31 protein-coding genes and 1 pseudogene (1 of these 32 running past the window's edge) are annotated in these 46,110 nt (G+C 55.4%); 17 read left to right on the forward strand and 15 right to left on the reverse strand.

Annotated features, from left to right (window positions below; genetic code table 11):
- On the forward strand, window positions 1-774 hold the 3' portion of the coding sequence (locus tag Poly51_RS26515; protein WP_146461844.1) for a dihydroorotate dehydrogenase-like protein. Its footprint begins 234 nt before the window's first position; only the last 774 of its 1,008 coding nucleotides appear in the window; the start codon falls outside the window, past its left edge; it ends in the stop codon at window positions 772-774.
- A gap of 327 nt (window positions 775-1,101) precedes the next feature.
- Complete coding sequence (locus Poly51_RS26520) at window positions 1,102-1,554, forward strand: hypothetical protein (RefSeq protein ID WP_246114797.1); 453 nt, start codon at window positions 1,102-1,104, stop codon at window positions 1,552-1,554.
- A gap of 344 nt (window positions 1,555-1,898) precedes the next feature.
- Here the strand turns inward: Poly51_RS26520 and Poly51_RS26525 are convergent, their stop codons facing one another.
- Together Poly51_RS26525 and Poly51_RS26530 are read right to left on the reverse strand one after the other, a co-directional pair.
- Window positions 1,899-2,483: a TerB family tellurite resistance protein gene (locus Poly51_RS26525; protein ID WP_146461846.1), complete on the reverse strand. Its 585-nt coding sequence runs from the start codon at window positions 2,481-2,483 to the stop codon at window positions 1,899-1,901.
- A gap of 286 nt (window positions 2,484-2,769) precedes the next feature.
- Window positions 2,770-3,036, reverse strand: a pseudogene (locus tag Poly51_RS26530) (transposase family protein); the annotation flags it as partial.
- 368 nt (window positions 3,037-3,404) lie between these two features.
- Here Poly51_RS26530 and Poly51_RS26535 point away from each other — a divergent pair.
- Both Poly51_RS26535 and Poly51_RS31925 read left to right on the forward strand, forming a co-directional pair.
- Window positions 3,405-5,831 carry a phosphoketolase family protein gene (locus Poly51_RS26535; protein ID WP_390621812.1) on the forward strand — a complete coding sequence of 809 codons (2,427 nt, stop codon included), beginning with the start codon at window positions 3,405-3,407 and terminating at the stop codon, window positions 5,829-5,831.
- A 90-nt stretch (window positions 5,832-5,921) separates the two neighbouring features.
- Window positions 5,922-6,299: a hypothetical protein gene (locus Poly51_RS31925; protein WP_390621813.1), complete on the forward strand. Its 378-nt coding sequence runs from the start codon at window positions 5,922-5,924 to the stop codon at window positions 6,297-6,299.
- On the opposite strand, the gene Poly51_RS26545 is transcribed toward Poly51_RS31925, so the two are convergent.
- Window positions 6,181-6,627, reverse strand: coding sequence for a methyltransferase family protein (locus tag Poly51_RS26545; protein WP_146461850.1), 447 nt, complete (start codon window positions 6,625-6,627; stop codon window positions 6,181-6,183). The two genes, Poly51_RS31925 and Poly51_RS26545, sit on opposite strands and share 119 nt — an antisense overlap.
- A gap of 353 nt (window positions 6,628-6,980) precedes the next feature.
- Between Poly51_RS26545 and Poly51_RS26550 the strand changes: the two genes are divergently transcribed.
- Window positions 6,981-7,532, forward strand: coding sequence for a hypothetical protein (locus Poly51_RS26550; protein WP_146461852.1), 552 nt, complete (start codon window positions 6,981-6,983; stop codon window positions 7,530-7,532).
- Window positions 7,525-7,788 (forward strand): hypothetical protein, encoded by a 264-nt coding sequence (locus tag Poly51_RS26555; RefSeq protein WP_146461853.1) that lies wholly within the window; start codon window positions 7,525-7,527, stop codon window positions 7,786-7,788. Before Poly51_RS26550 ends, Poly51_RS26555 begins: the two co-directional genes overlap by 8 nt.
- Before the next feature lie 87 nt (window positions 7,789-7,875).
- Here the strand turns inward: Poly51_RS26555 and Poly51_RS26560 are convergent, their stop codons facing one another.
- Window positions 7,876-8,844, reverse strand: coding sequence for a universal stress protein (locus Poly51_RS26560; RefSeq protein ID WP_146461854.1), 969 nt, complete (start codon window positions 8,842-8,844; stop codon window positions 7,876-7,878).
- Window positions 8,845-10,131: 1,287 nt separating this feature from the next.
- Here Poly51_RS26560 and Poly51_RS26565 point away from each other — a divergent pair.
- The 6 genes from Poly51_RS26565 to Poly51_RS26590 all read left to right on the forward strand — a co-directional run bounded on the left by Poly51_RS26565 (window position 10,132) and on the right by Poly51_RS26590 (window position 19,133).
- On the forward strand, window positions 10,132-10,782 hold the full coding sequence (locus tag Poly51_RS26565) for a hypothetical protein (protein ID WP_146461855.1): 651 nt from the start codon (window positions 10,132-10,134) through the stop codon (window positions 10,780-10,782).
- Window positions 10,783-10,817: 35 nt separating this feature from the next.
- Entirely contained in the window at window positions 10,818-11,408 is a 591-nt protein-coding gene (locus Poly51_RS26570; RefSeq protein ID WP_186775833.1) for a sigma-70 family RNA polymerase sigma factor, read from the forward strand.
- On the forward strand, window positions 11,405-12,223 hold the full coding sequence (locus Poly51_RS26575; protein ID WP_186775834.1) for an anti-sigma factor: 819 nt from the start codon (window positions 11,405-11,407) through the stop codon (window positions 12,221-12,223). The genes Poly51_RS26570 and Poly51_RS26575 overlap by 4 nt, the downstream gene beginning before the upstream one ends.
- A gap of 165 nt (window positions 12,224-12,388) precedes the next feature.
- Window positions 12,389-14,908 (forward strand): beta strand repeat-containing protein, encoded by a 2,520-nt coding sequence (locus Poly51_RS26580; RefSeq protein WP_146461858.1) that lies wholly within the window; start codon window positions 12,389-12,391, stop codon window positions 14,906-14,908.
- Between the two features lie 66 nt (window positions 14,909-14,974).
- Window positions 14,975-18,313: a beta strand repeat-containing protein gene (locus Poly51_RS26585; RefSeq protein WP_146461859.1), complete on the forward strand. Its 3,339-nt coding sequence runs from the start codon at window positions 14,975-14,977 to the stop codon at window positions 18,311-18,313.
- A 61-nt stretch (window positions 18,314-18,374) separates the two neighbouring features.
- A complete protein-coding gene (locus tag Poly51_RS26590) occupies window positions 18,375-19,133 on the forward strand; it encodes a PEP-CTERM sorting domain-containing protein (protein WP_186775835.1) in 759 nt (252 codons plus the stop codon).
- A 518-nt stretch (window positions 19,134-19,651) separates the two neighbouring features.
- On the opposite strand, the gene Poly51_RS26595 is transcribed toward Poly51_RS26590, so the two are convergent.
- From Poly51_RS26595 to Poly51_RS26605, 3 genes are all read right to left on the reverse strand, one after another.
- Window positions 19,652-20,188: an FKBP-type peptidyl-prolyl cis-trans isomerase gene (locus Poly51_RS26595; RefSeq protein WP_146461861.1), complete on the reverse strand. Its 537-nt coding sequence runs from the start codon at window positions 20,186-20,188 to the stop codon at window positions 19,652-19,654.
- Window positions 20,189-20,412: 224 nt separating this feature from the next.
- Window positions 20,413-22,242: an SMP-30/gluconolactonase/LRE family protein gene (locus tag Poly51_RS26600; protein ID WP_146461862.1), complete on the reverse strand. Its 1,830-nt coding sequence runs from the start codon at window positions 22,240-22,242 to the stop codon at window positions 20,413-20,415.
- 478 nt (window positions 22,243-22,720) lie between these two features.
- Window positions 22,721-23,350: a hypothetical protein gene (locus tag Poly51_RS26605; protein ID WP_246114798.1), complete on the reverse strand. Its 630-nt coding sequence runs from the start codon at window positions 23,348-23,350 to the stop codon at window positions 22,721-22,723.
- A 25-nt stretch (window positions 23,351-23,375) separates the two neighbouring features.
- Between Poly51_RS26605 and Poly51_RS26610 the strand changes: the two genes are divergently transcribed.
- Together Poly51_RS26610 and Poly51_RS26615 are read left to right on the forward strand one after the other, a co-directional pair.
- Window positions 23,376-23,630 carry a diguanylate cyclase gene (locus tag Poly51_RS26610; RefSeq protein WP_246114799.1) on the forward strand — a complete coding sequence of 85 codons (255 nt, stop codon included), beginning with the start codon at window positions 23,376-23,378 and terminating at the stop codon, window positions 23,628-23,630.
- 701 nt (window positions 23,631-24,331) lie between these two features.
- The gene (locus tag Poly51_RS26615; protein ID WP_146461864.1) at window positions 24,332-29,437 is read left to right on the forward strand and encodes a proprotein convertase P-domain-containing protein; all 5,106 of its coding nucleotides are present in this window, start codon (window positions 24,332-24,334) and stop codon (window positions 29,435-29,437) included.
- 538 nt (window positions 29,438-29,975) lie between these two features.
- Here Poly51_RS26615 and Poly51_RS26620 read toward each other — a convergent pair.
- The 3 genes from Poly51_RS26620 to Poly51_RS26630 form a co-directional block, all read right to left on the reverse strand.
- Window positions 29,976-31,247, reverse strand: coding sequence for an ATP-binding protein (locus tag Poly51_RS26620; protein ID WP_146461865.1), 1,272 nt, complete (start codon window positions 31,245-31,247; stop codon window positions 29,976-29,978).
- On the reverse strand, window positions 31,244-31,936 hold the full coding sequence (locus Poly51_RS26625; protein ID WP_146461867.1) for a response regulator transcription factor: 693 nt from the start codon (window positions 31,934-31,936) through the stop codon (window positions 31,244-31,246). The genes Poly51_RS26620 and Poly51_RS26625 overlap by 4 nt, the downstream gene beginning before the upstream one ends.
- A gap of 224 nt (window positions 31,937-32,160) precedes the next feature.
- The gene (locus tag Poly51_RS26630) at window positions 32,161-32,553 is read right to left on the reverse strand and encodes a hypothetical protein (protein WP_186775836.1); all 393 of its coding nucleotides are present in this window, start codon (window positions 32,551-32,553) and stop codon (window positions 32,161-32,163) included.
- 30 nt (window positions 32,554-32,583) lie between these two features.
- Between Poly51_RS26630 and Poly51_RS26635 the strand changes: the two genes are divergently transcribed.
- On the forward strand, window positions 32,584-32,901 hold the full coding sequence (locus tag Poly51_RS26635; RefSeq protein ID WP_186775837.1) for a hypothetical protein: 318 nt from the start codon (window positions 32,584-32,586) through the stop codon (window positions 32,899-32,901).
- A gap of 50 nt (window positions 32,902-32,951) precedes the next feature.
- Entirely contained in the window at window positions 32,952-33,188 is a 237-nt protein-coding gene (locus Poly51_RS26640) for a hypothetical protein (protein WP_146461872.1), read from the forward strand.
- Between the two features lie 47 nt (window positions 33,189-33,235).
- Here the strand turns inward: Poly51_RS26640 and Poly51_RS26645 are convergent, their stop codons facing one another.
- From Poly51_RS26645 to Poly51_RS26660, 4 genes are all read right to left on the reverse strand, one after another.
- Complete coding sequence (locus Poly51_RS26645; RefSeq protein ID WP_146461874.1) at window positions 33,236-33,733, reverse strand: hypothetical protein; 498 nt, start codon at window positions 33,731-33,733, stop codon at window positions 33,236-33,238.
- Between the two features lie 276 nt (window positions 33,734-34,009).
- Window positions 34,010-35,206 (reverse strand): DUF6786 family protein, encoded by a 1,197-nt coding sequence (locus Poly51_RS26650; protein ID WP_146461876.1) that lies wholly within the window; start codon window positions 35,204-35,206, stop codon window positions 34,010-34,012.
- 327 nt (window positions 35,207-35,533) lie between these two features.
- Window positions 35,534-36,472, reverse strand: coding sequence for a family 43 glycosylhydrolase (locus tag Poly51_RS26655; RefSeq protein WP_146462206.1), 939 nt, complete (start codon window positions 36,470-36,472; stop codon window positions 35,534-35,536).
- Between the two features lie 227 nt (window positions 36,473-36,699).
- Entirely contained in the window at window positions 36,700-41,595 is a 4,896-nt protein-coding gene (locus tag Poly51_RS26660; protein WP_186775838.1) for a LamG-like jellyroll fold domain-containing protein, read from the reverse strand.
- A gap of 508 nt (window positions 41,596-42,103) precedes the next feature.
- Here Poly51_RS26660 and Poly51_RS26665 point away from each other — a divergent pair.
- Window positions 42,104-44,506 (forward strand): glycoside hydrolase family 95 protein, encoded by a 2,403-nt coding sequence (locus Poly51_RS26665; RefSeq protein WP_246114800.1) that lies wholly within the window; start codon window positions 42,104-42,106, stop codon window positions 44,504-44,506.
- 26 nt (window positions 44,507-44,532) lie between these two features.
- On the opposite strand, the gene Poly51_RS31975 is transcribed toward Poly51_RS26665, so the two are convergent.
- Window positions 44,533-45,555, reverse strand: a complete 1,023-nt coding sequence (locus Poly51_RS31975) for a dockerin type I domain-containing protein (protein WP_449314222.1) — start codon at window positions 45,553-45,555, stop codon at window positions 44,533-44,535.
- Between the last annotated feature and the right edge of the window lie 555 nt (window positions 45,556-46,110).

Below are 46,110 nucleotides of genomic sequence, written 5' to 3' on the forward strand. Positions count from 1 at the left end.
CAACACAACTGGGCCTGTCCCGATGCGGAAACCTATTTGGCGTGCGTCAATCGCGCCAGTTCGCTGCAAGAGATCCCGATCATCGCTAGTCTGAACGGATTCACCGCAGGAGGTTGGACAGACTTTGCCGGCGAATTACAAGAGGCCGGCGCAGCGGCGATTGAGCTAAACGTGCATCCTCTGCGGTCAAGCGAATATGAAAGCTCAGCGAACATCGAAACGACTATCTTGGATGCCGTCCGAGACATCAACGCTGCGATAAGCATTCCGTTGTTCGTGAAGCTAGGTCGAAACTTTACCAGCATTCCCCATCTTGCTCGCCAATTGCTGTCCGGTGCTCAAGGAATGGTTCTTTACGGCCGAACCCCGACGGTGGATATCTGTTTGGACAACATAAAAGCCGCCACTCGATGGAAGTTGACGTCGGCGTCGAGTGAACCGGAATCGCTTGACATATTGATGCAGGTTCATGGCTACTGTCCCGCGATGCCGTTGGCCGCCAGTGGCGGGATCAGCCATGCCGACCACTTGATCAAGGCGTTGTTGGCTGGCGCTGACGTGGCAATGGTCACATCGGCAATATACCGAGAAGGACCCGATATCATTCGAAGCATGATCGATGGGCTAAATCGTTTCATGGAAACTCATCGGATTCAAACCCTCGCCGAGCTGCAAACACAACGTCCAATCGAATTCAACAGCCACGAAGACCGTGCGTGTTACATCTCTGCACTCGCGGCGAGACTGAAGCCCGGTGACAGAATCGTTCCTTAGCATGCTTTCCACGCAGATCGATGTGGGGGATCGTCGATCGGACTCGGGAAAACTTTTGCCCCGTTTGATCTCATTCAGGATTCGTTTGATCATGGATCGGTTTATACCCAGTCCCTCTGCCTTACCGAGGAGCAGTCGCCGTTCCAACCACACGCCATCCAGCGAAACGGTCCATTCGGATTCATTCCCGCGTGCAATTATGCACGTCGCGACACCCTGCACACACCAAAGTGGCGATCCAATGCAAAAAACAGCATGGCATAAGCTTTGCCTTGTTCACTGCGTCATGTTGCCTGATCTAGTTCAACCTCCTTCGGAGCTGGTGTGATGCGATTGAATGCCCTAATTCTACTATTCTGCGTCACCTGTTCGACGCTGCTTGCACAGGAACCCAAGCCAATCCCACCTGAATCTGAGTTGGCGATGGCATCCGACGATAGGCCACTCAGTTTTTGGATGGAGAAGAAGTTTGAATACTCGACCGCCATCTTGAAGGGGCTGTCGCAAGCCGACTTCCAGTCAATTGAAGAGAACGCCCGGCGGATGCGGTTGCTGAGCAAAGTCGAGGGATTCGTCCGAAGTCGCACATTGGGATATCGCGCGAACCTTCACACCTTCGAAAGGGTTGCGGATGATGTCATCATTCAGGCCAAAAAGAAAAACATCGACGGTGTGACACTGGCATATCACCAATTGACCGTAAGTTGCGTGCGTTGCCACCAGACGCTGAGAGAGGCGAATAGTACGCCCACGCCTCCGTCGTCGCCAAAAACCAAGTAGGAATCAACGGTAACCGGAAAGAAGCCGGCGTTGCCGCGTCGCGAGTTGCTGTTCTGGATCACAGGCCTGTTTCTCGCGATCGCCATACAATGATGCAAGCGGTCGCGATGGACGTGGCGTTTGTCCTCGCGAGGAGCGAAGCGAGGTTAGATTTTGAGTCGCCTCATCGCGGTTGAGGGCTTGGGGGGAATTGCCCGTTGGTTCCCCGGACAAGACCGTCGCGCGGGACGCCGCAGCAGGCACTTCGGGTCCGTCGTCTTGCATCCAATCCAAAGTGCAGGCTATCACCAGCTTGGTGCTAGCACCGTTCTTTGTTATGCGTAAACGAAAATCGAGCCAACAACCTATCGCTCGCTGACGGAGCACTGCCTCAGTTGCTTTTCGATGCGTTCCAGCATGACTTTTTCCTTCGCTGATGTCTTTCCCCTTCCGAAATGTCCACCCGAAGCCTCGGCGACGACATTGCACGACCTGACGATTTGGTCTCGCAGCGTTTCACGACGTTCGAGCGGCAAGACATGGAAGACAGCCAACGAATATTCAGCCCAGTGACTCCACAGCTCATCACCCGGTGGATTCTTGAGCCAGGTCTTAAGCAACGCGCGGGCATCCGGCTGCCGAACTTGCAGATGCAAAGCGTCGCTCAGGATAGCTTGTTGCTCAGCCGAATCGACTTTACCGTCGGCCCAAGCGACAAACACCATCGGGACCAACGCCAAGGCGGTGATGGACGATGGTTTGAAACCAGCGTCCACAAGGTGCTCCAAGATCGTAGACTCTTCAAAACCCGTTGCCGCCTTCAGTCGTTCGATCGCGTCTTCCCGCTCCATTCTTGACCGCAATTCCATACCAAGCCGCTGATCGACTTGATAGAAGAATTCATCTTCTAGTGCTTTCCCTCGACGGTGAATTTCATCTTGTTCGAACACTAGTCTCTCCCGAAAGGTGGCACATTCAGAAAGACGAAACAACCGTTTCGTCAATAGATCCAGTTGCAAGACACGTGCCATCGTCGCGTTCGCCTTGGCATGCCAAGGGAACATGCATATTCGGCTGTTATTCGGCGATACATCTCGTGAGAAATTCACTTGTGCGTGCGAGTTTGCACACAGCAACGGGCTCAATATGCGCGATGAATTGTTGAGATCGTGACGCCACGGTGCCATTTCATCTGGCTTTCGTTCTGGAACAGAGTCTGCAAACGAGTGAAACGGATGGCTTGATCAGAGAGAGCACACGAGTAATCGTGTCGTGCGACGGAATGCCAGCACTGAAATCAGCGAGATTCATCAGCCAGTCGAGCTTCTCATGTCCGAAGCATTCGATCTTCTCTGGACCATCTGCATCAGCAATCGCGGCGGCGACGATCAGCAGCAAAGTCGAATTGAGTAGATGCACCACCCGGCTTTGCGCGTAAGGATCTTCGACTGGATCAAAGCAATCGTGACGCATGTCAATCTGCGAACTCATTGCCATCTCCATCACAGGGCAAACGAAAAGTATCCGCAGACATCATTCGCAAGAGAGGGTTCACTCGGGCACCCCAACCAGGAAGACGTTCTCTAGTGTTTGGTGCGAGCGTCGTGACTTCGAAGTTCCGCGAAAAGTGTGCGTATTGGATCAGCCTGATGGCCTGCAAGACGCAGTTGTGCGAATGAGCGCTGAATTTGTAGTCGCCACGTCTTCATTTTCGCGATTCGAATGAAATTGGATGTCTGGCACATCGGATGCATTCGATGTCCGATGTACCAATTGTCCATACGCTTCATTGGTTTGCCTGGATTGCACGGGGTAGCGATGCAATGAGGCGTAGCACCGCTTACATTTTTCCTGGAGTCACTACCGTGTCGATTTCCGCAGATTCGAGTTTAAGAACCGATGATGTAGAGAGGTTGGACAGCCCGAATGCTGAAGAACTACGCCTCATCGACGCCTATTGGAGAGCAGCAAACTATTTGTCCGTCGGTCAAATCTACCTATTCGACAATCCGTTGCTCACAAAGCCGCTGTCCGCCGAGCACATCAAGCCGCGATTGCTTGGTCACTGGGGGACCACGCCGGGATTGAATTTTCTTTACGCTCATCTCAATCGCATCATCAAGCGGCGCGACCGGAGCGTGCTGTTTGTCACCGGTCCCGGACACGGTGGGCCGGCTTTGGTGGCGAACACATACTTGGAAGGGACATACACAGAACTTTATCCGAATGTGACCCAAGATACGGAAGGGATGAAGCGGCTTTTCAAACAGTTCAGTTTTCCTGGAGGTATCCCAAGCCACGTCGCGCCGGAAACGCCCGGCAGCATTCACGAAGGGGGGGAACTGGGCTACGCATTGTCGCATGCGTTCGGCGCAGCATTTGACAATCCAGACTTGATCGTCGCGTGTGTTGTCGGCGATGGAGAGGCAGAGACGGGACCGCTGGCGACGAGCTGGCACTCCAACAAATTCTTGAATCCCATCCGTGACGGAGCCGTACTGCCGATACTGCACTTGAACGGATACAAGATCGCCAATCCCACGGTTTTGGCGAGAATCAGTCATGATGAACTGGACCACCTGCTACGCGGATATGGCTATGAGCCTTTCTATGTGGAGGGAAACGATCCGGCGAAGCTGCATGCGATGATGGCTGAAACCTTGGATCGTGTGATGGACGAAATTCAACGCATTCAACAAGTCGCACGACAGAACATTGATCCAACGCGTCCCCGTTGGCCAATGATCGTGTTGCGTACGCCCAAGGGTTGGACATGTCCCCACGAAGTCGATGGTGTTCAAGTGGAGGATAGCTGGCGAAGCCATCAAGTGCCGCTTAGTTCTCTACACGGAAACGCCGACCACATCCGACTGTTGCAGAAGTGGATGAAGAGCTACCGGCCGGAGGAGCTCTTTGATGCGGACGGTCGCCTGAACGTTGAAATCGCCGATCTCGCACCTGTTGGTGATAGACGCATGGGAGCCAATCCCCACGGCAACGGCGGTTTGTTGTTAAAGAGCCTGCGAATGCCTGACTTCCGCAAATATGCGGTTGACGTGCCAAGTCCAGGTGCGGTGAATGCGGAGGCGACTCGCGTTCAGGGCAAGTTCATTCGTGACGTGATGAGGAAGAACGAGTTCCATCAAAATTTTCGCGTCTTTAGTCCTGACGAAAACGCTTCCAACAGGTGGGGAGATGTTTTCGATGCGACGGATCGCGGTTTCGTTGGCGAAATCCTTCCAAGCGACGATCACATTTCGCCCAACGGACGCGTGATGGAAATGCTGTCGGAGCACCAATGCCAAGGTTGGTTGGAGGGCTATCTGCTTACCGGTCGCCACGGATTCTTCAATTGCTACGAAGCTTTCATTCACATCATCGACTCGATGCTGAATCAGCACGCCAAGTGGTTGAAGGTGTGCGAGGACATTCCTTGGCGGCGTCCGATTGCATCGCTGAACTACCTGTTGTCATCGCACGTCTGGCGACAAGACCACAACGGATTCAGTCACCAAGATCCTGGCTTCATCGACCATGTGGTGAACAAGAAGTCCGAGATCATTCGTGTTTATCTTCCACCCGACGCGAACTGTTTGCTGTCGGTAACAGACCACTGCCTGCGCAGCCGCAACGATGTCAACGTCATTGTCGCCGGGAAACAGTCCTCTCCGCAGTGGCTGACGATGGACGAAGCAATCAAGCACTGCACGGCCGGAATTAGCATTTGGCCATGGGCCAGCAATGACCAGGGTGCCGAACCCGACGTTGTGATGGCCTGTTGCGGTGACGTGCCGACGCTCGAAACGCTCGCGGCCGTCGAACTGTTGCGACGATACCTTCCCAACCTAAAGGTACGAGTGATCAACGTGGTCAACCTGATGAAATTGCAGACTCCCAGCGAGCATCCGCTCGGGCTGTCCGATCGTGACTTCGACATTCTATTCACCACGAACAAACCAATCATCTTTGCTTTTCACGGCTATCCATGGTTGATTCATCGACTGACCTACCGTCGCACCAATCACCACAACCTGCATGTACGCGGATACAAGGAAGAAGGAACCACGACGACACCGTTCGACATGGTGGTTCTGAACGATCTTGATCGCTTTCACTTGGTTGAAGACGTCATCAATCGGGTTCCCGCTTTGGGTGCCAAAGACGCCTACGTCAAACAAGCCGTGCGCGACAAACTGATCGATCACAAGCAGTACATCGCGGAACACGGCGAGGACATGCCCGAGGTGCGCGAGTGGGTATGGTCCGGCAAGCGCTCAAACGACTCGACGGGGAACTAGGTCGATCAACCTACTGGTTTTCTAAACGAGGCATCGCCGGACGTTGCTCATGCGAATCCACTCTACGGCGGATTGATTCGATCTGGCGAGATGGTGCGGCGTAGCGAATCAAACGTTTCAGCAGTCCGGGGCATGTGTCCGGCCCCAACATCCACGGGATTCACTCCGATGGATGCCGTGATGATGGGCAACCGCTACGGCTCAATCGACTTTCGAATTCTATCCTACTTAACATCTCAGCCTGGCGTTTCTGCGGCCGATTCGGTCCGCTCGAGAAACGTTCTTGCCGGACAACGGGTGACCTTGGGAGGAATGACCTTTGAATCGCAAGGGCGAAGCAAAAAAGAGTCTACTTGCCCCGACTTGCAAATGGCAAACGGGGAACCAATCGACCGACCTTGGATTGATAGTCGCGGTACTCTTCAAAACGCTTCACCATCGCCAATTCTTCCACGCTTGCCTTACTAGCCAGAACGATTGACAAGCCGATCCAAGCGGCCAATCGCCACCACGCAAATCCACTCAATAGCAACGCCGCAGTAAACCACATCAGCCCTGCGTACATCGGATGGCGGACGACAGCATATGGCCCACTTCGGATTAGCCGAGTGTCTTCATTCGTTGTTGGATGCACGCGAAGCTTGAACAAACCCATCGTCAACCACGCAGACATCGCTAGAACAATGCCCGGCAAAGCGATCAGCATGATCGCCCAAGGAAAGGGAAGCCAGGTTGCCGATAGAACTAAGATCGCGGCAAGAGCAAATTGCGCGACAATTAAGAAGACGTGATACATAAAACGATCAGATCAAGACTGTCTATCAGCCTGTTGAAAAAGGGGGCTGACCCGAATGGCACTTAATCGGCGGCAAGCTATTGCTGGTTCAGGAGTTAGCAGCGATTGACAGCAAGGGGCTTCACTTGCGATGAGTTTGGGTATCTCACCACCTAAACACGCCAAGCATGGAAGCCCCCCGTGTGCTGTCAATCGTTTGATTCGTTTCGTTGTCGAGTCCATCGCGCTCGCCAAAACGGTGACCTCTACTTCGCGTCTTTGATTTCCAGAGAGACTATCGAGTCGGTCTTCGGCGAGGCAACCTCCATTCTCGGCGCGGCCAGAGTCTACAACAACGAATCGGACATCCCCCGGTGACATTGTGGGTGTTCTTGTCGCAGGTCATGAGCATCCACCACGGCTGTGTCTGGCCAGTCGCCAAACTGATCACCTATCGAGTCGCCAATGGGCTGTCAGCGTGCTCGGCTCAAACCGGTGCCTACTGTATCGCCCGCGACAAACTTGACGAGCGGGCCATGCATCGCTTGGTCACCGCGAGCGGTCAAGCCATCGAAGCCACCGCTCCCGATCATTGGCGGTGGTTGGGACACCGAGTCATCACCGCCGATGGTGCGACCGTGACGATGGCCGACACGATCGAAAACCAAGATGCGTATCCGCACCTAACGAGCCAAGCTCCAGGCTGCGGATTCCCGATTGTGCGTGTTGTGGTTCTGTTCGCGTTATCCACCGCAGTCGTGCCCGACATGGCGCTGGGACGGTACAAGGGCAAACTCACTCACGAGGTAAGTCTGTTCAGACAGATTGATGAAATCATCGAAGAAACCGATGTGTTTCTCGCTGATCGTGCGTACGCGGGTTGGTTTGAAATAGCTCGCATGATGCAGCGTGGTGCGCATGAGTGATTTTCGGACCGGTATTCGGTACGGAAAAGACGATCACTCGATCCAGATCGACAAGCCGTCATGCCCGACGTGGATGAGCAAAGAAGAGTACGAAGGCTACCCCGACTTCATCATGATTCGGGAGATCAAGATCCATGTCACCAATCAAGATTTCCGGACTCGCGAGATCATCGTCCACACGTCGTTGGAAACTGACCGGACCGCTACGAACCCAGAGTGCTCAAGCGGCGACCGAAGAAGTGCAAACTCATGCTGAAGTTCAGACGCGAATACAAACCCGGTGAAGCATGAGACTTACGCCGATTAAGTGCCATTCGGGTCAGACCCCTTTTTTAACAGGCTGCTATCCCTCTACCTCAACCTGTTGCCTTAGACGTTGCGCGGCATCAAGCTTTGCATTCTGACGATCGACCTTATCGCGCACGATCAAAACACTGCACATCGCGTGACGCAGAACGTAACGTGATGTGCTGCCCATGAACAACCGCGTCAGCAAACCACTGTCGCTGTCTCCGGTCAGAATAAGATCGCAACCGTGCGTCTCGGCGTATTCGATCAATGCGTCGCCGACGTGACCGCTTTCGACTAAATGAGTTTCGGTATTTAGTCCCATGGCTTGCAACTGTGTCTCAAAATCGAGAATTTGTTGCTGTGCTTCTCTACGAAAGGCCTGCCAATACTTGGACGCCGTTTGTCGAATGTCTTGGCGATAGAGCGTTTCCAGACGAAGCACGCGGACCAGGTGAACTTCGACGTTCGGACGCAACTCAAGTTGCTTCAGCCAATCGATCATTCGGTGATCCTCCGCCGCACCCGATAGCGCAATGATGACCTTGGTTAGCGATGGCGGACGCTCCGAGTCCCGTTTTGGACGAACGATCAAGATGGAGGCGTCGGCATGAGTGGCAACGTAATCGGAGACGCTTCCCAGCAGAACGCGATCGAGTGCAGAGTGCCCAACCGCGCCCAACACGATCAGTTCGGTGTCGGTGCTTTCGGCTACTTTTAGTAACTCCGTCGCTGGTGGACCGACCGGGATGCGCGTGCGAACGCCATGTAGAAAATTCCTGCGAGCAGACTTGCGGATTTCATCTGCCTCGTGTTCGATCCGCTCTTTCACGCAGTTGCGTTCTTCGTCAAGGAACGCACCCAAGTCAGCCGGCATATCGGAAATTCCACTGGACATGAACATGAGCGGCATCACGGCAGACACGATCTCGACATCAATGGGCTTACGAAAAGGGATCGCCATCAGGTACGCAGCAGCCGCTTGGGAATGTGGCGAAGCGTCGTTGGCTAGCAGAACACGCATGATGGGCTCCTTGGTTGGCATTGAACTTGATTCGTGGTCTGCAGTTCAACCACTTCTAACGATGTCATCAAATTCGCAAAGCGGATGCCAACCGAGAAATACCGAATTTAAGTTCCTTGGATCATCCATGCTGTGCAAACCCGCACATCTAGTCGTGCATCAACGCATCATCAAAAGCGGCAATGTAGTTGCTCCTAGCTTTAGTAACTCGGCATGTAGGGATTGGGCTGATACGCCTTGACCTTGAAGTGCGACTGCAGGAGTACCGCTGACTTCTACTGTGAGCAAGCACTCACGAAAATGACTTGCCATCTTGCTCACCAGCGCAAGAACCGAGCGTTGTTTCGCCAGCATGTTCGAGCGCAAGAGCTCGCTAAACCATTCAAGGGCAAGGGATCGAGAGTGAACCAACTGGGCGCATCGCCTGCGAAGCCTTTCGGATCGCATCCGGTTTCCCGGTTGAGTCATCATTGGCTGCATTCGTTCGCTACGGGAATTGATTGCAGATCGAACGTCGAACCACCGACGATCTCAAAAAGACTCAAGTCGCTTCGTTACCCGTTTTCGATCACTTGCTCTATTTAGATTCTGTTTTCCTCGGGCGTGCGAACCCGAGCAGGGACTTCGATCCACTCGGCTTGCTTCGACGCGGTAAACCGACATTAGCCCATGATGAAGCGAAAGCCATCCATCTTCGTGACGGACCGCAATCTGCTTGGCGTTAAGAACGCCACGCAGTTTGATGGACGCTGTTGATTCGACAATGTGCTGGATGTCGAATTGCGTACGTGGCCTAACCCGTCGAATCTGTTGCATCGAAGCCTGCTCGACGAGAATTTAGTGATTGCCATCTGGCCACGCGGTCGTCGCATTTTTGGGTGTTCGATGCCTTTGTAGATCAAGGGCTGAAACTGGAGGGACTAGTTCACGTTGACGTCCATCCGTATTACTGCCCAGATTCGGATGACGTTCCGACAAATGGCTTGAGATCCGAGCTGATCAACTTTGTTGAAGTTGTGCTTTGTGAGAATGTCAGATGTGGGGAGTTGGTCAGCACCGGCTAAACGATGCCGAGCGATCGACGGGCCCACTTGCCCGACGCACGCATTGACCAAAACTACAGGTTCATCCCTGGCTTGCACGTCGTTCCCCGTATAGTTCGACGTGAATCCGAACCGATATTGAATCGTTGGTTGACGAAATCGTCCACAGCCCCTCGAATCTCGTTACCCGAGAATAGGGTTGGATCAGGCTACAGTTTGCCCAACGATTAACAGGTTGAGTCCGATGAAGAATCATTCCGGAACGGATCGTCGCCGATTCAATGGCATCGGTTTACTGATTGGGTCACTGATCGGCGCGTTGTTGGCCATTGTTTGGTTCGCTGTTTCGCTTCAGTCCGAAACTGGTCCCGGACGTTCGGACGTAACGGGTTTCAGCGACGTCGAATCGATCGCACCCTGGGCCGTCGATGGATTCGATCCGACGCTTGCACGTCCCGACTACAGCCCAGTCGACGTGGTTCGGTTGCAGTTGGCGTCGATCCGTGATTCGGAAAAGAATCCGGAGCGATTGGTTGTGTGCTACAGCCTGGCATCACCCGATAACCGGCGAGTCACAGGGCCTTTAAACCGATTTGCCAAACTCTTTGACGACGAACGTTATCGTCCTTTGCTGGGGCACCGATCCGCGATGATCGGACGAGCCCAAATCCGTGATGGCGTTGCTGCGGTGATGACCACTGTCATCGCTGGCGACGGAAACGCCTATGCCTTCCATTTTTTACTGTCGCGTCATTCACCATTCGAGATAGGCATTGGCGCAGAAAGTGCGGTACCGGGGACGACCGATGAAAGGTCGCCGGACGAAGAATCCGAACAATGCTGGATGACCAACGCGGTGATACCGGCACTTCAAGTGGACATCGAGTCGGCTTGAACGTTCTACGCGATACCGAATGCAGACGAATAGGAATGGACCCAGAAAACCCCGACGACGAACGATTGATCGAACTGATCGGGGCCGGCGATAAAGCCAGTCTGCAGCGATTTCACGATCGTTATCGTGACCTTGTGTTCACCGTTGCCTATCGGGTTTGCGGCCAAGAATGCGACGCAGAGACAGTTTTGGTGACCGTTTTTTGGCAAATCTGGAAAAACCCGTCGGCATGGAATCCACAACGTGGTTCTGTGCGTACTTATCTATTATTGCTCACACGCAGTCGCGCTAGAGACTTGATGCGTTCGGAAAACGGACGAGCCAGCAGCGAGCGACGCGCTACCGAAGAACGGTCGCTCCAACATGCTCGTGACCAAACGCAGCTTGACCCGTCGGAACAGGTTGCCGATAAGATGATGGGAAACCGGCTACGAGCGGCGACGGCAACCTTGCCCGACGAAGTACGACAAGCGTTGGACCTGGCTTTCTTTGACGGTCTAACTCATACCGAGATTGCCGATCGTCTCGACATTCCTCTTGGGACAGTGAAGACGAGAATTCGTCGGGGGTTGGCTGAGTTGAGAGAACGATTAGCCGCTACAAAGAACGATTGGTCGAATCCGTGAACTGTGACGAATGCCAAAAACGGCTGGATCTGTACGTGCTGGGGGATCTCGATCCGTCAGCCACCGACTCAGTCACGGAACATCTTCAAACCGGTTGCGTGGCTTGTTGTGAACAGTTGGCGTTAATTGTCGATTCGATCGATTGCCTGATCGAGTCGGCGGAACTGATGTCGCCCCCCACTGACACATGGAATCGGATAGCCGACTCGCTCGATTCCGACGAGTCCCCGCTCGCGAATCTGCATAACGCCGACGGACACGCACAATTGCGACAGCCGTCTCAAATCGATTTGAAGCAAGTCGCGTTCGGCTTGCTGGCGATCGCATGTGGTTTCGCGTTGATGATGTTGACACTTCGTACTTTGATTGACCGCCCGGCATCCAACGCGATCGACCAGCCGTTGGCAAATCGCGATGGCCGCACGCACTTGCCATCGAATCAATTCGGCGATCCGTCGCCGACGAATGTTCAGAATAGCTTACGGCAAGTTTCGTTTCGCGAGCCCAGTCAATCGCGCCACGTTGCCGGCAGCATGTTCATCGATTTCGAAGCCCGGCAGATTCACGTCCACGTCCATATGCAGAAACCACACCACTATGTAGTTTGGTTCATTACCGTCGATGACGAGTGGATCCCGGGCGGGCAACTCGATTCCCTCGACGATGATAACTATGGCAAAGTGTTGAATATTCCCACCACGGACCGCCCTATCGTCTATGCCGCGATCACGATCGAGTCGGCCAACGTTAAATCCGAACGTGACATCGCTTTGGTAAGCGACAAAGTGAACGATCTGATGGGTAAGTCGCTGTAGCGAATTTACCGAGTCGCGTCTTGCCGTTCATCACCAGGCTTGCGAAACCTAGGCAAGGCGATTGCTTTCCAGGCGTATCTGAAGCGAGAATCGACCAAGGGTGGTCGCAAATCAACCAAGGAGTCCCGTCGAGCGCGTCGTGGCCGATCTTTGACCTGCGAGCCATTGGAAGCGCGTCGCCTGCTGACGAGTTACTTGGTTGATACGGTTGCCGATTCGATTGCCGATGATGGATTCGTGAGTCTGCGCGAGGCCATCCAGGCGGCAAACACGAACTCGCTTGTCGGTGACGCCGCCGCTGGTGAACCGGGACTGACGGCAACGGACACGATCCGGTTCGCAGCCTCTCTCGGCGACGCAACGATTCTGTTAGACGGTATTGAACTATCGGTCACCGATTCGCTTACCATTTCGCGCGGAGAAGCTTCTTCGGTCACCGTCGATGGCGGCAATCTTAGTCGTGTCCTCCATATCGGTGCGGGTGCAACGGATGTGACGCTGCGTGATGTGACACTGACAGGCGGACTGGCCGATATCGGTGGCGGACTGCTCTTGGAAAGTTCCGGACGAGTCACCTTGGATGCAGTCAGTGTTTTGGGCAACGAAGCAATCGGTCCCGCCGCCAACCAAGGTGGTGGCGGCATCTTTAACGATAACACGACGCTGACGATTCTTGGTGGGTCGATCGCCGGTAACGTCGCCAGCGGAGCAAGCGGGTCGGGCGGCGGGCTGTTCAGTGCGTCAGGTGACGTGGTGATTCGCAACACCAAAATCGAATGCAACATCGCCAATCGGGCAGGCGGTGGTATCGAACTCGTAGTCGGATCGCTGTTATTGAGCGACGTGACTTTGGGCGGTCTATCCGCCAGCCAAGGGAACGTCGCCGGCCCGGTTGGCACTGCCTCGCCGGGCAACGGCGGTGGCTTTCACGTGACCGGTAATGGCGGAGCAACCGAAACGTTGGTCACATTGACGGGTGGCAGCGTGCTGAACAACGTGGCCGCCACCGAAGGCGGTGGCCTTTGGAATCAAAGTAACGTGACCATGACTGTCACCGGCAAGACGCTTGTCGCGGGTAACCGAGCCCAAGGAGCACTGAATACCCAAGGCGGCGGTGGAATCTTTAACAACGGTGGGCTGCTTGTCTTGAGCGACATTCGTGTCCTCAACAACGCGGCAACCGGCACAGCGGGCGGTGGCGGTGGCTTGGCCACCCGCGGCGGCACCATTTCGATCGATCAATCATTGATCGCTGGCAATTTTTCGGCCGGCGTATCCGGATCGGGTGGCGGAATTCTGGCACTCGGTACCGCTCAAGTGAATGTTGTGGACACGGAAATCAGTGGCAACGTTGCAAGTCGCGCCGGCGGAGGCATCGAAGTGGCAACGGACCCCTCGTCGCGAAACGCATTGACTTTGACCGGCGTCGAACTGAGCGACAACAACGCCGGCGTGTTGGATGACGACGCCACGGCCGCAGCACCTGGAAATGGCGGTGGGTTACACATCACGGGATCCGGCAACGCACTGGTTTCGGAAAGTCTGGTCAGCGAAAACATCGCAGCGAATGAGGGAGGCGGATTGTGGAACGGATCGGGAACATTGATTGTCGAGAACACTCAAATCGTAAACAACATCGCGTCGGGCGCGGCGTCCGATGCTGGCGGTGGTGGCATCTATAATGAAGGGGGAATTGTCTTTGTCAACGATTCGATGCTGGTCGGCAATATCGCCGACGGAACTGCGGGCAGTGGAGGCGGGGTGCTGAGTGCCGCTGGTCGCGTGTCGCTATTCGACACACTGGTTTCGGCAAACGTCGCCAATCGAGCCGGCGGCGGGATTGAATCCACAAGCGGAGCAAGTATCAACTTGGATGGCGCTCGCTTGATCGACAACGTCGCAGGCCCCGCCGGAACGGCGGCACCTGGTAATGGCGGTGCATTGCACGTCACCGGCAACTTAGCGGCGCGCGAAGGCGGCGGATTGTGGAACGACAAGGGAACATTGACGGTCGATGGAACGACGATCACGGGGAACATCGCCCGAGGACCGGCGGCCGACGATGGCGGAGGCGGGGTGTTCAACAACGGCGGCAACTTGGTGATCTCCAACGCGTCGATCGCATCCAAAGTTGCGGATGGGTTGAGCGGAAGTGGTGGCGGAGTATTCAACTTCGGCGGTACAGCGACGATCGCCGACTCATCGATCACGGGTAACGTTGCCAATCGCGCGGGCGGAGGAATTGAAACGACCGCCGGTTCGGAAACCACACTGAACAACGTCAACCTTGACTCGAACAGCGCGGGCGTGACCGGCGATGGCTCCGTCGCCAACCAACCGTTGTTGGAGTACTTGTTTGACGAGATCGGAACTGCGGCGTTTGCGTCGGGGTCGGCTTCGATGGGAGACGGCAGCCCATTCCTATCGCTGACCGACAACAGCGGCAATCCAGCCGACTTGCACGGCGCGGCCGGCAGTGGCGTATCGGGGAAGCCCGGCGACTTTGCATTCGACAACACCAACAGCAGCGGAATCACATCAGCCAGCCATGGACAAAATGCTTCTGATTTCGACGCCATCGACGGACTGAGCGCATTCACATTGTCGGGATGGTTCATGTTGCCATCCACCGCGACCGAGAGCATTGCCCGGCAAGACGCACTCATCGAGAACGGCACGATATAGACACTGGACGAGCCCGGCGGATTTCGATTACGTGGCGGTGCGACCGCAAACTCGGGCACGCTGGAATTGCGAGTCAACCGTGATCAATCGATCGAATCATCGGCCGCATATCCCGAAATCGGTCAATACGTTTACTTCGCCGTGTCGTATGACCGCACTCAGACGACGGACAACGTTAAGTTCTATAAAGGTACGACAATCGGTGGCGTGAACTTGGTCGACACGTTGACGCTAAACGCAGGTGTCGTGAATCAGGAAGAAATTCCCTTGTCGATCGGAGTGACGCGCACCAGTGGGCTGACACTCAATCCGTTCAATGGTCTGCTCGATGATATTCGCATCGACGGCTCGGTGGTCTCGATCGGTAAGTTGGAATCACGACGGTTTGCCGCGACTGGACTCGATGCGGTGATTGCGGCTAATCCCGGCAACGGAGGTGGCTTGCATATTTCCGGCAACGGGGTGGTGCGAATCAATGACGGCACGGTCAGCGGCAACTTCGCTGCGGGCGACGGCGGTGGCTTGTGGAACAGCTCAACCGGAAACCTGATCGTCGACAAAACCGTGATCAACGGAAATTCCGCTTTCGATGGCGGCGGCGTTTACAGCGACGGCGGCAACACCGTGCTGACCGGCGTCACGGTTGCCGACAATCGTGCTTCCGAAAGTGGTGGCGGCGTCTATATCGAAGCCGGCCCGTCGCTGGCACAGAACCTGACTATCACCGACAGCGTTATCGATTCAAACTGGGCCGGTGCGACATCGGCGGGAACAGGCGGCGGAGGAATCTTCGCGGCTGGTTTCTCGGTGTTGACCAACACCGACATCATTGACAACACTGCGATCGAGGGCGCGGCGGACGGCGGCGGCGTGTTGGCCCCTGCGTTATCGGACTTTTCCACCGATGGCGGTGTGATCGCCGGCAACCGATCGGCTCGAGCGGGTGGTGGTGTTGAGAACGGCGGTTTCTTCAACAGCAACGAGGCGATGTTTGGCGGAGCCCTTTTCGGTGACGGTGCGTCTCCGAACACTACCGTTGACCGAACGGTCTTTCGCAACAACATCGCGGCCATCAACGGCGGAGCGATTGCGACGGAAGGCGGATCGTTGTTTGTGGCGGACAGCTCGTTCATGAACAACACGGCTGCTGGTAACGAACCGGGGCTCGGCGGTGGAGCTATCTTTACTGGATCGTCTAACGAGATCATCAATACCGACGTCATCGGCAACTCGGCGTCGAGCCCACTTGGCAACGGCGGCGGGATCCTGGTCGCAGGCGGCGGATCGGGCACATACTTCGGCGGACTGATCCAAGGAAACACCGCCGGTCGCGCCGGTGGCGGTTTCGAAGTGATTGGTCAGATCACAATCGATCAAGGATTCAGCGCAGGAGATGATGTTGCCCTTTCGATCGATAGCAACTTCGCGGGCATCAATGGCGGTGGAGTGCATATCACCGGCACCGGCGATGTTACGATTCGCCGCGCCGCGGTATCGGACAACATGGCCGCCGGAGAAGGCGGCGGACTTTGGAATAGTGCCAGCGGAACACTGACCGTCGACACGGTCACGATTACTGGAAACGTTGCGTCCGGGGAAGCTGCCGATCAAGGAGGCGGCGGGATCTACAACGACGGTGGTACGGTTGTTGTCAACGATACGACCCTAATGGGCAATGTCGCCAACGGAACCGCGGGCAGCGGCGGTGCACTTCTAAGCGTCAGTGGAACGGTCACGTTTGACAACACCAACATCGACGCCAACGGTGCCAACCGTGCGGGTGGAGTGATCGAGATCGTCGACGGCGATCTGACCCTGACCAATTCCGATCTGGTGAACAACGACGTCAACGGATTGATCACCGGCGGCACACCCTCGCCCGGAAACGGTGGTGGATTACACGTCACGGGCACGGCAAACGTCACGATCGACAATGGCATCGTGTCTGGTAATGTTGCGGCCAGGGAAGGCGGAGGACTTTGGAATCAAGCTGGCAGCACACTGATCGTTCGCAACGGGACGCTGATTCAGCTGAACACGGCACTCGGCGCTGCCGCAAACCAGGGTGGCGGTGGTATCTTTAATAACGGGGGCGTCGTCGAGGTAAGTGATGCAATCATCTTATCGAACTTTGCCGACGGAGCGGCCGGAAGCGGCGGCGGAATCCTGAACGTTAATGGCGGTGTGATCACGATTGCGGATAGCGAGATTACGTTGAACATTGCCAGCCGAGCTGGTGGCGGAATCGAAGACATCTCCGTCGCAACAGGCTCGCCGTCGACAGGCAATAGCATCACCTTGGACCGTGTCACATTGGACCGCAACAATGCCGGCGTCGTCACGGGCGGACGCGATGGTGCCTTGTTCTCGTCGCCCGGGAACGGTGGCGGACTGCACGTCACGGGAGCCGGCAATATCGCGATCAGCCAGTCAAACTTTTCGGGCAATATCGCTGCGAACGAAGGCGGCGGGCTTTGGAATTCCGTTGGCGTGATGACAATCGATGCATCCACGATCGCGGAGAACGTTTCCGGCGATGGTGGCGGAATCTTCAACGATTCAACCAGCGGCGATATCGTGCTGACCAATTCGACGATCAGCGGCAACAGCGCGAGCGGTGGCGGATCAACGACGGGATCCGGCGGCGGACTTCGGACTGAAGGCGGCAACGTGACGCTTACCAGTGTCACCATCGCGATGAACACGGCAACAATTGGGGGCGGCTTAAGCATCGCTGCCGGAACAGCCACCATCGAATCATCCATTGTCGCTAACAACTCGGCCACGACGGACGCAGATGTGAACGGCGTCTACATCGATGCGGGCAACAATGTTGTCGGCGGAGATGCGGGGCTGGCGGCGCTCGCCGATAACGGTGGCCCTACCACGACGCACGCATTGTTGGCCAATAGCCTTGCAATCAACAACGGGAATAACGCTGGTCTCGAAGTCGATCAACGCGGTATCGCTCGCCCGCAAGGCGTGAGCGCTGACAGCGGTGCTTACGAGTCGGACTTGCCTGGGCGAACTGCGTCCACACTTCGTCAAGGCGACGTCGACGGTAACGGATCCGTGACGGCGTTGGACGCGCTTCAAGTGATCAATTATCTCGGTCGTAACAGCCGCGTTGCTACTGGCGAAGCAGCCGGCGCCGAATCGGGAAGCACTCGTGAACTCGACGTCAACGGCGATGGTCGCGTCACGGCACTGGATGCACTGATGATCATCAACACCCTGGGACGAACGGACGGATCGTCGGAAACCGATGGCCAACCGGCAACAACGTTGGGGACTAGCGAAGCAATCGCCATCGATTCGGTACTCGATCAACGGCGTCGCGTGATCGACGACTTGTTGTTGGAGCAGCTCGCCGTCGACGCTTTCACCGCGCGAACGGCAAGATGAAATGAGCCAAGCAGCACCAAAACCAAATCATCCTTCTAAAACCCAAAGTGCGAGTCATCCAATGCGTCAAATATTTTGTACCCTAGTCTTGCTGGCAGTCGCGATCTTCACCACACCATCTCAAGCCGGCGTGATCAGCGAATTTCAGCCGGATCAACCCGGAATTGACGGGCTGCAACAACGGATCGAGTTGAGCGGAGTTGCGGGAATGAGCTTCACAGGATTCGTACTTGGTATCGGCGGCGAAGCGATGCGATTCGGTACGGTCGACACAGTATCCTCGGTGTCAGGAACATTCGATACGAACGGTTTGTTGGTTGCGACAATCGCCGATCTGATAGACCCATCGCACACCATCGTTCTTGTCACCGACTATGACGAATCGGCCGGTCCGACCGACATCGACACCAACGACGACGGGATTGCCGACAACCTGAGTCGCCTGATCGGGATTCAAGATGCGATCGGCATTTCCGACTCCACAACCGACCTGTTCCGACTGTACGGTTCGCAGCTCGGCGGCCAAGACTTCAACTTCACCGGTGACCAACCGCAATTGGTTTTTCGTGACGCCTCGGTCGGCGACTGGTATGCGATCAACAATCCGGCCAACGGCCAAGTTTTTGACATCAACGCGAATGATGTAGCGGCGAGCATGAACTTCAACGGTGACCCATTCAATCCGTCATTCGGTGCAATCAATCCGTCGCTGGTGAACGCCGTACCAGAACCGTCCACGGGCCTGACGTTCCTTGGACTAGCCGTCGTTGGCTTCCTTTCCCGAGTTCGGCGTCAAAGCGGGCGTTCGACGAAGCGTTGAAGCTTCGGCAATCCAGGGATTTATCCGCGAGCGAAGAGGATTGCGAGCGAGCAAGTCGAGATCAGGATAACGGCGAAATTGAAAATGCGCTCGACATGTTGTTCGCGATTCATCACTGGCTCTCTGAATTGGCGTTACTTGCGTTTGCCACTGAAATAGCGACATGGAACTAACGATCCAAGCGGATATTTTCGCGAACCGTTACAAACAATGCGCGATAATCGCTGCATTTGGTTGGCATTTTTGAGTCCGACTTATCGAACTTTTCTCGTAACACATGAATTGAACTTTCGCTTAGCAAGTCAGACTCCCCAGCATCCCTGACTAAAAAGCGAAAGCCATCCGCATGTTGCTCGCAAAAAGACTGTTCCGAACGTACCAGTTCGCAATCCATTGCATGATGTCGCGCCTGATTCCGTAGTTAGCCACAAATCTTCACAGCCAGCCACGAAACTGCAATATCAAACGCCCGGCAAACCACTGCCGACGACTAGGCGCGGACCAAAAGGCGATTTGGTCTATTCGACACTCACGAGTTCGACGACGAAGTGGAGGTCCGAGTGGGCAGGGATGGAGCCTGGTGAACCGGCTTCGCCGTAGCCGAGCTTGGAAGGCACCCAAAGTTCGATCATTCCGCCCTGGCCAATCAATTGCATTCCCTCGGTCCAACCGGCGACGACATTTCGCAAGGGAAAGGTCGTCGGTTCACCTCGTTCGTAAGAACTGTCGAACACCTTTCCACGATCGAGCCAACCGCGATACTTGACGGTTACCGTGTCATCGGCTGTCGGCTTCCTACCGTCGGAATTTCGCAGAATCCGATACTTCAGTCCCGATTCGGTTTTCGAGAACTCCGACGCGATTTCCGCATCCATCGGTCCCGCTCCCGTTTGAAGTTCAGGAATATCGACAAACGTGGTCGGTTTCCATTGTGCTGTTGGAGCATATGCGGACGCCGACGCAGGAGTTTGGTCCGGGCTGAATTTCGCTGTGGAGCGACATCCCGGAAACATCATCAAGAGACTCAATAGACACCACGGCAAACAACGCTTCATTGCTGTTCCAACGCTCCAGTTTCGTGTTCCGAATCAATCCAATGCGCCCATTGGCAGCAAACCTTCCCACCAACCATGCTGGGAGGGTAGCTAAATCGCCGATTTACTGAAAGTCCTTCATTGGCCAAGCGGGGTTTGGCACTCTACCACCGAATCTTGTCGGCTTCGACGAACACCATGGAACGCGCTGCGCTTGGCAGAATGTGATCGACGTGTTCAACGATCTAGAGGTTTGGTTTCGCTGGCTTAACAGCGGGCTGCCAGGGGGCAATCCCATCCAGCTTGGTCTTTCTTGAAAACACCTTGCTGCCGCAGGTGACATAGAGCGTCGACATGTTCTCGCCGGCGAGAACACAGTTGGACAGCTTGCCGGACAAACTGGGACGCGAAACGATCAGGTGAACGCGTCCGGGCGGATCGATGATTTGAATGCCCAGTTTGGTTGCCACCAATAGCGAGCCGTCTTTTGTCATTGTGACTCCGTCGGCGCCGCCGATCATGTCGTCCTGCGGCGTGTGCACGTAACTGTAGGGCTGGCCGTGCAACAGTTCGCCCGTTTGCGGGTCAATTTTGTATGACCAAACGTACCGGCCTTCCGCATCGACGACCATCAGGAAACGTCGATCGGGCGCGACGATCAACCCGTTGGGTTTCGTTGGTCCCGTGCCGGCTTTGATCGGCTTGCCGTCGCCGCGAGGATTGCCGTCGGCGTCGATCGGCAGGTACCAAACCGCTTGCTCGGTTGGTCCTGTGAAATAGATGCCGTGGTTAAGAACCACCAAGTCGTTACAAGAAACACCTGAGCACAAGTCGGTGCGACCGCCATCGGGGTCGATCCGCGTGACGATCAATGCCGTGTTTCTCGCACAATAGAGACGGCCGTCCCCATCGAACATCAATGCGCTGACTCCCGGCAAGTCATCGACAAACTTCGTCGCGTGATCTGTGCCATCGGCAATCTTCCAGATTTCGCCTCGTGGCCCATCGATAAAATACACATCTCCGTTGGGCGCGACCGCGGGGCCCTCGGTGTACTTGTGACCGTCACTGATCAGCTTCCACGGTTCGCCTTCGATCAAACGGTCTTTGAGTTCCGGGTGATTCGACACGTCCGATTCGATCGGTCGATCAGAGTCTTGCCACAGCCAACGCATCGCATCCGGAAAGATCGCCGCGCCATGCTTGCCGTTGTGCCCACCGTCGCCCCATTCGTTTTTGACTTGGTAGCCGGCCCACTGCAGTGATGCGAGCATCGACTGATTCGCGTGCCACCAACTGCCGCCATAGATATTCAAGTCGTTGCTGCCGTCCTGCAAAAATATCCTCAGCGGCTTGGGTTCGTGTTTGCGAACCAGGGTCGGGTATTCGTTTCCGCCTCTTAGACCGACGTAAGTTCCGACCGTGCTGAACACCCGACGGAATTGATCGCTGCGGTGCCAAGCAACTCCAAACGCTGCGATCGCGCCGCTGCTGCTGCCGCCGATGGCTCGCAGATTCGGATCATCCGTGATCGCGTAGGACTTACGCACTTCGGGAATCAGTTCATCGATCACGAACGAAGCGTACCGATCGCTTACCGTGTCGTATTCAAAGCTGCGATTGAACCGATCCTGGGCTCCATCGCCGCCGGGCACAATGCCCGGGTTCACACAGACGGCAATCGTGACCGGCATTTCACCGCTATGAATCAGGTTGTCAAACACATGGTGGATTCGATACTCGCCCTTTTCTTGAACGTACTTCGCGCCGTCCTGGAAAACCATCAGCGCAGCCGGTTTCGTCTTGTCGTACTGTGCGGGCACGTAAACGAAGTAGTCGCGTTCGGTGCCGGGATAGACCGTGCTGTCCACGAACCGATGGGCTGTCACTACGCCCCGCGGGACTCCATCTTTTGCCACTGTGTCGGGGTGGACGGGGTAACTCTCTTGAGCAAACGTCAAGACGGCGGAACACAGGAACATGACGACCGAAACGCGGGCGCCGATCCGAATGAGGCTCGCGGTCCAAGACCCAGATCGCCGAAGACCAGGGCCACGGTAAATTGCTGTGTTCATATCAAATCGTCCAAATAAAAAGTGAGGGGTGATTCCGTCGACTAAGCGGTTTGGTAGCTCCAAGATAGCGAAAAGCCTTGCGTCCGAGTCGAGCATGATGGAACGGATCGTTCCTGTTTTTCGTAACAGTCGACAGGATTTACGTGATGAACAGCATGCCGATTCGTAGGTTGAGGAATCGGCTCCTTGATCAAATTCATCATGTCCATCGCTTCAGGACGCACTATTTTTTTGGACCAGACGCTTTTTTCGATCACGAGAAGAAAGCGTCGGGAACCAATTCGTCATGAGTTGGCTACCGGTTTGGTTACGCTCGATCGAGGGCTAGTTGAGCGTTGCGAGTCGTTGAAATAGTGACTCGGCCGTAACCGCCATGTGTTACTCGGTTGGGGGTCCATCGAGCAACGTTTTGCTGACTCAACTATTTCGGATCTAAAAGCAAAGAATCAGGCTTGAGCGCACCTCGTGGTTTGAGTGATCATCCGGACAGGCCGTAGGCTCGGAAGCCGTTGGCGTTGGTTGTGGCCTGTAGCCAGTGATTTGCCATCGGCTCACTATCACTCAGATAGTCACCGCGAAGTTGCAGCACCGCTTCGCCTCCCTCGCTCGACCAGAATTTCTCGGTGCCTTTGATTCGCCGACTGACTTGTTTGACGGTCGACTCCATGATCGAACTGGTCAGCGGGTAGCCCTTTTGTCGGTACAACGGATAGTTCATGCGCCCGCGATGATTGGTGTAGTAAACCCATGCACGCCGGACGATTTCCCGTGGATCACTGTCCCCTGCGTCCTCCGGTGGATCGCCCATCGCGACCTGGACGTCGGCCAAAGCCGCAATCACTTTGTCCACTTCGCCACGCCAGATCCAAGTCGCGAACTGCTTGTAGCATTGCCATGCTGCGTCACGCTCGCGGTGAATCGCTCGCGCCGCAGCAAGGCTGTACGACAACCCATGCATGATGTCCAACACGCTGGTGTAGTCCGAGAACCACTGTGCCTGGAGATCCTCGATCGCAGAAGAACCATCCGAAACAAACACCTTCTGCGTTGCTTTGCCGAACCCTTGATACCAGGCGGCGCTGGCCACCTTGGGGCCGGATGATCGCATTGTTCGTTACGGCGGCGACGAGTACGTGATTATCTTGCCGGGCCAAGGGAAAACGGAAGCGTTGGAAAAGATCGAACGTCTGCGTCAAGGTCTGGAGTCTGATATTTTTCTTCGCAAAGAGAATATCAATCTGCAGATTACAGCTTCGATTGGTCTGGCGACGTATCCCGAAGACGCCAAAGACAAACGTGAACTTCTAGCCGCCGCCGATCAATGTCTGTTTCGTAGTAAGGCGGCAGGCAAAAACCGCGTCACAGTATACAAGGCGGACGGGCAGTAACCAAGAACACGGGAGGTCTGCATCAAATGCGAGTCTCGGTGTGCATGTGTTTTCAGATCCATTGATGTTTCCAACGACGACGGCGCAGCATACCCGGTTCTCTCGCTTGCAGTGTCTGTACATGCACCGGGTTTATGAATCCGCCGTATTCACCCGCAAGCATGCGGTTCAAACGTTTTAAGTCTGATCCAGCACAGGAGGACTCTCTGGGTGAAACTGGTCCAAGATCGCGTACCCAAGATGCTAGTTCGGTGAACTCGCCCGCGTTCGCCAATGTGTATGTATAAGTCGCAGTTCTTGTTTGTTCTCATGTACGGCAGAAGTTGTTCTTATCGACATGGTTCGGTCGGCAACGCGTTTGCACGCTGCCACTCACCCATGCAAATTGAGACACTCTGACGCCTCGATCAGCTTGAATAATCGCAATCTGACTCGGGGATTCTGAAATCATTTTTGGGACCTTTTCGATCCGCATTGCCCAAGCCGTCATTTCGGTAGCCGTCATTTTTCGCTGACCCTTCGCGGTAGTGTACAGTCTCGCCGTTGTAACGACATCTGATCCATCGCCTCGGTTCTAGTGAGTCTCGGCAGGCGTTAGGATACCTGGGGCTGAATCGTTCCGTGATGCTCGTCTGGATCGGTTTTCGAGTTTGGCGTTTGATACTGCACCTCAAAGAAAAAGACGCTCTGGGTCCTGCGCAATGAAAACGAAGAAACGAAGAACTTTGGGGTTTCAACGACTCGAAGACAGACGCTTGTTGGCGGTCAGTGCGGTCGCCGTTACGTCACACCACGCCGGGCGCGCTGGCGAATCGGGCAACGCCGACGTTCAGACGGTCTATCTCGACGCCGACGGAGCCGACACGGCGTATCGAGGTCCCATTCAAGTTGATCCGCTGCGAGTTCCAGCGTTTTCTGCTTCCCGATCTGGTTTGGCTGGGTCTGAGCAACGGATCGTTGAGAGGTCGTTGGAGATTTTGAACTACAATTTTTCGAGACAAGGAGTGCGGTTTACTGCAATCCAACCGCCGGCAAACGTAGCGTACTCAACCGTCTACGTTGGTGGCGACGATACGCCGTTCGAAAGCTACGGAACCTTTCTCGGGCTCGCTGAGAAAGTCGACATCGGCAACGAAGATCGAAATGACCGAGCCTTCATCTTTCCGGAAGAATTCGACCAGACCATGACAATTGATCAGTATTCATCGGTGCTGTCTGATGTCATCGGGCATGAAGTGTTGCACTTGCTCGGTCACAGCCATACGCACAGCGTCGGCCAGGGGCTGCTTGCCGAAGTCGCGTACAGCCAAGAGGTTCACGTTTGGCTTAGCGGACAAGGCGAGGAACTTTTTCGTAACGAATTTGGCGAAACCAGTTTCACTGAACATCTGAATCAATTTGGCCAGGGTGCTTTCGACGAGGATGAAGCCTATCGCGGTCAGTTCGGCAATACGGATGACTTCGATCACCCCTCGATACGCCACTTCTGGGATCCCGACGGCGGTTTCGGTGATGGCCTTGCCGCCGGGTACGATTCCGCGATCAATCGCGCCGCCGAACACGTCACCGGTGGTGTGCCAATCACCGGGATTTCGGGAGATCTATTTGCCAATCTTCCGAACCCAGAAATCAAGCTCCGTCCTTGGCGTGGTGGCGAGGGGGCGGCTGCGCGGTACGAAACGGATACGTCGACAGCGTTTTACTACTTGGGTCATGCCTCCCACTTGTTACAGGATATGACGCTTCCGGCGCACGTACACAAGGATCCACACTTGGACAGACCAACTCTGTTCGCAGCAATAGGATTCGATCCGCTTGGAAACGATTTCGATCCCTACCATGATTGGATTGATAGTGTTCCTTTTACGACAACTCCCGAAGTTTATGATCTGGAAGTCGAGCGGACGGCAGGTTTCGAGGACTTTGAAAGTTTCATCGAACCAAGAAAGCGATATCTGGACTTCAAGATTCCGTCGCTCGACGCGATCAAGATACGATCGGCAGCAGAGATCGATTCGGAATTCCGACCAGGAACCACCAGCGTTGATCTCGGCGGCTTCATTCAGCTTTTCAAAACGACCGCGGAAATAGCGGACAACTTCGATAGTAAGGATGCCGATGGTGAAGGCGCATTTGTAAACGGTGGAATGGGTGGCTTTCGTGGCGAAGGAACTCTTATTGGCGACGACGGTTCTTACAACGAGTGGACTCGTGGAGAACTCGATACGCTGGGTCGGGTTCTCATTCCCCGTGCGATCACCGATGTGGCTGAACTGGTCAGCTATTTTTACGGTGTTGTCGACCAGGAATCGCCACAGATTGCATTTCTAGCGATCGATCCGCATGACCCCGATGCGGGCGATGCGAACATCGTACCCAAGGTCGTCTCCGATCCAGTGATAACATTGCGAGTCGCTACCACCGACCAGGGAACCGGCGACACGGGCATCGGAAAAAGCACGTTCAAGTTCGAGTACCGCGAATTGCTGTCCGATGGCGTCTGGGGCGACTGGCAAGGCTCCAATCCAGATGGTCGCTGGCTCGACTGGTCCGATGACACGGGAAGTCCATCGGATGCGTCTCATTTCACCGCAAACGTCAACAATCCCGGTGAAGACTTCACCGGCAAGCCCGGCGCGATTGCCGAGGCATCGTTTAAAGGCGAATCCTATCGAACGTACGGGTTCCGCGCTACCGTCAAGGACGGCGGCGGCAACGAAAAAACAGCCGAAGCGTACGTCAAGATTGAACCCAAGGTTGTCAGCGTCGTACAGGTCATCGACCGGTCGACCAGCATGGAAGACAACCGAAAGATCGACAGTGCGAAACTGTCGGCGGAGTTGTTCATCTCGCTGTTGCTGGAAAACGATCGGATCGGCATCAGCAGTTTTGCCGGGGATGCTTCCACCGATTTTGCGATCGCCGAAATCCAGCCAGCCAATGGCGATGTGCAACGTCGGGCGAAGGAAGCGGTGCGAGACATCACCCTGACGGGCGAAGACGATCCGCTTGGACGAACGCCGGGCACTTCGATCGGCAGCGGGCTTCGCGATGCGAGCAATCAGCTTGATATGCTTCAGCAGCAATCCGGTCGAGCCATCGTGCTGTTGTCCGATGGCATGAACAATCGGTTCCCCGATGCCCAGGACGTGCTTGACGCCATTGACGACGACATCGCGGTCTACACGATCGGATTCGGCGCGGACGCTCAATCACTGTCGGAAATTGCGTCGGATACGGGAGGCGTGTACTACGCATCCGGCAGACTCTCCAACCTGCAGGCGATCTATGCACAGATCGAAGGTAAGTTGCGGGGCGAGCAGACGGTGCAAAGAACTTCGGGCATCGTCATGCCTGGCGTACCCGTCGAGCTCCCGTTCTTGGTTGATGCGACGCAGGAGAGTGTCACGCTAGTGTTAACTTGGCCGGGAAGTGATCTGGATCTCGAACTCATGTCTCCGCAGGGGATTCGCATCACGAGCCAAGATGCCGACGATGACGAATCGGTCGAGTTCATCGGCGGTGAAACCTTTGAAGTGATTCGCCTACGCGGACCGGAAATTGGCCAATGGCAAGCTCGAGTGATCCCCAAGGTCGTTGATCCCTTGGGCGAACCGTTCGTCGTCCTTACGCAATCAGAAACCAGCATTGTGGCAGTTCCCACCTCGGCCCAAGTCGTCGACATGGGTGACTTCGTGCGGATGGCGGTGTCGGTCCAGGACACCGGCCCCATTCGCGGTGCGACGGTGGCTGCGGAAATCACGGCACCCGAAATTTTCGAATCCGGTGACGTCCCCAATGGTAACTCCTTTCGTGCACAATCGTACGTTTCCGAAAACGTGATGGTTGAGGATATCAACGTGCGCGTCCAGGCTTTTCACCCGAACCTTGCCGACCTTGACATTGTCCTGATTTCGCCCAATGGAAGCCGTGTGACGCTGGCAAGCGATCGAACTGGCGAGGTCTATGCCAACACGTTGTTTGATGACGATGCGGATCAGTCGCTCTCGAACGGGAGCCCGGATTTTGACGGTTCATTTCGCCCCGAGGGTTCGCTGGCGCGATTTGACGGATTAGACGCCCATGGCGTTTGGACTCTCGAAATCACCGACGACAATTCATCGATCGCCGGTGGGCGACTCAACGACTGGCAACTCATCCTTAACGGTGAAGCCGTACCACACACGCAAATCTCGAATCAACACGTCGCCCTTTTTGACGATGGCAACCACAACGACGGAGACGCGAACGACGGCGTCTACGCAAACGACATTTTTCTAGGAGGCTACGCGGGTGCCTACGACGTCCAGTTTCACGTCGACGGCAGTTCAAACAATCAGATTCGATTCGTTCGCGAACCAAACCAATCGATCCAGTATGGCGAAACTGACTCGTTTCTTCGGGACCGCGGTTTCCTCGATAACGCGACAGGCGGTCGCATCGAATTCGGCAACGTTGTGGTCGGATCAAATGCGATTGCCCGCTATCGCTTTCAGAACTTCTCGGATCGAAACAGGTTGTTGCTCAGTGGGTTTTCACTTCCTGATGGTGTAACCGTTGTCAATTCGCCGCCCGCCGCTTTGCTTCCTGGCGAGGTGGCAATTTTTGACTTAAAGCTCGATACGAAAGTCGCCACAGCATTGAACGGCATCAGTTCACTTAGCTATTCGATTGAGCTTAACGGTGAACCGACATTGCCGGTCTTCGTGCGCGTGCCGATCGCTGGAAATGTGCTCTCATCCGAAATCAACGTGACCACCTCGGATGACGAAAGTGACGGTGACATCTCCGATGGCAACCTCTCGCTTCGAGAAGCCATTCAACTCGTCCAACAAAACGCGGTAAAGCGAATCATTCGCATTGATCCCTTAATCTTCGGCGAGACTTTGACATTTGACATAGGAACCGGATTCACTGTTCCGGCTTCCGGCTTGCAAATCGAGGGTTCTGACTCGAGCAGTACGCTTCGTATCCTCGGCGATCAAGTCGTGCTTGACTTAGCAGATTCAAGAGTCGCATTGACTGGCTTCCCGAACCTTGACTTGTCCGCGCCCGACGTCAATGTTATCCGACTCAACGCACAAGTTCTCGAATCACTCTCGCCCATCCGTCGCAAATTGCTTGCGACCCTGGGAGAGGGCGATCAACTCGATTTGACAGACGTCGATGAATGGCGCATGTCGGCCCCGAGCATCGGCAGAGATTTTCTTTCCACTGCAATCAACGGAAATGCAACCATTCAGGCCAAGGTGCCGCACCCGTGGCAGAACTTTTTACGAGCAAGTGACATCAGCAACGACGGTACCATCAGCGCTCGCGATGCACTGCTGATTATCAATGAACTCGGTTTCCGTCGCTTTTCAGATGATGGAACAAAGAATTTGGATGATCCGTTCACGTTATCGACTTGGCCAAACATCTATTTCGATCAAAACGGTGACGATCGCGTTACCGCACTCGATGCTTTGCGAGTGATCAATGAATTGGCGCGTCAGTCTTCGTCGATGACTGAGAGCGAGGCAGAAGAAGTTGTATCGACGCCGCCGTTCGTCCCGCAATTGGAATACGCGTCAACGAAACCAGACATCAATGACGAATTAGCGCGGTCCAGCTTGTCGGATCAGCCCACAGCAAGGAAGGTTTCGGCGATTCCATTGACCGGTTTCGATCAGTACGCGAGGGACAAGATAGTCGATGAAGTAATTGTGGATGAATTGTTCGCCAGCGATGCAAAGCGATCAAGTGACTTGATCTGGGAATCAATCGTCGTCGCGGAATTGAGTGACGAGAGAATCAAGACGGCTTAGTTCGTGACAACGTGCGAACAGCTATCGAGGCTATTTCGACCCGGCGCGATTGGTAAAGACAAGCATCTCTTGCTGCCCAAAAAAGCAAGTAGCATGCGGGTTCTTGGGAAGCCGCATCAAATTCGCTCCACCGCTGACTTCGGTATTGGTGCTTAAAAATCACTCTAGAATTCAAGAGTCTGACAAACTCGAAATCTGAAGACGTCCGCACCGAGAGTTTTAACGAGTTTAAAAACGTGCGGGCGGCGGGACAGGCAGCAATCTTTTCACAGATCGAATCGATCGGCTGGCCAGCATCGCATTAAATTTTTCGCATTTATGCGCACGGGGATGATTTCTGAACGGAAGGCGAAACGCACAGTGCCGCCACGTTGCAAAGGGTCGAAATGCCGGCACGGCGACGTGGCAAGAATACGGGCCACATCCATTTGGACTTGGATGCGGTGGAAATGGCGTTTCGTCAATCCGCCTAACCAATCAGCCAGCATTTGACGGCGACAGTGACGCATTGAAGTTGGTTGCAACGTGGATGACACGATCACGAATCGCTGGGCAAACGGATCATGAACTTCGCTCCGCCCAATGGGCTGTCCGTCACGTTTACATCGCCACCCAACAGTTCGCAAATGCGTCGAACCAGTGCGAGCCCAAGTCCAGTGCCCGGATGTGAATCGCCGGACAGTCTTCGGAAGGGCTCGAATACCGATTGTCGATCTTCCGGTGGAATGCCGTCACCATCTTCTTCAACAAAGATGCAGTAACTTTGATCCTGCTTGGACACGCCTACGACCACTTTCGAATGCGCGTACTTGCCAGCGTTGCTGACCAGATTATCGACTGCCCGCTGAATGGTGACCCGATTGGTGCTCAATTCAGCTTGATTGGGACTCTGGATGCTCTGAAAGTCGATCGCTGGATAGAGCGGTTCATATGTCTGGATCGCTTCGGATACAACGGAATCTAGGCTGACCTGCTCTCGATCGACGGCCTCAGTTCCGGAATCGTGTCGAGTGTATTCCAACAGCTCACCTACCAGTTTATCTAGCTTGTCGGTCGCTTCGTCGATCGAATCGATCCGCAGCTCCCGTTTCGTGCGATCATCAGCCGATCGAACCAACTCGGTTGCGAATCGAATGCGAGCCAAAGGCGTCCGCAGTTCGTGTGACACCGCTTGCAACAATTCCTTTTGCGACCTTAGCAGCGACTCAACGCGATCGGCCATATTGTTGAATGCTCCGACGATTGGAAGGACGCCCTTCTTGTTTCCGCCATCAATACGAGCGGACAGATCACCACTCGCAATCGCCAAAGCAGTTCGCTCAACATTCCTAAATTGCCTCGCGATCGGACGCAGTAGAACGGCGATCGCGCCAGCCGCCAGTAAGAACACGCTGCCGAGCCCCAGCAGCACATCACTTTGCGCCGGACCGACAAATTCGGGCAGCGGCCCGAACTCGACCAATTGATCGGTGCCAGTGATTGCCACGTCAATTTTCCCCCAGTGAAAAACCGCCTCCCCTCGCTCAATCCGAGCGTTCATCGCCGCAGCCATTGGTCGGGCTTCACGATCAACGATCATGACCGGATACGCGAATCGACCGCGGACCTGTTCAAGCGTCTTTGCAAATTTTTCTTTACCACCGTCGATCAAATCGTCGCGCGCCGAGATCGCGCCGCCGCTGAGTGCGTCTTCAATCACGGCGATGTTTTTCGCTTGGGTCGTTCCGCGAAACACGTATGCCTGGATCAACCATGCCACGAACAGAATCAACAGCACGCCCAGGTAAAATCGAAGGAACAGACGCGTCATGTCGGTTTCGCCATCAAATATCCAACGCCGCGAACGGATTTGATTCGCGTCGGATGATTCGGATCGTCGTGGAGCTTCTTGCGCAAACGCGAAACTCGCAAGTCAATCGAACGGTCCAGTCCATCGTAAGGGAACTCCAACAAGTCGAGATAGATCCCCTTACGATCAACGACCGTGCCTGCCCGCATTGCCAAATAGGCTAGCAAGTCGTACTCGGCCGTCGTCAGTTCGACGGTTACCCCCGCGACCCAAACGATCCGCGTCGACGGCTCGATCTCAAGATCACCGACCTCGATCCGATTGCTGGCTTCGCCCATCAATGACGTCTCGCCGCGGCGAAGGTGAACCTTCAACCGTGCGAGCAATGCGCGTGGACGGACGGGCTTGGTCATGAAATCGTCGGCACCGATTTCCAAAGCGATCACTTCGTCAACCTCTTCACCGCGGGCAGTCAACATGATGATCGGCCCACCATAAGCGGGCCGTACGCGACGACAGACGCTGAACCCGTCGACACCCGGCAGCCCGATATCCAGCACGATAGCGTCATAAGGATCTCGCAAGATTCGCTCAATCGCAACCTCGCCGTTTCCCTCGATCGTGACATCGAAGCCGTGCTCGACTAAGAATTCTTGAACCATCGTTGCCAACGGCGCATCATCCTCAACAAGCAGAATGTGTGATGTCATGGTAAAACTGTAAACTCGGAGATTTCGTTCGATCTAGATTGAAATTGCCACGGAGGGTGCTGCCGTCGTCGGCTACTTTTCGTCAAAGTCCAATCCGATGACAAAAGGGTAACTGGATTTGAGTGGATACTTTTGCCAACGTTTAGGCCTGACACTAGCGTATTAACCGTCACGTCGCCGAGTATCCCGTCACGACATCAATCCGCGTCGTTCGAATCGTCTTGTTATTTCTTCGCCGCTTCGTCTTTTTCGATCGTGTTCCATATCTCTTCGCCTTGCTCGCGAGACAGTTGACCTTTCTCGACTGCGGCTTCCGTTTTAGGTCCGATTTGATTTCCCTTGATCCATTCCCATTTTTCCCAAGCTTCTCTTTCGCTCAAGTCGCCTCTCTCGACGGCTTCTTTCAAATCATCACCCAGCGACTCGATCCACGCCATGACCTCCTGCTGAATTTCAGCGCGACGAGCTTGATCGGGACGATGTTGCCCCTGCTGGCTGAGCCGCTTTGCGATCCCAAAGACCTTGCCGATTTGTTGGTCTGAAAGCTTCAGTTGCGAGCGAAAATGTTCCCGCATCAGATCGGGCATCTCAAACTGCTCGTCGGACGAGCGCATCATCTGGACCAATCGCAGAACGACCCGCAACACGTGACCCCGTCGCTCACCTTCTATATCTGTTTCGCCGAGCATTTGCTGGACTCGGTCAACCGACGCTTCGTCAAATCCCAACCGTTCAAAGTGTTCCAGCAGTTCGGTTCGACTATCTTCCGCATGCTCACGAACAAACTCTCTTTCTTTGCTTCCTTGATGCCGCGAAAATTCATGCAATGCGCGCAGCATCACGTGCGCCTGCTCGAGCGTCAGATCGCCGTCAGCAACGATCTGGCCAAGCCACCGCTCAACGGCATCCGTGTTCTGAGCTTCCGCGGACCGACTGATGCAACTGATCATGATGACAAGGCATGACGACGCTAGAATGTGACTGCAAATTTTTGAGTTCATTTTATTCAGTTCCTATGATGCAACCAGAAAAATTGAGCGGAGAAGCGCGTCGAACGCGAACTGTTTCATTTGAACCACTGGCGTGCCCCGTCCGCGCAGCCAATCAAGACTACACAATCCGCCAGCATAGCAAGTTCAAACCCAGCTATCCCGATCCGCTGTGTACCGATTCGTGTCAAAAAGGTAGACACCACTCGGTCGTCGAAGTGCTCAATAGCCAAGGCACTCTATTAGCCAAGGCACTCTATTAGCCAAGGCACTCTATTAGCCAAGGCACTCTATTAGCCAAGGCACTTTATTAGCCAAGGCACTTTATTAGCCAGTTCGCGATTCGCAGTGCTGCTTCCGTTCGGCCTACGGCCTCACTCCAGCAGCACTGCGAATCACCGATCCCAATTCCCCAACCCAATCTTTCATAACGCCTGGTACAGGAATTGGGGGCATCCCAGGTGTTGGTCTGATTGAATACCGCTGAGGTGCCGATTGCACTGTTGCCACCAACGGCGATGCCGCCGGATCCGATCTCAATACTGCCGATGCCGCTCAGGGTTGAGGGGCTACTGAAGTCAATGCCACCGACTTGACGGGTGGTGGAAAGATCGACCGTTCCGCCAGTAAAAGTTGCCGTGTCGGTGACGAGGTCATTGGCGGGAGCTGTACCGCCCCAGTTGCCGCCATCCTCGTACGTGGTGCCGTCGCCAAGCCCGTCCCAATTGACAGTGCCCGCTTGCAAAGAATTACCCGTCGCCATCGAGGCTGCAATGAAAATCGCCAGCAATCGTCTCTTGTAATTCATATCTATGTACTCGTTGTCTCGGATGCGAGCCGAACCAGCCCGCGAGAATGATGGTATGACGTGAAAGGGGGGATCTTGCTCGGAAACGTAGGGTTTCCGGATGCAGACGGTCGTCCGAGTGTAATGAGGGGAGGTGCGGTTGGGTTGGCTGGGCAAGATATGTGTCTAATAATTTTTTCATAAAACGTTCCTTTGGAGGGGTCGGCGGCAACCCGAAGAGGGGGGTGCTTTTGGGCAGCCCCACCGGATCCTTTGCAACTGCGGCGGGCGTGGCAACTACGGGTCCACTTTGACTTCATCCAGGCTTACGCCCAGCGTCCGTTTGGCGATCGCGTCGAGCTGTTCTTTGGATCCTTGGATGTGCAGCGTCGTTTGCACATGTCGCATTGTTTCGCCGGGTTTCAGCGCAGCGGCAGGCGACGACGTTTCCAGTTCATAGAATGGTCCTAGGGGCGGTTCGCCCGGTGCGGGTGAACCATCGTTGTACGCGTTGAGTACGTCACCGTCGTAGGGCTTCTCTTGATGTTCCCACATCGAATTGACGTAGCCAAAGGGCGCATCCTGGACGTTGTAAGTCACAATGTTTAGCACACCACCATCGGCGTCATAGCTGCCCGCAATGCCTTTGGAACGCGCTGGAGTAACGCCGATCTTGCCACGATGGGTGCCATCACCTTTGAAGAACAGGACGTCGTCGTGAACCGTCAAATAGTCCGGCGGCACCTTGCCGAAGTAAGCATCGTTGACCGTTGGCCCCAGGTCCGCTTCCTCACCCGCCTTGAACGGAATCACCACCGTTGTTCGGGGCGACGGATTGTACATTCCCAAAATCCAAATCGATGGCAATCCGGTTTCGGGTGACCAGGACTTATCGCCGCGATTGGTCAGACTATTGTCGGTTTGGTAAGCGACACATTTGACGCCGTCGGGCAGCGCCGGGCCACCGAGCGCAGTTGCGACCGCGTCGTCGTCGAGCAAGCGAACCGTTCGTTGGATGCCCATCAAGAACTTCGTCCCGCTGAAGTTCGTCATCTCGCAATCACGCCGAAACGTAGCCGACGTCGCCGATTGCTCGACCAATTCGAAGGGTTCGGTATCGATCGCCGCGGGCGTGGTCCAGTCGTCAAACTCGAACTTCGAACCGGGTTGGAAGAATAATGCAAATTGGCCTCCTTCGGGCCCCAACCAAAATCGCTCTTCGCCGCCGAAGATGTAGATATGCTCTTCAAGCTTTCCCTTGCGTTGCCCAGGCGAAAGCAACCCTGCTTCGATGACCTTGCGGTTGATCCAACCAAAGCTCGGTCCATTCCCGCGATCAACGGTGCTGGTCATCACGCGACCCTGGTAGTCAGGGGCCACGGCGACCGCGGCTCCCTTACTTTCCAGCAACACGATCGGCGTATGCTTTGTCAGAAAATCCAGATCAGCCTGGAACGTTTTCGTTGCAATGAGACTCTCCTGAGCAATGGTCATGTCAACTCCGCAATGCGTCGTAAGAAAAAGGAAGAGTGGCAAAGTGGTTTTGTGAATCAGTTTTAGCTTCGTTCGCATGTCTCGTTCTCGCCGCGGGATGATGGGGCTAGGAAATTTCGGGTTCCGCTCAATGCCTTAGTTCGCAAGCATTGGATATTCGTCGATCGTGTCACTTCGCCGACCGAGGCGGGCAGGGCGTTCACACTGTCTGCTAATTAAGTCTCGTCGATTGTTGGTCCGTCAGTGCGGCAAGGGCGATGCCAGCATGTCCAAGTTGTAGACCAATTGATCCGATGTGGTGGCGATCGCGATTCGGCCCGACTTGGCTTAATTCACCTCGTTGAGATCGAATCGCTGGATGAACGGCAGAAAGCCGCCTCGTTTACCGATGTGAACGCCCCACTGGATCTGTTTCCCATCGCCGCTTTGATTGAACGCTTCGGGACGATAGGCGCCCGCCGCAGTCGGGACGGAGATGATTTTGTGTGTCTTGGAAAACCGGAATCCATCTTCCGAGTAGAGAATGGAACGGGTGATCTGTTTCGGGCCGGTGGTGCCAATCATCGCGGCCACTCCGGAACCTTGTGGCCAGACCATCACTTCATGGTTGCCCGGAATGACGGGGTTGTTTTCATACTTCACGTACGGCCCTTCCGGCTTGTCTGCGATGGCGACGCCCATCTGAGTCTGCGCGGGGCTTTTGCCGAGTTGACGCCCTTTGTAATAAAACCAGTACTTTTCATCGCGCACCAATAAACAGGCATCGTCGATCAAGTGGCTGTCGAAGTCATCGGGATTGTCGCTGTTGCGAAGTGCCGGATTGGTCGCCAATCGTTCCCACGGACCATCCGCGGAATCCGAGACTGCGATGCCAATTTTCGAATCTGGATGGAAACCCTTGCCAAACGTTTTGGACGTGCCGGTATAGAACAACCAGTAACGGTCCTCGGCAACCAGGATGTTGGGTGTGAAGACGCTTGCGCCTTCCCAAGTGCCCGCTTCACCTTTGGCGAGCGCCATTCCTTTTTCGGTCCATTGGTGACCATCCGGCGACGTCGCGTACCAAATAGTAGCGTCGTAACCCGGCGAGATCTTGCCCTTCGAGTACCAGACGTAATAAAGATCGCCAACCTTGATAATGTCGCTCGGGTCGCGACGCATCACGCCTTCTTCCGCACCGATACCCGACAACTCGGAATAGGTTACTTCCACGGTACCGAGTCGATTGTCTTGCGAATGAGAGGCAACGGAAGTCACCGCAAGCATCGTAGCCGCACCGAGGATTTGACAAAGAGTACGTTTCATGAAATTAGCATCTGCTTGTTGGCGTGTTCACATCGAAACCGTTCACAGTCCGGTACTGGAACTTCGGCGACGATCACCACAGGATCGATGAATTGGAAAAGGCAACCCTTTCGTTCAAGCGGAGATCAACACAACCGCAACGCAAGCTTTCAACGATCGGAGGCAGCGGTTGCTGCTTAAGAGATAGGTCATTTTTCTTTATTCCAAGTACTTAGTGCTAAATCAAAGATGCTGTCTTGTTGCAATGTTCGATCGGAAACCCAATCCAATTCATCGTCGCGGTCCGATAGTGAGTCTTGCTGGTCAATGGCGCTCATTTCAGCTTGCTGACTCGATGATCGTCCCAGCTTGTTGATGATCTGCAGACTGTCCAGGGCGGTCACCCGGCCATCACCGCTGACGTCATAGAAGAACGCCGACGACTGGCGTTCTGAGAAACCCCACAGTTCGGACGACGCAGCGGTTTGTCCGAGGAAGTTGATTCCGATCAAGGCGTCCAACGCCGTGACCTGTCCATCACCGTTAACGTCCAACGCGTTGTTGGGATTCTGTACCGCAACGCTGCTGGCTGCCGGTGGTGCTGCTTCTGGTGCTGCCGCTGTTGCTTCTGGTGCCGCCGCTGGCGGCAGTGTGATCATCATCAGTCCACCCGAAGGCATCTGACTGAATCGTACGTCCAGGGTATCGAAAGCGTTGACCGATCCGTTGCGGTCGATGTCATAAATGTTGTCGATGCCAACGCTGTTGCTGCTGGGACTCTGGTGGAATCGTACATCCAGCGTGTCAAACGCGTTAACGGTCACATGCTTCGATGGCGAAGTGGATCCGTCGACGTCACCGACTTGATTGCCAAAGTAGAACACATCGTCTTGGGTAAGCCCGGTGTTGGCGTTTGCCTTGACGGTGACTTCCAACCATTGGTTCATGATGGTTTGGTGAGGCCAGTCGATGGTGACACGCTTGGTCGTCCCGGCTAGCGCCGCGACGTTGATCGCCGACGGCGATGTGGACGTCCAGGCCAGGCTGTTGCCAAAGTCTTCTGTGTTGCCGACACGAAACTGGAAATCGGATTCCGTCAGCGTCGACGCCGGCAGATTGTCGATGTCAACGACGACTCGGTTGATGCCTTGCGAGTAGTTGGTGTAGTTGGCCATCGATGCCGCGGCACCGGGCCCGTGCAGCGCCGACTTGTTCGGGTCGACCATGCCTTCGCCATAAATCGCACTGGCGCCACGGTAGGCCACGCCGCGGTTAACGATGGTGGACGCAACTGACACCACGGCATAGTCCGACAGCACCACCGTACTGCTAGACGCATCATACGTCACTAAGAAAGTGCCTTCACCGCCGACCGTTGTGATTCGTTGGCCGTTGGCGACGTTTTCAAAATCGCCTGACATGCTCGCGCTGGACACGGCAACGGTAAAGGTGTCCGCCGGGGAAGGTGCAAAGGTTGTCCCGCCCGACCCGATCAACGAGACGTTCAACGTTCCGCCCAGTGTCGCCGAACTGGTAAGCAATCGATCGTACCCAGACCCCGCCGTCGTGCCGCCGATCTCTATGTCAAAGAATGCACCGGAGGACAGCGTCACACTGTCTGCTGTTAGGATGCCGGCGCTTTCGCCCGGTGCAAGACGCCCGCCCGAGTTCACGATCACGGCCGAGCCGATCGATCCGATACCGCCGAGCGTTCCACCGCCGTTGACGGTGTAGATGCCGCCGCCGGTATGGGGTCCGTTTACCAGCATCGTTCCCGCGCTGACCGTTGTGGTGCCCGTGTGGATCATCGTTCCGCCGAGCGATTGTGTCCCATTGCCTGATTTGACCAAGCTGACGTTGCCATTGATCGATCCCGAGAAATCGCCGGAACCAGAGTCTCCGGTGATCGTCAGTGTTCCGCCGGAACCGGCAAACGAGTTACTTGAGGTGATCTGGCCAAAACCATTGAGTCGACCAATCTTTCCAGTGATGTTGTTGTCATCGGCACGTCGGTTCATATCCAGTGTGCCATCAAGCTGGACCACGCCATCGGGTGTATTGAGCATGTCGTTCCCGATTGCGCCGATCCAAGCCCCGCTAGCGACCGTCAGGTTATTACGAACGACGCTCGGCCTTCCGATCACTCCGCCCTCGTCGACAATCAAGTTTCCGGCAAACGTGCTGGATCTCTCCATGGACAAGTTCCCGGCGCCTAACTTGGTTAGGTTTCCGGTCCCGCTAACCCGGCCGACCAACAATTGATTGCCGGCGATCCCCACACCGATCGATGCGTCGCCGTCAAGCACGATAATGTCGTTATTGCCCGCGCCTACCAATCGCGTGTTGTTGTCGACCGAACCGTCGGAGTAGACGGCCCCTTTCCCATTGACTCCGTCACCGGTGATCGTGACACGTTCGTCGGTGATGCGAAGGCTCGGGTTAACTTCCAACGTCGCACCGTCGAATACGATCGTCCCATTGGAATCGTACGTGCCTGCGGTCGCATCGCCGACATTGCCCATGCCGTTGAGGTGCTCGACGGTAAGACGATCGCCGCTATAGACCAACGTCACCCCGTCGTATTGATTGTCTTTCCCGTTGCTGATCACGCCGCCTTGGGAACTTCCTGTGTTGCCCGTGACGCTGATCCCTAGCACGGTGACTTGGTTCGTGTTGTTGATGAATGTCGAGTTGATGTAGTCGTAGTTGTTATCACCGTGATCGTCCGGGCCGGTGGGATGTTTGGAGTCGCGCCAGTTATCGAAGAACACCTGGCCCAATCGGACCAGTGAATCCTCGGGCAGATCGCCGAGCGGCACAGAGCTGTTGATCGTGATGTCTAGGTTGTTGCCAGCGACATAGGCGACCGACCAGTCGACTCCCTCGGGAATACCGCCAACCAGTTCCACCTCGACCGACGTGTTGCTCGCGCTGTCGTAGGGGGTGTGCAGCAGCGGGCCGTGGGTAATATCACCCTTGGCGTTCGTGATCGTGGTGTTCGACTTGAAATTGAACCCGTTTTCCGTGCCGTACGCTTCGACGTTGTTCAGATTCATCGTGCCCCTGCCCAGTGCCACTGAGAATCCGGTGCGCATATTGGTCACGACGACGTTGTCGACCGTCAACCCAGATGGGCCTGTGTACATTCGCACGCCGTCTTCATTGCCCGAAATCATCATGTCGGGAGGAAGCACGTTGCCGTGCGATGTGAAACCATAAGCCTGGTACAGTTCGGTGGCGATCACGTTGTTGCTGGAAAACAGTTCGCCGGTAACGGTGCTGTTGGTCAGCGTGGTGTTTTGCGCCGTGCCCTGGACAAAGAATCCGTGCCCGTACGTTTTAACTTCCAAATGCATGTCATTGATCACCGCATCGACGGTATCGATGACCTGGAAGGCAGACGTCTTGTTGTGGGCATGCCAGGGCAGTCCCACCCCATCGCCAACCGGGTCACCATTCTCGTCAAGTGCTGGCCCCGGATCCCATCCCTGTGGATTGACCCGAGCTCCTTTGCCGAACACGTCTCCGTAACCATAAGGCGACGAACCTCGGGTCAGGACGTGGGCACCGTCCACCGTGTTGTCGGTGCCAGTCATTTGGACATAGACCGCGGCCCAGTCAGCGTGCCGCTGCGCTCCCGGGTCGGTGTCCATGGCCAGGTCATGCCCCATCAGATTCAGATCATTGATGGTGTTGCCGGTGCCGCTGATCTTGACCACTTCGATACCGCTGTCATGGGCGAGCGCTCGCCCGAATCCATCCAGCTTGCGAGTGTCTAGGTTGATGGTGGTGCCAGTAAAGATGTACGTGTTGTTCGTACCGCCCAATTCTAGAAACGTCGGTTCGGAACTGGTGGGGTTAGCAATGTGATCCCCATTGATCCAATAGTGGCCGGGTGTCACAACGCCGGTCACCGGGTGTGGATCGCCACCGGTCGTGCTGAGGGTAACGGTGGTGTTGTCGACCGTCGTGCCCAACGCTCGCAGATCGGCCAGGCTGCTTACCGTGCCGTTGTTGGCGACAAGGACGTTGAACGTACCTGTGGTGGCACTGCCCAAACCATCGTTTACAGCAAACGTAAAGCTGTCCGCGATGGATCCGCCGGCATGATCGTAGACCACAAGACTGTTATCAATGTCGGCCTGGGTGAAGGTGCCGTACTGAGCCAGCACCGTACCATCGTGAACAATCGTCCCATTCACGGGAAGGCTCGTCATCGTGTAGGTCAGTTCCGACGCAGATTGCTCGGCATCGGTCGCTTGCAGGTTTGCCGAAGTGATGACAGTCGTGGCGTCGGCATTCGCAGCAAGCGTGCTATTGGTTGCCAACACTTCTTCCGTGTTCGGAGCCGTGGTGGTCGTGTACAGTGCCAGGACTTCGGCGGCCGTCAATGCGTTGTCAAAAATACGCACATCGTCCAGTCGGCCGTCATATCCTTCACTGCCATTGGTGTTCGAGCCGAGCGTAAAGGACGTGACGCCGGCCATGGACTTGGTATTGCCGGTACCGGACGCCCACAACTGACCATCTAGGTAGATAGCCATCGTGCCCGAAGTCGCATTCTTGGTGAACGCCCAATGATGCCATGAGTCTTTGTGAATCAGCGGATCCGTGACCGCCCTATTAATTCGATCGTACCCAGAGTCGTTCCCGGCGTCCCAATAGACCCTGCCGTTACTAAACGACAGGTGGACATTCAAGACTCGACTTCCGCTTGAATTGACCCCGTAAAGAATGCTGTCGTTGGTCGGTTGCGTGTCACCGCCGTACGCCCAAAACGAAAACGTTACTTGTTGATCAACCGTAGCAAACGTCGACGCAGGAACCGAGATGTTGCCATTTGCATTGAAATCGATCGATCCGCCAAGCTGACCGTCTGCCCACGCACCGCCGGTGACGGTGCCATGGTTGCTGTTTCCTGAGACATCAGTCGCCACCGCGCCAGAGACTTCATCAAGTGGGTACCAAGCCAGAGTCGCGAAGACGATGCGCTGTTCCAGCGACTCGAACAACCGCAACCGGCGTTGCTGTGATGTGGTTCGACGCCGTTGCGACTTTGCTTGACGTGACCACCGATCTGATGCCCAGAAACCAGGTTTAGACATTTGCATTCCGAACGGTGCTGAGAAGAGACTGAGTTGATAAGCAAGGGATGATGATGGGGCGAAGACATTGACGCCTTGGACCGGTGAATCAATCCGCCCAATTGGAACAAGATAGAGAAGGGTTTCCAATCCGTTCTTCAATCCAATCGGGCGGTGCAAGTGTACACGTGCGTGGAAAATTTCGACCCTGAAATATCGGGTTTTCGCGCGATGAAGCAAATAGAAAGCGGCAGGGAAAACGATTTGCGACATGCCGGCGGTGAATGGAATGATTTGCGACATGTCATCGGTGTGCCAATGCCCACGGCGGCGAATCGTCTCGGTGGCCCCCGTGGCTTGGTGGTCCCCCCGGAGCCTCGCAGTGGTCCCCGCCCAGCAACACACAGGAAGCTGCTGTGCTACTCTCTTGCCTTGTTCTTAGGAAAGCGGCGGACCTAGCCGCACGAAGCCTCACCTACCATTGAACGGTGCGCCGGTCATTTCGCAAAACATCGCGTCGAATTTCACCATGAAAATCAATAAGAAGGATGGCAGTATGCTTCGAGCATTTTTGGCACTCGTGATCGTTAGCTGGATCGCTGCGGAACCATCATGGGCAGGGCGTCACGACGTTGACGAAAGCAGCAACCCGAAAGCAAACCAAACGTTTGCCGACGAGGCCGCTGCTCCCGAAGAGCCGTTGACACTCTGGTACCGCAAGCCGGCGACCAGATGGGAGACCGAAGCGTTGCCGGTTGGAAACGGTCGCATGGCCGCGATGGTTTTCGGCGGGGTCAACAACGAACGGATCCAGTTCAACGAAGAAACCGTTTGGGATGGCGTGCCCACGGATTACAACAATCCCGAAGCGCTGAAGGCCCTGCCGGAAGTCCGCCGTCTTCTGTTCGAGGGTAAGAACGACGAAGCGACTCGGTTGGCCGGTCGAACGATGATGGGACGACCAATGAAGGTCAAATCCTATCAGACGCTCGGTGACGTCCACCTGGACTTTCCGAACACGGACAAGGTCTCCGGTTACCGACGCGACTTGGATCTTACGACGGCGATCAATCGGACTCACTACACCGTTGATGGAATCGAGTACACGCGAGAAGTTTTCGTAAGCGCGCCGGACCAAGCGATCGTGATTCATCTTGCGGCGAACCAACCGGGAAAGATCAACTTCACAGCCCGATTCGCTCGTGAAAACGCATCGACGAAATCAGCTCCCGAAAACAAACTTGTTCTGCAAGGCAAGCTTGGCGTTGACTACGAAGCGCAGCTTCGGCCCGTCGTCAATGGCGGCAGTGTTACGTCCGCAGATGGAACGCTGAAAGTATCAGATGCCGATGATGTGACGCTGATCGTGGTTGCCGCGACAAGCTACAACAACGCAACCGATATTTCGGGTGATGCGACCGCGCGATGTGACAAGTATTTGCAATCGATCGGCAACAAGTCGTACGAAGACCTGCGTGCAGCGCATGTCGCCGACTACCAGAAGTTGTTCAATCGAGTGCAGTTGGACTTGGGGTCAACCGGGGCCGTCAACAAGCCGACCGACCAACGACTGCGAGATATCAAAAAGGGAAAGCATGATCCGCAGTTCGAAGCTCTGTACTTTCAATTTGGGCGGTACCTGTTGATCAGCAGTTCGCGTCCTGGGTATCTGCCCGCCAACCTGCAAGGCAAGTGGGCACAGCAATACAACGCGGCGTGGAACAGCGACTACCACTTCAACATTAACTTCCAGATGAATTATTGGCCGGCCCAGACCACGAATCTGTCGGAGTGCCACCAGCCTTTCTTCGACTACGTGGAAAGCCTCGTTCCTTTTGGCGAGAAGACGGCCAAGGTTCACTATGGCGCTAGCGGTTGGACGCTGCACCACCTCTCTGACATCTTCGGCATGACGGCTCCGGCCGACGGCGTACACGGCATTTGGCCGATGGGCGCAGCCTGGGCAAGTCGCGACCTGATGGAGCATTACCGATTTGGCGGCGACAAGGAATTCTTGAGCCAGCGAGCCTATCCGATGATGAAGGGGGCGGCGGAGTTTCTGTTGGACTATTTGGTCGAAGCACCCGAAGGAACACCGGCGGCCGGTCGATTGGTCACCAGTCCGTCTCACTCACCAGAGAACGCATTTATCAAAGCCGACGGAACCGAATCGGTGTTTACTTACGCGTCGACGATGGACCTGCAGATCGTTCACGATCTTTTCACCAGTTTGCTAGAAGCGAACCGGGCGATCGATCCGTCGGGCAACTTCGACAAAGAATTCCGCAGCGAACTTGAAACCGCATTGGCCAAGCTGCAGCCACTGCAGATTAGCGCCAAGACCGGGCGGTTGCAGGAGTGGATTGAGGACTACGAAGAGAAAGACGTGAATCATCGCCACACCTCGCATCTGTACGGTTTCCATCCGGGCAATCAAATCACCAAGAACGCGACACCGGATCTCTACGAAGCGGCCAAAAAATCATTGGAAGCTCGCGGGGACTTCGGCAAGGGTTGGAGTATGGCGTGGAAGGTGAACTTCTGGGCCCGTTTCCACGATGGCGACCGTGCCCACGTGCTGCTGGGCAACCTTCATAAGAAGATGACCCTAACCAATCTCTTCGACACGCATCCGCCGTTCCAGATTGACGGCAATTTCGGAGGAACCGCAGCGATCGCAGAAATGCTTTTGCAAAGCCATGACGGCGAAGTGCATCTGTTGCCCGCGTTGCCGGCGGTCTGGAAAAGCGGATCCGTCAAAGGGTTGCGCGCTCGCGGTGGTTTTGAAGTCGACATTGCATGGAAAGACGGCCAACTGACCGAAGCAACGATTCGTTCGCTCAGCGGAATTCCATTGCAGGTGCGCTACGGCAATGAAGTGCGTAAGCAAGATCTCGCCGAAGGCGATCGCTTCACGTGGAATGGATCCTAAGGCTCGTTGCTTCACGCAGATTTCGACTACACTTTCGTCCACGTGCTGAGCGCTAAATCAACGAGGCGGTCTTGTTGCAGTGGACGATCGGAAACCCAATCCAATTCATCGTCGTGGTCCGATAGCGAGTCCTGTTGTGCAACGGCGATCACTTCAGCTTCTTGATTCGATGCACGGCCCAGCTTGTTGATGATTCGCAGGCTGTCCAGGGCCGTGACCTGGCCGTCACCGCTGACGTCATAGAAGAACGCCGACGAGGGGTGTTCAGAGAGACCCAGTTGTTCGGACGAAGCAGCGGTTTGCCCGAGTTGTCCGAGGAAGTTGATTCCGATCAAGGCGTCCAACGCCGTGACCTGTCCATCACCGTTAACGTCCAATGCGTTGTTGGGATTCTGTACCGCAACGCTGCTGGCTGCCGGTGGTGCTGCTTCTGGTGCTGCCGCTGTTGCTTCTGGTGCTGCCGCTGGCGGCAGTGTGATCATCATCAGTCCACCCGAAGGCATCTGACTGAATCGTACGTCCAGGGTATCGAAAGCGTTGACCGATCCGTTGCGGTCGATGTCATAAATGTTGTCGATGCCAACGCTGTTGCTGCTGGGACTCTGGTGGAANCGTACATCNAGCGTGTCAAACGCGTTNACGGTCACATGCTTCGATGGCGAAGTGGATCCGTCGACGTCACCGACTTGATTGCCAAAGTAGAACACATCGTCTTGGGTAAGCCCGGTGTTGGCGTTTGCCTTGACGGTGACTTCCAACCATTGGTTCATGATGGTTTGGTGAGGCCAGTCGATGGTGACACGCTTGGTCGTCCCGGCTAGCGCCGCGACGTTGATCGCCGACGGCGATGTGGACGTCCAGGCCAGGCTGTTGCCAAAGTCTTCNGTGTTGCCGACACGAAACTGGAAATCGGATTCCGTCAGCGTCGNCGCCGGCAGATTGTCGATGTCAACGACGACTCGGTTGATGCCTTGCGAGTAGTTGGTGTAGTTGGCCATCGATGCCGCGGCACCGGGCCCGTGCAGCGCCGACTTGTTCGGGTCGACCATGCCTCCGCCGTAAGCGGCGCCGGCGCCGCGGTAAGCCACACCGCGAGCCACAACGGTGGAAGCAACAGACACCACGGCATAGTCCGACAACACTACCGTTTTGCTCGACGCGTCGTAGGTGACTAAGAACGTGCCTTCACCGCCGGCTGTCGTAATCCGCTGGCCGCTGGCGACGTTGGTGAACGCACCCGACAAGCTTGCGCTGGACACGGCAACCGTAAACGTGTCGGCCGCGGATGGTGCAAAGGTCGTCCCGCCCGACTGCAGCAGTGAGACACTCAACGTTCCGCCCAGTGTCGCCGAGCTGGTCAGCAATCGATCGTATCCCGATCCCGCCGTCGCGCCGCCGATTTCGACGTCGAAGAATGCACCGGAGGACAGCGTCACACTGTTTGTTGTTAGGGTGCCGGCGCTGGCGCCCGGCGCGAGGTGTCCGCCCGAGTTCACGGTGACGGCCGAGCCGATCGATCCGGTGCCGCCCAGGGTGGCACTTGAGTCCACGGTGTAGACGCCGCCACCGGTGTGCGTGCCGTCGATTCGCAGGGTGCCACCGGC

This window comes from Rubripirellula tenax, from assembly GCF_007860125.1.
Classification (GTDB): domain Bacteria; phylum Planctomycetota; class Planctomycetia; order Pirellulales; family Pirellulaceae; genus Rubripirellula; species Rubripirellula tenax.

Excerpts from the sequence above, each read along its gene's own strand:
- Poly51_RS26565 (WP_146461855.1), top strand. The coding sequence starts at position 10,132 with ATGAAGAATCATTCCGGAACGGATCGTCGCCGATTCAATGGCATCGGT.
- Poly51_RS31925 (WP_390621813.1), top strand. The coding sequence starts at position 5,922 with ATGGTGCGGCGTAGCGAATCAAACGTTTCAGCAGTCCGGGGCATGTGT.
- Poly51_RS26645 (WP_146461874.1), bottom strand. The coding sequence starts at position 33,733 with ATGAATTACAAGAGACGATTGCTGGCGATTTTCATTGCAGCCTCGATG.
- Poly51_RS26630 (WP_186775836.1), bottom strand. The coding sequence starts at position 32,553 with ATGATGCGCTCGTCCGACGAGCAGTTTGAGATGCCCGATCTGATGCGG.
- Poly51_RS26660 (WP_186775838.1), bottom strand. The coding sequence starts at position 41,595 with ATGTCTAAACCTGGTTTCTGGGCATCAGATCGGTGGTCACGTCAAGCA.
- Poly51_RS26520 (WP_246114797.1), top strand. The coding sequence starts at position 1,102 with ATGCGATTGAATGCCCTAATTCTACTATTCTGCGTCACCTGTTCGACG.
- Poly51_RS26665 (WP_246114800.1), top strand. The coding sequence starts at position 42,104 with ATGAAAATCAATAAGAAGGATGGCAGTATGCTTCGAGCATTTTTGGCA.
- Poly51_RS26620 (WP_146461865.1), bottom strand. The coding sequence starts at position 31,247 with ATGACGCGTCTGTTCCTTCGATTTTACCTGGGCGTGCTGTTGATTCTG.
- Poly51_RS26615 (WP_146461864.1), top strand. The coding sequence starts at position 24,332 with ATGAAAACGAAGAAACGAAGAACTTTGGGGTTTCAACGACTCGAAGAC.
- Poly51_RS26600 (WP_146461862.1), bottom strand. The coding sequence starts at position 22,242 with ATGAACACAGCAATTTACCGTGGCCCTGGTCTTCGGCGATCTGGGTCT.
- Poly51_RS26625 (WP_146461867.1), bottom strand. The coding sequence starts at position 31,936 with ATGACATCACACATTCTGCTTGTTGAGGATGATGCGCCGTTGGCAACG.
- Poly51_RS26570 (WP_186775833.1), top strand. The coding sequence starts at position 10,818 with ATGGACCCAGAAAACCCCGACGACGAACGATTGATCGAACTGATCGGG.
- Poly51_RS26545 (WP_146461850.1), bottom strand. The coding sequence starts at position 6,627 with ATGTATCACGTCTTCTTAATTGTCGCGCAATTTGCTCTTGCCGCGATC.
- Poly51_RS26655 (WP_146462206.1), bottom strand. The coding sequence starts at position 36,472 with ATGCTTGCGGTGACTTCCGTTGCCTCTCATTCGCAAGACAATCGACTC.
- Poly51_RS26555 (WP_146461853.1), top strand. The coding sequence starts at position 7,525 with ATGAGTGATTTTCGGACCGGTATTCGGTACGGAAAAGACGATCACTCG.
- Poly51_RS26650 (WP_146461876.1), bottom strand. The coding sequence starts at position 35,206 with ATGACCATTGCTCAGGAGAGTCTCATTGCAACGAAAACGTTCCAGGCT.
- Poly51_RS26590 (WP_186775835.1), top strand. The coding sequence starts at position 18,375 with ATGCGTCAAATATTTTGTACCCTAGTCTTGCTGGCAGTCGCGATCTTC.
- Poly51_RS26640 (WP_146461872.1), top strand. The coding sequence starts at position 32,952 with ATGATGCAACCAGAAAAATTGAGCGGAGAAGCGCGTCGAACGCGAACT.
- Poly51_RS26595 (WP_146461861.1), bottom strand. The coding sequence starts at position 20,188 with ATGAAGCGTTGTTTGCCGTGGTGTCTATTGAGTCTCTTGATGATGTTT.
- Poly51_RS26605 (WP_246114798.1), bottom strand. The coding sequence starts at position 23,350 with ATGCGATCATCCGGCCCCAAGGTGGCCAGCGCCGCCTGGTATCAAGGG.
- Poly51_RS26560 (WP_146461854.1), bottom strand. The coding sequence starts at position 8,844 with ATGCGTGTTCTGCTAGCCAACGACGCTTCGCCACATTCCCAAGCGGCT.